We start from the raw sequence: 57,671 nt of genomic DNA on the forward strand, positions 1-57,671 counted from the left end.
GCCTCCGCCCTGATAGAATTAAGTGGATATGTAGACCAGCCAGAATCAGGGAACTACTTACAGGTAGCAGAGAAGCAGATCCGGACACTATCATCCCCTGATTATTTTGCCGGGGCCGGTACCAACGGTAACTTCCTCCTGAAACATTCTGTCGGTTCATTGCCGCATAATTCGGAAGTGGATGTCCCGCTTTCTTATGCCGATTATTATTATGTAGAGGCTTTATTGCGTATGAAAAACCGGTTACAATCTAAATTGTAATATATGAATATGAAAGAATGGATGGGACAGGTTCTGACGCAAAAAGAACGGCTTGCTATCCCTATTATGACCCATCCCGGGATTGAACTGATTGGGAAATCAGTCCGTGAAGCCGTTATTGATGGAAAAGTACATTTTGAAGCCATACAGGCATTAAATGAAAAATATCCATCTGCAGCATGTACGGTTATTATGGACCTGACTGTGGAAGCCGAAGCTTTCGGTGCGGAAATTATTTTCCCGGAAGATGAGATACCGACTGTTTCCGGGAGATTGCTGGACGGACTGGATCCTGTCAAGAAAATGAATATTCCGGGGATGGATCGCGGAAGGTTGCCGCAATATTTGTTGGCCAACAGGCTTGCAGCAGAGAGTATTTCGGATAAACCGGTATTCGGAGGATGTATAGGTCCGTTCTCATTGGCCGGAAGATTATATGATATGTCTGAAATGATGATGGCCTGTTATTGCGAACCGGAAACTGCAAAAGCGCTTCTTTCAAAATGTTCCTCATTCCTGACAGATTATTGTCTGGAAATAAAGAAACAGGGAGTGAACGGGGTCATCATTGCAGAACCTGCCGCAGGTCTGCTTTCGGTAGAAGGATGTGACGAGTTTTCATCGCAATACATCATACCCATAATTAAAGCGGTTCAGGATGACAGTTTTATCGTTGTATTGCATAATTGCGGAAATACGGGGCATTGTACTTCAGCTATGCTCAATACCGGGGCTAATGCCTATCATTTCGGAAATATGATCGATATGTGTGATGTTTTAAGAGAATGTCCTTCTGATGTATTGGTTATGGGGAATATAGACCCTGTAGGAGTATTCCGTAGTGCAACTTCCGGACAGGTAGAACAGTCTGTTAAGGAGTTATTGGATGCAACTTCCTCCTACGCAAATTTTATATTATCTTCCGGTTGCGATATCCCGCCACATACTCCCCTTTCCAATATAGCGGCTTTTTATAAGGCTTTGGAGGAATACAATATCCGGGGTTGAAATCATGGAATATCCCTTCATCGTTACTCAAAATTGTTCATGTAGTGATCTGGAAATAAATATGGATGACCTGTATCTTTTATTAGGGTACGGGAATAATCAACCGGATGGATTGATACTGGATATGATCAGACAGGTCTTATCCGAATTGTCAACCTTCTGTAAACCGATGTTTGGCTATTGTATCTTTAGCAGTTCCGGGAAGGAAAAAGACCATATCCGCATCGGAAATGCAAAACTCCGGACAGGACGTATTGTTACATCTTCATTACGGGAATCTGAAAAAATTGCTGTATTTACCGCAACAATAGGCAAGGGATTTGATCAGTGGAATAAGTTGATGAAAGAAAAAAAGGATATGATGAACCTTTATCTGGCTGATTGCCTTGGTTCTGTACTTGTCGAAGCATGTGTATCAAAGATGATGCTTCAATTAGAGGCGGATATGATGAGGTATGATATGAAGATCAGCAATAATTATAGTCCCGGGTACTGCAACTGGCCGCTCACGGATCAAAAAGAACTGTTTTCACTGGTCCCTGAAAAGTTTTGTGGTATCACCCTTACTGACTCATGCCTAATGCAACCCATAAAATCCGTGAGCGGGATTGTGGGAATTGGCAGTCAGATGGTAAAACGTCCTTATGGTTGTGCTATCTGTGATATGACGGAATGTATCAGGAAAAAATATTCATAGTTTCTATCCGGGATAACTACACTGAATGAGCGTACAATTTGAGATGTGGCTTATTCAATCTGTTGGATGGTAAATTTGCTATTCCCGGGTCATTGCATATTTTACAAAAAACATGTAGGTTTGCATTTGTTTGTTGACCATAAAAAATAAAAAAGTGAGTAAGGTATTGATTATCGGAGCTGGCGGTGTAGGTACCGTTGTAGCTCATAAAGTAGCTTCTGTTCCTGAAGTTTTCAGCGAAATAATGCTGGCCAGCCGTACCAAATCGAAGTGTGATGCTATTGCTGCTGCTATTGGCGGCAACCGCATTAAAACAGCACAGGTAGATGCTGATCATGTGCCGGAATTGGTGGCGCTTATCCGAAGTTTTCAGCCGGACCTGGTGATTAATGTGGCTTTACCATATCAGGACCTGACCATTATGGATGCTTGTCTTGAAACTGGGGTCAGCTATTTGGATACAGCCAACTACGAGCCTAAAGAGGAAGCCAAATTTGAATATAAATGGCAATGGGCTTATCAGGACCGGTTTAAAAATGCGGGCTTAACGGCTATCCTGGGCTGTGGTTTTGACCCCGGAGTAACCAGCATATTCACTGCTTATGCTGCCAAACATTATTTCGATGAAATACAATATCTGGACATTGTCGATTGCAATGCCGGTGATCATGGCCATCCGTTTGCCACTAATTTTAATCCCGAGATCAATATCCGGGAAGTGACCCAAAAAGGAAAATACTGGGAAAACGGAAAGTGGGTATATACCGAACCTCATGAGATCCACCAGCCTTTGAACTATCCTGACATAGGACCCAAAGAATCTTACCTGATCTATCATGAAGAACTCGAATCTTTGGTGAAAAACTATCCGACTCTGAAACGTGCCCGTTTTTGGATGACCTTTGGACAGGAATACCTGACACATCTAAGGGTAATACAAAATATCGGAATGGCGGGCATTGAGCCGGTGAACTATCAGGGAATGGAAATCGTTCCAATACAATTCCTTAAAGCAGTGCTGCCCAATCCAGGTGATCTGGGAGAAAACTATACCGGATGGACCTCTATTGGCTGCCGTATCCGGGGAATAAAAGACGGGAAAGAACGTACCTACTATATATACAATAATTGCAGTCACGAAGCGGCATACAAAGAAACAGGAACACAGGCCGTCAGCTATACTACTGGCGTTCCGGCCATGATCGGTGCGATGATGTACCTGAAGGGCCTCTGGAAAAAACCGGGTGTGCAGAATGTAGAAGAGTTTGATCCGGATCCGTTCATGGAGCAACTAAATCTGCATGGCCTGCCCTGGCACGAGTTGCACGATGTTGACCTGGAGTTGCCTAAGTAATTATGAGTACGCCCCGCTATAGGCTGGTATATAATTTATTACGAAAACAGATACTCGATGAGGTGTTTGCTGAAGGTGATTTGTTGCCTTCGGAGAATGAATTATGTGCACAGCATGGAGTAACCAGACCGACTATCCGGCATGCACTGGATGCATTGGTCAATGACGGATTGATCATCAAGCACAAAGGGAAGGGGAGCATTGTCCGCCGCCGGCCTAATGCAGTGGGAATATTATCTATTTCGGGGATCACTACCGCATTGGGTAAACATAATGTACAGACAAAGATCATTGGTAAGCCACACGTTGCCCCATGGCCCGTACGGTTTCCCTATGAATTGAATGAAACCGAGCTGAAAGCAGGATGTATCTGTATGGAACGTGTACGACGTGTCAATGAGAAAGATATATTCTATGAGCAGACCTATCTTCCTGCAGCATATTTTCCACGGTTTTCATTACGAAACATGCATAACCGCTCATTATTCGATATATTGCGGAAGGGATATGATGTCGAGATAAAAGGAGGGGAACAATTGATCCGTTCCATCCCTGCAGATGATCGGCTAAGTACATATTTCAACATTCAACAGGGACATCCGGTATTGTATCTGGAACGTAAGTTTGTGATCAATATTCCCGATGTACATATCTATTCTTTGCTGTATTGTAATACAGAAGAGTTTGCTCTTTACGGGACTTTCTAAATATCTTGTTAAAAAATAACCGGAATATTTTGTATTCAGGAAAATTAGTAATTACTTTGCATTTAAAAGTACTTTTATATGAGTTCAAATATCGAAGACCTTAAGCACATCCGGAACATGATGGAACGGTCATCCAAGTTTCTGTCATTAAGTGGAATATCCGGCATATCGGCAGGTGTTATCGCCCTGATCGGGGCTGCAGTAGCTTATTTTGTCCTGTTTCGTCAGGGAGCAGTAAAATATGACGAGCATATGCGGGCATTGGGTAGCGGATCGACTGTTGGTATCAGGATGCAGATGGCATTACTGGCCATGATCGTCCTTTTTTGTGCGGTTTGTACCGCCTGGTATTTTTCGTCCAGAAAAGCCAGGAAAGCCGGGTTTAAACTTTGGACATCCACTGCGAAAAGGACTTTGTACCACTTCCTTATTCCATTGTTTACCGGTGGTATTTTTTGTATCGCACTTGCAGTGAACAATAATATTCATCTGATAGCTTCGGCAACACTGGTGTTTTACGGATTGGCCCTGATCAATTCCGGAAAATTCACAGTAGCGGAAGTCCATTACTTAGGCATCTGTGAAATTATACTGGGTCTTTTGGCCGGTTTTTTCCTGAATTACGGATTGATCTTCTGGGTGGTTGGTTTCGGGGTGATGCATATTGTATACGGGCTTCGAATGTATTATAAATATGACCGGAAATGAAAAATATTATTTCCGGTTTAAATAAGCTGTTTGACAGCCGGATCAAGTTGGGGATCATGGCTGCCTTATCCGTGAACGATGGAGTTGATTTCAACACACTGAAAGAAATACTTGAGATCACGGATGGAAACCTGGCCAGTCATCTAAAGGCGCTGGAAAAGCATGGATTGATTTCCGTGCAGAAACAGTTTGTCGGGCGAAAGCCCAACACCACTTATTCTATCACAGCTTTAGGTAAGGCTACGTTTCAGGAGCACCTGAACGCATTGGAAAAATTAATTCGTCCATTATAATTATATTTTTTTATCTAAAGACTTTGAATTTCAAAGTTCTTTTAAATTTATAAATAATAGTATCATGAAAAACAATCAGTCAATCTGGACAAAGATGGCCAACAGCGCCACAGTTAAAGCAATCATCATCGGGGTCTTGATCCTCCTGATGTTCATCCCGATCAATATGATCAGAAGTTTAATCTACGAACGGGAACATTCGAGTAAATCGGTAGGCCATGAAATCAGTTCAAAGTGGGGTAACCAGCAGACATTGACCGGGCCGGTGATCGTTGTTCCGTTCAAGTACAACAGGATGGACAATCATGTATTGAAGGAAGTAAATGACCTGGCTTATTTCCTGCCTGAAGACCTGGATATTGAGACAAGGCTGGATCCTGAGATACTTTACCGGAGTATTTATAAGATGGTGGTATATCAGTCGGATATAAAAGTCAACGGGAGTTTCACACAACCGGATTTTAATGATCTGGGGATCACACCCACTTCCATTGACTGGGAAAATGCTTTCATCAGTATTGGTATTTCCGATATGCGGGGCATCCGCAGCAGCATTATTTTTGATTGGAACGGGACCGGCAGGGAAGTAAACCCCGGAAGCAGTAATCATCTGATTAAATCAGGCGTGAATGTGAAGATTCCGCTTTCTTCGTCAGCACCTAAGGATACTAAATATACATTCAAGTTTGATATTGTCCTTAATGGTAGCCAGGGTATATTTTTCACGCCGGTAGGAAAAACAACCCACCTGTCAATGACATCGAAGTGGAACTCTCCCAAATTTGACGGGGCGTTCATCCCTGAAAAACGGACTATCGCTCCCCAGGGATTCACCGCTGAATGGAATGTATACAACTATAACCGTAATTTTCCACAGATGTGGGCAGGTAATGAGTATGACCTGGACGCCTCTGAATTTGGCGCGTATCTGCTTATTCCGGTAGATCATTACCAGAAATCGGAACGCTCTGTGAAATATGCCATCATGTTTATCGCGCTGACCTTCCTGGTGTTTTTTCTTGTCGAACTGATCAGCCGTAAACGGATTCATCCGTTACAGTACCTGCTGGTAAGCATTGGATTGATCTTATTCTATAGTTTGCTACTGGCACTTTCAGAGCACATGAACTTTAATCTGGCCTATCTTCTGTCGGCTTTATCCATCATTCTTCTGATTACCGGTTACTCATGGTCTATTTTCAGGACGAAGAAACAAACTGCATTGATGGGTATCTTCCTTACAGCTTTGTATATATTCCTATACACTATATTACAACTGGAAGATCTGGCATTGCTGATCGGCAGTGTGGGATTATTTATCGCCCTGGCAGTGGTAATGTATATCTCGCGTAAGATAGACTGGTACCGGAATCAATCGGAAGATGAACCCATATCCTGATCATTCATGATGATAAACAGGATATTGATATTTACCGGGTTGGTGATTTTATCGATGGGTATAGCAATGCTGGTCCACTCTTCTTCTCTTCAGATCTATACTGATAAAGATGAGTTTCGCAAAAATGCATATGATCCGGACCGGACCAAAAGCTTTCATAAAATTAGAAAGGAATACCTTACCCCGAAAATTGAACTGGAGGATTATGGGATCACTTTCGTCGTGACAGGTGCATTCATTTTAATGATCTCTTTTATAGGTATTCATCGGTTAAGGACACCAAATAAGAAATGGTGGATCAAAGTCCTGGGTATTTTGGCCGCATTACTCACCAGTTTTGGATATGCCAGGTATATAATACTTGAAGCGTATAGGGGTGCTTATCCACTCTGGGGTGACAGCATTGCTATTCCCCTTGCGCTTACTCCGGTCATACTAATCATATTATCCGGCTGGGTGGCATTAAATCTAATCGGGATTCGGGGAGATTTTAAAACGAATGTTCTTATTTTTCCTTTTAGATTTAACCATTTGAATTATTGGTATGTGATCATCTTGTTATTGACCATTATGATGACCCTGTCAGTGATTTTTTACGGGGACTTTTGGCAAGTATTCCCCGGATTTCTATGGATCTATTTTTATACCAGTATTTTGCTCGGGAGAAGGCAGGCTAAAATGGAAAAAATAAAGATGATCGTTCCAAGTGTGTGAGATAATATTTATGATGCAAAAGAGACCGCTTTTTATAAAAAAACGGTCTCTTTTTCTATCGGTCCGTGTTGAGGTTGAATAGAAATCATTATTTTTATCCGCACATAAATCTGTCTGATCATCCATGAACGGTAAACCCATCTTCATCCTGTCCGTTATAGCCATTTTCCTTTTTTCATGCCAATGGGATTCAACGGTTGATGCTTTGTTACAGAAGGCAGATGATTCTATGGATAATGATCCATCTGTGGCCAACAGGATCCTTCAGGAAATAGAATATCCACAAAAACTGAATAAAAAACAACTGGCCGATTATCATTTTTTGAATGCCAGATATCTGTCTAATATATACGGAGACCTTGCCCGGGCCGACTCATTGAATGATATGGCATTGAATGAATATCTTTTAGCCGGAGATACGGCATTAATTATCAGATCATTGAATCTTGGGGGTGGAATATTGCTGGACAGAGGTAAACCCAAAGAAGCCATTTCTTATTTTGAGAAGGCTATATTGTATATAAAAGAAGACCAGCTTTCAGCATTGAGTTTTTTTTATGTTCGGCTCGGACAGAGTTACCTGCAGATGAAAGAGTATGAACAGTCAATAGAAGCATACCGGAGATCATCAGCCATTAATGCAGATACAGACACTGCGAGGATTTTGAATAATTGGTTGAGCCTGGCATTGGTATGTCGCTCGGCTGGTATGTATGAAACGGCTATAAGTTATTATGATAGTGTGTTGTACATGGCTCCTCAACACTCCGGATTTCAATGGATGGTATCTGGTGTTCATTACCGGAAGAGCCGGACTTATTCGGAAATGAAGGATTACCGCCAGGCACTGCAACAGGCAGAGCTTAGCCTGAAATATAAATACAGGCGCAATGAGGTTCCCTTATATAACCTGGCTAAAGCCCGTATCTATATGAGACTGGGCGAAGGAGATTCAGCGCAGTATTACCTGAGAATTGCCGCACAGAATACGGATGAGTATGTGTCGAACCTGGCCTATCAATCCCAGCTCGAATACGAAAAAGAGAACCATCATTTTGAAAAAGCGTACCAGACCTGGTTAAAACAAGATGAATCATTATCCGGGATCATAAGTAACATAAACTATGAAATGGCCAAACAGCAATTCAAAGAAGAAAAATTAAAGAATGAAAATAACCTGTTGAAACTGGCCAAACGGGAGCGTGAAATATATCTGTTATTGTTGGGAATAGCCCTGTTGGTGAGCTTTTTACTGTTCTATATTTTTTACGCACGGAATAAGAGAAAAAGATTGCTGGAAAGTCACCTGCAACAGGAACAATTATTGGAAAGCCGGGCTGCACTGGCGGAAAATGAAAACCTGTTGTTGCGTAAAGAAAACGAATTGAGTTCATTACGTGCGAAGGCCAGTGGATTAAGGGAATCCCTTTTCAGGAAAATGAGTATTTCTCAGAAAATACCCTCATTGGACGAATCGAATGAAAAGGAAGAAAATGAAAGCCACCGGAAAATCAATTTATCCGATTATGACTGGGTAGAGTTGATACATACGGTCAATCAGGTATATGGCGGTTTCGTAGACCGGCTAAAGGCGGCCTATCCGCAATTGACTGAAGCCGATGTCGCTTTTTGTTGCCTGGTAAAGATCAGGGTGAATATGGCCGATCTTTCTGATATATACTGTGTCAGCAAGGCCGGTATTACCAAAAAGAAGACCCGGATGAAACAGTTAAGATTCGGGATCGCAGACGAGAAAACTACATTGGATGATTTCTTATATCAATTTCAATAACTTGTCCGTCGTTACTATTTTCTTTAAACAGATAAATATTTAATTTTCAGATATTTAACCTAAAGAAGATGTCCGTGAGAAAAATTGTATTCTTTTTTGTCGACGTTTATTTTTGTGTTTTTAATCACTTAAAAATGAATGCCATGAAAAAAGTGTTGATCGGGTTGATTTCTTTGGTTTGCTGTGTGGGGTATGCGCAGGATTTAAAGAAGAGTAAAAAAGTTGCCGATAAGGTAAAAGTAGGAAAACAAGAGGTAGTGGTCGGCAACAGAACTTTGTTGAAAGATACGGTAACGCTTCCATTAAGTTTTTTTACGGAAGAATTGAAAATGATCAAACTGGAAAATAAGGATGAAGCATTGGCTTCTACCGGTTCTGTCATTATCGGCGAACAACATATTCTGGTGAAAGGATCAGGAGATAATCCGTATAAGTTGTTTACCAAAGACGGTAAATATATTACCAATATCGGTGCACGTGGAAGAGGAGCTGGTGAGTATGGTAATGTGTACGATGAGTTCCTGGATGAAAAACATAACCGGATCTACATCCTTCCATGGAGTACTAATAGTATTCTGGTATATGACCTGAAGGGCAAGGTACTGGATCCTGTCCGGCTGCCCATGAACGTACCGAAAGGAAAGATCTTTGTTGATCCGTCGGGGACTACTGTTTCCGTACTGGCTGTTCCCTTTACAGGTAGCCCTTATATTGTATGGACGCAAAAAATATCAGGAGAACTGGTCAGCGGGATCGCACCCGGACATCTTGCCATTAACCCCCGTGATGCTTCCGGATCTTTTACCGGTTTTAACAATGAAGCAGCATCAAGTAAAAATACATCTAATATAGACATATTCCTTTCTACTTTCGGAGCACGTCTGGATACTTTGTATCACTATGACATAAAGGGCAATAAATTAATTCCGAAGTTTGCCATGAAATACGGAAGTAGTAAAGTTCCTATCTTTTGGTATGCTGAATGGCCCCATCATTATGTGGGCAATTTGGCAGAACCAAAACAAATCAGCGAGTCGATGACCACTACCACGAAAAATGTTTTTTTCATCATTGAAAAATCAAGTTTGAAAGGCTCTTTTTTCAAACTATACAATGATTTTCTCGGGGATATGGAGATCGGATGGCCCAGTTTTGCTTTTTCCAACGGTTATTATATAAAGAACTATGATCCGGGGGATTTAATAGAAGACCTGGAAAAACTATTATCATCCAATAAAAAAATGTCATCCGATATGCGTAAAAAACTGACTGATCTTAAGAATTCAGTCAAAGAAACAGACAATAACTATATTTTTTACGCAAAACTGAAGTAGCAGGAATCTTTAAGAGCATTTCAGAATACTACATGCTGAGATGCTCTTTATCAAAATAACTTCAGGAATACTTTAAGCCCGTTATAGCTGTTTAACTTTATATATTATAATTTATGGTAAAGATAATCTTTTTAGGAATATTCATTTGCACATATCTGATTGCTGATGCAAAAGAAGATGGGACCATATCTGAAAAAGTGGTGAATGGCTCCAAAGTAATGGTTTGTTCCATGGATAAGGTAAAGAAAAACGAAATCACCATCCCACTTAGCCAGCTTGTGGAGGATTGTTCTTTGATCCATTTGGAAAATCTGGAAAATGCGTTTTTTAAACCCTGGTTTACTACTGTCACGGATAAATATATCGGGGTCAGGCAACAAGGTGGTAATCCATACAAATTATTTTCCCGTTCCGGAAATTTTTTATGTGATATCGGTAGTATCGGACATGGACCAGGAGAATTTACCATATCCTTGTATGATGATCTTATTGATGAAAAAAACGAATTGATCTACCTTGCTCCTATGACTGGAGATAAGATACTGGTATTTAGCACTTCCGGAAAATTCATAAAAAATATAATTGCTCCCATTCGCTTGAAAAAACCTAAATTATATTTATCTGATGGTATCTTAACCGTGATACATATGGCTTTTAGGGGAGACGAAGCCATTGTTTTTCAGTTCGACTCAAATGGAGATGTGATCAAAAAGTTATCGCCACCTGCACATCTGTTGGTGAATGATTATAACGGGGAAATATTCAATACCCGGAATACCAGGGAATTTGAATTTCTTCATACAAGTAGTGATACATTGTATCATTATGATATAAAAAGGAACCGGATATTACCCGTTTTTACCATACAATCAAACGCTTCCGAAAAACCATTCAGACAATATATGGAACTGAATAATCAATACATCTCCAATGTTTTTGGAAAAGGTCTGATTTATAACGACAAAACGAACAGGACTTCTTCATACATCAAAATTGTAAATGACTATTATGGAAATTTATCCACGCCTGGTTCTGTTGTAAATTTCAGGAATGGGTGGTATGTATATAACCTGCAGCCGGAACAATTAATGGAAAATATCGAAAAACGTCTTGTCGAAAGTAGTTGTACGGGAAAAGACAAACAAAAACTTGAAAAATTACTTTCTTCATTAGAAGAAGGGGCGAATAATGTTTTGTTTTTAGGAAAATTAAAGTAGAACCTGAAATTGTGGAAAATTGCTTTAAAAACATCTTTGCCTAAAAATTTTAGGCAAAGATGTTTTTAAATGTCTGATTATTTTTCGTTGTGTCGGTAACTTTAATACCATCCCCCAATCAATACACTACTGCTTTTCTGGTTTTATGATCCTTTGAAGCCACCAGATAAACCCCGGTGCTAAGGCTAAGTACCGCCGTTTCATTTTCTTTCATGTCCAATACCTTTACCAGCAGTCCGGTGACCGTGTATACGAATAATTTAACGGACATCTCGGGTTGTATGTATAATTTGCCGTACTTTGACCATATCGCGATATCATCTGGTAGATCTGTAATGTCTATTTCTCCGGTCACTGTATTACCGTCCGCCGGAGTATCAGACTCATAGGCGCCGATATCAATAATCCCCCCTATGATCCGTGCTTTACTGGCCTGCTTTTTCTCCTCCTCATTCATGAAGAGGCTTATTGCATCAAGGTATTTTTGATTATTCCCCACATTAATCAATGGGCTTCCTTCTTTCAATTGAAAATTTCCGGTTGGGAAATCCTGAAACAATGGATCTTTATACTTGTTCAGATTTCCGATGCCCGGGCCATATTCTTCCGTTCCGGCCGATTTTTGGTTGTCTGTTGCATCATCTTCGGAATCAATATCGATCCGGTTTTTGTCGCTTGCAAGATAAAAACGTGTGATGTTTTTCATGTCCACGTTTTCTTTGGTGAGCGATCCGCCATTTACAGGTGCATTATTTTCCGTAGTATAGGAAAGCGATTGGGTAACCCCATTTGCACCTCCCTTTATACGGGTTTCAACTGTGATTAATCCGCCGTTTTCCGCTTCATAATATAACTCATTTCCCGATGTCCGTTTTGTCAACGATATTTGATGTGCTGTGAATTTCATGGTCCCATCGGAAACAAACCCGATGGAGCGCATCCAATCCTGTTGTGTCTGCTGACTCTGAATGGATACCCTGGAAGGCCGGTCAAATGTAATATTTGAACTGGCACCGCCTTTCATCAGGAGTACAGGATATTTTGTGACTATTCCCGGAATGGTGGAATCGAATTTATAACCACTCAGTGACAGCGAGCTGCCCGGCATTGCGGATAAATTGCCGTTGACTTCAAGCAGGCACTGGGAAGTGCCACGTACGTCGATATCGACTGATGAGTTCACTCCTATAATGACATCCCCTTCTACAGACAATATCTTATCGGCAACACCCTTTTGTGCATCTTCATAAATGAGAATGCTTATGGAGGAATTGCTGTTCTCAATGACCTTTTTGGGCTTTGCGCCCGATAAATATTCGCGCACTCCTTTATACCTGATTGCCGCTTTTGATTCAATCACAAAGTCAAAAGGGTGATCAGCATTGATGGCTCCGCCTCCGCCTGTAAAGCGGTCTTTCGCTGTTTCCTGCCCGGCATAATCGATCATTACTTCCGTTTGTCTCGGAAATGTTTCTACGATAAGTGACGGTTCGGAACCGGTCAATTTTAAAACGGCTTCCATGGTTCCGTCGGAATCATAGTCTTTCGTGATATTTACCACGTCGCGGAAACGGATTTGATTTGCCTTTACTGCTTCTCCCATAAAAGTTCCACCTTCTTCCGCAAATGAAATCCGTATTTCGGAGTTATCCAACAATATGCTTCCGGCTGCGTTCTCAGCCAGCTTAGGCCCTTTATAATGAACATTCCGGTAGATCAGATCAACTTTTTCGGGGGCACTGATATAGATATTCCCAGCTCCGTTCCGGCCGTTTATTGTCATACTGCGAACGGTTAAGGATCGGATTGTGCCGTTACTTTCCAGGCGGATGACTTTGGCAGGGTCTGATCTTTTCACCATCAACTCAGTCAGGGTATAGCCGTTACCATCGATCACCAGGTCGGGTTTGGCCCGTCTCGGCTGGATCACCAGATCGGACCGGTATACGGTAATGTCATTAGCAAAAATAATAGCGTCGATACTTCCATCGGCCAACGCCTCCCTGAGTTCGGAATCGTTATGTACGCGTGCACTTGTGACCGGCAGAACGGAATTGTCTTTTTTTGACTTTTCGGCGCCCATCGTGCTCATGTCGATCCATTCCATACCATATCGATTCGTTACTTCCCGGGATAACTGGAAATTCCTGTTTGCTACACCCGGAAATCCGGGATCATGGGTCAGGTAATGATTATTGCTGATATTCCCGTACCGGGGATCAACAGATACCTCCGCGGGCAATTGCAATTCTTCCAGACTACTGTTCCTGTCCTGAAAGATTTTGTTTATATTGACAATCAAATTATTGTATATCTGATCCATCGGTTGCTGCAGGTCTTCTTTTTCGTTGGCCATGTACTCATAGTAAGCATATAATTCCGGATATTTCTCCTGCCACAACGTAGTCCGGTATAAGCCTGAGGTATATAATGCCGAGATGGAAGACTCGCTGTTCTCTGTCAGCAGGTCCATAGGCGTTCTTCCTTTATATGTATTAAAGAATTCCGGATAATAAGGCAGTACTACATCACAATCTACAAAAACATTGTTGATGCAGGTCCATGGTGTAACGATAGATATCAGTCCTGCCGTAGGATAGTTATAAACTACATTGTAGGAAAAATCCCGGAAAGGAGCAGTGTTATCGTATCCTATTACAGAGCGTAACGCATGCCCGAACTTACGGCCATAGCGGTTATCCATGTTGGTCACATCATGGAAGAAATTATACCGTACTTTCACCCCGTCATTTGTAGCCAGGTAGTTCAGATACAAGGTACCGGTATCTTCCCCCATATCACAGGGAGAATCACAGAATTCATTGTTGATGATCTCAGTGTCGATGATGTTTCCGGTAATGGCCTGACCGAGACAATAAAGGAAAGTATTATTCTTCACGAGAATACCTGCGCCATGTAAGTTCAGGCCCGATCTGTAAGTAGAACCAATGAGGCCGGAATATTTGATGATGTTGTTTTCAAAAATCATATTTCCTCTTTCACGGTTTCCTGCATTACCGGACGCTATTCTACAAGCATGGTGACCTGTATTCAGAAAATAACAACCGGTCACTTTGTGGTTATATCCGTTATCTGAAGCCGGGATCACGCGAAGGTATTCGCTGAATTTATTTTCCTTCTGGGCTTCTATAAAATTGCGGGTAGTCAGTGCATTATCCCCGAGCCGGACTCCCCAGATACCGAAATTTTTCAGATTACAGTTTTCAACGGTACAATTCCTTCCTCCGCGGATATAAAAAACAGAACCTTTCGTCAGTTCAAATGTCAATCCCGAAAAAGTAATATTGGAAGCTCCCTTTACATCGATCATGAAGTTTTTATCCAGTGCGGCTATCTTTACTTCAGTATCATTCAAATCCTTAACAGGATACAGGTATAATACTCCTGTATTCTTGTCGATATAATATTCCCCCGGCTGATCCAGTTCTTCAAAAACATTTTCGAACGCTACCCTTGCATCGTCAAAAAGGCCATAGGTAGGCATGGACTGCAATTCTACGGTCATTTGCTGGGTATTGATTTCTTTTACGAGGTTCCGTTCATTTTCATAATGATAGCCGAGCATTCCGAAAACGATAATGTCTTCATAGCTTTTCCAGCTTTTCATGCGTGGTTCATCTATGCGGAATACCGGACTCTTGCCATCCCATGTTTCGCCGGGGGCACCTCTTCCTCCGTATATTTCAGATATGGAGAGATATGTGTTGTATGGGTTTTCGGGAAATATCCCTGCTGTTTTATTAGGATAACGGGCCAGGTAAAGGGCTTCATCATCCATGAAAACCTGCATCCTCCTGACATAATTATTATTGTCATAGAATTCTTCGGTAACATGTTCTTTCAGGTTATCTTTTTTCCAGAAATCCTTGCTATAGTCCAGATCATTGAGACTGAATCCGTTTTTGTATAAGTTATAACAGACTACCTTATTTCTGGCTTCAGGTGTTAACCGTTCACGCATTGTTGCATCTTTCACCTTTTCGAACTTACTGCCCTGGATATGGTATCCTCCGGTAAAAACAGGCGTTTCTCCGGGGTATGCTTTATAGATGACAGGCGAAGCGTCTGTTCCGGAGTCTTCATTAGTCAGGTAAGTTGTTTCTGTAATAGGATAGGTCCCTCCCCTGAAATAAACAATAATTCCACCGGCCGGTAATCCGGTAGCTTTTATCTTTCGGATATTGTTTCTTGCCCCGGCAATTGTTGCAAGAGGTGAATCTTCAGAACCTGTATTGCCATCATTCCCATCAGGTGCTACGTAAATAATTCTGCCAACGTTCTCCTCCGGTTCTTTATCATCCGGAACGACAGCTTCAGTATCCTTTGTCTCATTTTGTATCAGGCTGTATGAACAATGTGTATGACTGAATGCATCGTTATGGAGGTCATTTTCATTACCCCAGATAACCGAATTTGAAATTTCAGGATTGGATACGACATTGAAAATTCCACCACCCGAATTTTGACTTACTGTTATATTGACTATTACAGGAAATGAATAATAATGGTATATCCCGCCGCCCTGATCGGCAGAGTTGTGGTTTACCGTAACATTGGTCAACACGGGGAATGAATGGAAACTGTATATCCCTCCACCATAAACCGCTGAATTATTTTTTACAATTATATTATTCAGCCTGGGAGAAGAACGCATGATATATATCCCACCTCCCGCATCCTGCCTGTATTCCTTTCCATCTATAAAAACGGATTCCTTCCCGTTTGCATTTCCTCCTGTAATGGTAAGGCCATCAAGAAGCGCTTCACATCCATTTGAGAATATCAATACATGATAACTGGAGCTATTGTCCGTATTTCCGTTCAGAATAGTCAGGTTTTTCTTATGATCCCTTCCTTCCGGATTGATTTCGTATCCTGCAAATCCACCATAGATCCGTATATTTTTCGAAATGATAAATGTGTTATTCCGGTTTCCGGGAGTCCCGTTTGTATTGTTTGCCTGAATTACGGGAGTATATGTTCCTGAGGTTATCCAAATCTGATCACCGTCCGTGGATCCATTGATCATGGCCTGCAAATCGCCCGATGCGTTTGTCCATGAACTCCCATTTCCTGTAGCTCCGGCTTTTACATAACGAACTGTTGATGATACTGTGGTAATATTGATGAAGGACAAAAAAAATACTAAAGCATAAAATGGCAATAGCTTCATATTATTTGTTCGGTTTAAACGGTAGATTTTAATTTTTAGATGGCAAAGTTAGTTGCTGCTAACTTATCTTGGAAATAATAACTCAAAAAATGAAAATATATTATCTTGAAACATATTTATAGTAGTTAGAAATCTCATTACAAAACTTTCATAAAAGAAAATTCATACTTTTCGATAAAATGTATGAATTTTCTTGAAGTTTAGATCCTTGATACTGTTAAAAACAATGTAATGATTTTAACTGGTAAATACTTTTATTTTTACTTCAATGTTATTTCTTGTCGCATTAGAATATGGACATACCTGATGTGCTTCTGCTGCCAGTTCTTCTGCTTCTTTTTGGTCCATGCCGGGAATGTTGACATCCATCTCCACTGCGAGCATAAATCCTCCGCCTTCTTTTTTACCGATGCTCACTTTTGCAGTTATTGATGACTCTATTCGCTTTCTTTTCAATAGGGCAACATGGTTTAAGGCGCTTCCAAAACATGCAGAATAACCTGCTGCAAATAATTGTTCCGGATTGGTATATTTACCATCGGGACCTCCCATTTCTTTGGGTGGTTTCACTTCAAAATCCAATAATCCGTCCGATGATTTTACGTGACCATTTCTTCCGCCCACCGAAGTAGCTACTGCTGTATATAATGCTTCCATGCTTTGATAAATTAGTGATTTATGTGATTAGTCATCACAAATATACGAAAATAGTTTATAAAACTACTTTCTACCGGCTGAATAATTTTTGTTACGTTCCTGTTCAGGAATGTAATTGCCAAGACAGAATCGTCTTATACTTTAATTTTCCTGGCAATTTTTCCAACAGTAAGTCCTTGTATTACGATGGAAAAAACTACCACGAAATAAGTCGCGGCAATGATGATTTGTTTATAGGGAGAATCGGAGAGGGACAGAGCAAGTGCAATCGGAACGCCTCCTCTCAGACCTCCCCATACAAGAATAATAATGGCCCCATGAGAGAATTTTTCTTTTAGAGGTAATGTTACTGCAGGAATTTTAATAGATATGTAACGGGCAAATAAAGTAGTTACGATACAGATTATGCCAATCAGCCAGTAATTTTGCAGATTAGGAATAAGCAATAGCTCAAATCCGATGAGCAGAAACAATACGGCATTCATGATATCTTCGAGTAATTCCCAGAAAATAGCTACCTGGCTTTCCCCCGGAACCCTCCGTCTTTTGGAATTTCCCATCAGTAGTCCTGCGGCTACCATCGTTAATGGGCCTGAAATGCCCATGAAATGTGCAATCATAGTTCCCCCCATCACCACTGAAAGGGTGATCAATACTGATACTTTATAATCTTCATTTGCGCCAATCTCTGCTTTAGCTCCGATATATCCGAGCAATAGCCCTACTAAAAGTCCCCCGATCGCCTCTTTCACCAGTAACCATGAAATATTAATAAAAGATAGGTCTACAGATTGTCCGTCTGCGGCCTTAAGTAATACAGCCACCACCACTACGGCTATACCATCATTGAAGAGGGCTTCACCTGAGATTTTCATCTCAAGGGATTTTGGGACATTGGAATTTTTCAGGATACTGAGTACGGCAATAGGGTCAGTCGGAGAGATCAATGCACCAAATATTAAACAATAAACCAAAGGGATTTCCAGATGTAAATGTACCATTGGAAATATGAAGTTCAGCAAATAATACAGGACAAAACCGATCACAAAAGTAGATATGATCACACTTAGGGTGGAAAAAATAATTACCGGTAATTTTTGTTCTTTCAGGTCACTCATTGCAATAGGAATAGCCCCTGCAAAAAGAAGAAAATTCAACATGCCTCCCATCAGCAGATCAGGAAAATCCATATTATTAAGAATATGTGAAAATTCCTGTAAAGGTGCAGAAGGGAATATTTTTCCTACCAAGACAAGTACCAATGAGACAATGAATGCGATAAGCATAATCCCTATCGTAGACGGAAGTTTTAAATACCGGATGTTGAGATATGAGAAAACCGTAGCCAATACGATCAATATTGAAAGTGAGTAATATAGTTCCATCTGTTTTGGATAAGGTTAAATATATTTCTGGTTTGATGACAAAAATATATTTTAAAATAGATAGAATCAAATAAAAAATATGAAATCGGCTACTTAATTTTGACCGGATATTGATGTTTTAAAAGTTGTATTATCGACTGTTGCTGTACCATCAGTAGTATTTAAATATCAATATTTTGAAAATAAATGGATATAATGTGGAATTTTTCAGCTACATTTGCCCTAATTAAAACAGGACGCTAACGTATGCTGACATGACAATAACTTAATTCAGGGCATTACGTAGTTTAATTTTTGTTTATAAAAATTGTGACTTTTTAGAAACTAATAAAAAAGAGTATGGATTGGATTGTGAAAACAATGCAAAATTCGCCAGAGTTAGCTATATTTCTGACATTGGCCTTAGGTTTTGCAATTGGAAAGGTGAAAATCAAAAGTTTCAGTCTTGGATCGGTAACCGGAGTGTTATTAATGGGAGTGGTGGTAGGACAATTGGATATTACTATTTCTCCTACAGTGAAATCCGCTTTTTTCCTCATTTTTCTTTTTGCTGTCGGTTACAGTGTCGGACCGCAATTTGTACGAAGTCTGAGGAAAGATGGAATACCGCAGATTCTTTTTGCATGTATCGTTTGTGTAATGTGTCTGGTGGTTCCATGGGTATGTGCGTTGATTGCCGGATTTGATATCGGAAATACGGTCGGATTATTATCTGGGGCCAATACTATTTCTGCAGTGATTGGTGTCGCTACGGATACCATTAATCAACTCTCGATCGATGCGGCGGAGAAACAAAGAATGATCAACGAGATACCTGTGGCTTATGCGGTTACTTATATATTTGGGACTGCAGGAACAGCGTGGTTTCTTTCTTCGATAGGACCTAAAATTCTGGGTGGAGATATTATTAAGGAAACGCGTGAATATGAACAAACGCTGGGAGGAGCCATTCAGGATGATGATCCCTCCTTAGAAGACGCCTATGATGGTACAACTTTCCGTGTGATTAAGGCTTCCAGCAACTTTTTCGATACAAGCAAAACAGTGGATGAGGTGGAAAAAATGCTGGTAAAAGAAGGCTGGCCTGTATATATTGAACGTATGCGGAATGGGAAAGGAGAAATCATTCAGGAACCACAGATCGATCAAAAAATAGAGAAGAATGACTTATTGGTACTTAACGGACCGATCGATTCACTGATCGCCGATGAAAATTCCATTGGTATAGAAGTGGCCGATCCTGAATTACTGGGTTTCCGGGTAGAAGCGATCAAGGTGATTGTAACGAATAAGGCAGCCGTGGGTATGACCCTGGCCAAAATGAAAACATGTAAAGATCGTCATGGTGTTGTTTTGCGTAGGATACACCGTGGAAACGCTGAAGTGCCTTTATTAAAGAATGTCAAGCTGGAACGGGGTGATGTTGTCGAAATTGAAGGACGCAAAACAGACGTGGATCGCTTTGCCAAATTTTTGGGACTTGCAGAAAGACCTACCAATGTAACTGATTTATTATATGTTGCTTTAGGGATTTTTATCGGAGGAATATTAGGTACATTAGCCATACGTGTTGGAAACGTTCCTTTGAGTTTAAGTGCCAGTGGGGGAGTGTTGATCTTGGGAATTGTCTTTGGCTGGTACCATTCCCGCCGTCCTAATATTGGCGCTGTTCCCCAACCTGCTGTTTGGCTCATGAATAATTTAGGATTGAATACATTTATAGCTGTAGTTGGCATCACTGCCGGTCCGAACTTTATCGCAGGACTTCAGGCACATGGTATCAGCCTGTTTATAGCCGGTATTTTTGTCAGTATTATTCCAATGTTGGTTGGTTTATTGATGGGTAAATATATTTTTAAATTTCCCAAAGCGATTACTTTGGGTGCCTGCGCCGGTTCACGTACAACCACTGCAGCATTGGGCGCGATTCAGGATACTATAAAAAGTAAAGTCCCCGCACTTTCTTATACCACCACTTATGCAATAGGAAATACATTATTGATAATTTGGGGAGTCGTTATTGTGCTTCTGATGAGTTAAAAAGAATCATACAAAAAAATTATAATCGAATTATGGATACTAATGTTTTAGAAAAATTAAAAACTTCACGTAAGCGTGAACAACAATTGGAACAACTTAGTCCTTTTGAACTGAAAGATAGCCTGATTAAACTGGCTTCGGAAGAAAATGAAAGATCCACCCGTACCATGTTAAATGCGGGGCGAGGAAATCCGAACTTTATAGCTACTTTACCCCGTGAAGCTTTTTTCACTTTAGGCCAGTTCGGTTTGGCGGAATGTCGCCGTAGTATGGATCAACCGGTTGGCTTGGCAGGTATACCGCAAAAGAAAGGTATCGGCAAGCGTTTTGAAGCTTTCCTTAAAGAGAAAAGCCAGCTTCCCGGAATCGATTTGCTGAAGTACATATATGAATATGGACTTAAAACGCACAGATTCGATCCGGATGATTGGGGACTGGAGTTAGCTGAAGGCATTATTGGAGATCAATACCCCAGTCCTGTACGGATGCTTAAGAACTGTGAAGTCATTGTACATGATTATCTGATTCAGGAAATGTGTCAGAATAAACCGAGCCGTGCCGGAAAATATGACCTTTTTGCTACCGAGGGAGGAACAGCTGCTATGTGTTATATTTTTGATTCACTGGTAGAAAACGGGTTACTGAAAAAAGGTGATAAAATTGCATTGGGTGTTCCTACATTTACACCTTATCTCGAAATACCCGAATTAGACAAATACCAGTTTAAAATCGTATATGTACATGGTTCGGCCAAAGACAGCCAGGGCAATTCGAATTTCCAGTATCCCGATGAAGAGTTGGATAAATTAGGGGATAAATCTGTCAGGGCATTTTTTATCATTAATCCGAGTAATCCGACATCAGTGGAAATCTGTGAAAAATGCCGGAAATACCTTGTGAAAGTCGTCAAAAACCTCAATCCTAACCTAATGATCCTCACTGATGACGTTTACGGTACTTTCGTTGACGGGTTTGTTTCATTAATGCGTGATCTTCCTCAGAATACCCTTTGTGTTTATTCGTTTTCGAAATATTTCGGAGCGACAGGATGGCGTATAGGTGTCATCGCTTTGCATGAAGATAATATATATGATGATATGCTTACTGCCATTCCACAGAAAGAAAAGGATCGGCTGGCAAGGTTGTATGAAAGCCTGACCATTTACCCTGAGAAATTAAAGTTTATCGATCGGCTGGTCGCTGATAGCAGACAGGTAGCATTGAACCATACTGCGGGATTGTCTTTGCCGCAACAGATCCAGATGATGCTTTTTGCCGCTTTTGCTTTAATGGATAAGGATAACAAATATAAAAAAGCTTGTAGCAATCTTCTTCAGAAACGATATAATCTTTTCTGGGAAGGGATGAATATTCCGGTCATTCCTGATCCGGACCGTGCTGCTTATTATTGTGAAGTAGACATTGAGGAGTGGGGAATGAAAAATTATGGTAAAGAATTCATGTCTTTCATGAAAAAGAACTTTGAACCGGTAGATATTGTATTCCGGTTAGCTGAAAAATGCCGCGTAGTACTATTGAATGGTGGAGGCTTTGCCGGACCGGAATGGTCGGTTCGTGTATCATTGGCCAACCTTGATGATAATGCTTATGCAACAATAGGTAAAGCATTATCGGAAACCATGCAGGAATATGTGGATGCCTGGAAAAAAAGTTAAATCACACATATAACCAGATAGCAATGAAACACGAAGTTGATCTTCGTGTTTCATTATTTTTAAGTAATATAAAACAATTAAAGTCATATTTTCTGAACGTAATTCATTTGATCAATGTGACTTAAGGAAATAATAAATAGCACAGAGTGCTTAATACATAAACAATTACAGATGAAGAAGCTATATATTATTGGTATTTGCTTTTTGCTGTTGGGGTCAAAATTATCCGCTCAACACAGAGAGAGTCAGAATATTTTTGATAAACTATTGTGGGATGATAAAATGCTGAATGTGATGGTAGACACCCGTGTCGATTTTCAAACGGAATTCCGGAGTTCTGATCTGCAGAGCGCTTCTTTTCGTGCGCAAACCATTAAGTTGTGGCTGGTAGGTGAAATAATTCCCGGGATACGTTACCGTTTCCGTTATCGTTTAAACAAGCCTCAAACACCGTTGATCCGTGATAATTACGGGAGCAATGTTGATCATGCCTGGATTGCTTTCGATGCAGGTAAAAACTTTACTTTCACAGTCGGACGGCAGTCAGTGCAACTTGGGACTTATGAATACGATTACAATGGTGCCGATATCTATCAATCCACTATGGTGAACGGGGATTTTGATTTATACAAAACAGGGATCAATGTAGCTTACCGTTTTGCCGGACAGGTAATGAATTTTCAGGTAGTGAATTCCGATGCTCCTCAATTTGCCAGTGAAGAATATAAAAACAAAGCTATTGCTATGAACTTGCTATGGCAGGGGAGCCTATTCAATAATGTATTGAACACCCGTTGGGGGTATGGTGCTTTTCAACATACGAAATCTAAATTTTATAACTGGTTCACTGCAGGTACACAAATACATGTAGGCGATTTTACTACTGAGCTGGATTATTTTTATGGAGCACGTAACATGGATTATTCATCCGTTGTAAGTGTTGATTCATTGGGAAACAGGTATGTCCAGGATCAATCGGTTTCTGTGAATATTAAGTATAATTTCGGAAAATGGAGGCCTTTTGTAAAAGGAATCTGGAGTCTTCGCCATGATAAGGATTATGATCGTGATGCATATCAAATGTCAGGTATACAGGGTGTTATAGAATATTATCCTTTTGAAAACCCGTTAATTAAAAATCTCCGGTTTCATCTGGCATATGCCTATGGAAATACCGGATTCAAAGGTGAATTTGGTAGCTTAACTGACCAGCACACACATACTTTATTGATAGGTATGAGATGGCTGTTTAAGGTGAAATAGTTGATTGTCAGAATATATGAGTTTAATGGTCAAGATTTATAAAAAATTGTTTTTCAAATTTTGATGTATCCAATAGAAATAAATGTGAAGATAAAACTTCAATGACTATTTAATAAAATATGACAAGAATTTTCCATGTTATTATAATGAAGATTGTATCATGGAAATAGGATTTTTGTCAAATCTTTCATAGGAATTGGATTGTAAAAGTATCTGGATCTGTTATCTTTGCTGCTTAAAACAGCGGGAATGGATAAAGTGCTTTCAAGGGATAAAATATTGATCAGGACATCGTGGATCAGTACGATTGGTAATGCTATATTATCAGTGGCCAAAATTATTATCGGACTATTTGCGGGAAGTTTAGCTGTCCTGGGAGATGGTATTGATTCTGCGACAGACGTCATTATTTCAATCGTGATGATTTTTACGGCCAATATTATGAATAGGCCGCCTACAAGAAAATACGTGTACGGTTTTGAAAAAGCCGAGAGCATTGCTACCAAAATATTGTCATTGATCATTTTTTATGCCGGTGTACAAATGCTCGTTTCATCTGTTAAGAGTATGTTTTCCGTTGAAAGTAAAGAACTTCCTGCTGCCATTGCTATTTATGTGACCATATTTTCTATTATTGGAAAATTGGCGCTGGCACTTTATCAGCAAAGGCAAGGGAAAAAAATTAATAGTTCTTTATTGACTGCTAATGCCGTTAATATGCGCAATGATGTCATCATTTCGATAGGTGTTTTAGTGGGACTGATATTCACTTTTATTCTTAAACTTCCGGTTCTTGATTCTATAACCGGATTAATCATCAGTATTTTTATAATAAAATCATCTATTAGTATATTCATGGATTCAAATGTTGAATTGATGGATGGTGTGAAGGATGAAACAATATACAATAAAATATTTGAAGCTGTAGATAAAGTCCCGGGAGCCAGTAATCCTCATCGTGTAAGATCCAGGCAGATGGGAAATATGTATGTGATAGATCTTGATATAGAGGCAGATGGAGATATTACCCTCAGGGAATCACATGATATTGCGAATGCTGTGGAAAAAAGTATCAGGCAGTCTGTTGAAAATGTGTATGACATTGTGGTACATGTGGAACCGATAGAAAAGGATCACCCTAAAGAACAGTTCGGAATTAACCGGGAAATGATGTAGTGTATTGATTGTCAATTGTATAAAATATTGTTTTGTAGATTTACTACTCCATCATAAAAGTTTCATAAGTTGCTTATAAATGTGTCAGGGTAATTCCGGCATAATGTCCGGTTCCTCATACAAATATATTTCTGTGTGGGTTTCTTTTGTTTCTTGATTATAAACAATTCTTTTTGTCGGGAAATCCAAGGAGTTATACTCATATTGATATTCAATAACACTACTTGTTTCATTCTCGGTCTTAATCAATCGTCCCGGATTATTGAACGCGAAAAATCTATTTATGTATGTAAACCACCATCTTGGTTTACTTTCCAGGAGTGGATTTATTTTCAGATCATAATCTTCATATGCTTCAATGGAAATAACAGTCATATCATCGGGGTTATATTCCGTTTTTCGTGATAGATTACCATTGTTATCATATTCAAACTTAATTGTAGAAGTACTTTCTATCAGTAATAATTTACCTTCATTGTCAAGAGTTAGCGTTTCAGATCCATAGTTAATGGTATTTCCATTTCTTTTTGTGATTTTCGTTGAAAATGAACTTATATCTTCAATCATTTCTCCCGAATCATTATATATTAATGATCTCGAGAATGGGGTGCCATTTAATTTGAACTCCCATCCATACTCTATAATGAGATCAAAGTTATATGAATAATAATAGAAGAATAGGTCTGTTTCATAACTCGCTAAAAGTGGTGGTTGGATGTTGAATGATTGTTCGACAGGTGTAGCCGGATTATATGATTTATTTCCCGGCTGAAAGGCTGTAATAGTGATACTTCCCGGTAGATGCATATTGATTATGTTTCCTGATATTGAAGCAATAGAAGGATCGCTGCTTTCAAAGAGTACGGATAATCCGGAAGAAGACCAGGCCTGTAATTTAAAAGAATTCTCTACTAATTTTTTATTGGAAATGGGACCAAAAGTAATTACCTGATCTGTTCTGCTTGTATCGTCCCTGTCTTTATCTTTGCATGAAAAGAAAACAATGCAAAAGAAAAGAAACATATTTATATACTTCATCGCAATTTTTTTTTAGAATTACGCATTCTTTAGTAGAAAAGTTTCAAAATAATATAATTAAAATCTTGTGTATATAAGAGATAACATTCACTTGAAACAAATAAAGCTAAACAAAAACTTTAGAACATTTGTTTAGGGAAAGATGTATCACAAACCTTTACTCCACCTCCCGGTTGATACTGGGCTTCTCTTTCAAGCAAATTGTCTGATAATAATTCCTGTGTTTAATTCACTAAATATGAGTGAAGTGATAACAACGGCAAAGTTAATATTTTTATAGATATATGACAAATAATAGCCCATTATTTTGCTCAGGAACAACAATCAGATCAGGTATTTTCGTCTAGGCTTTCATTGTTTTTTCTCATCATGGCGGCTGTGATAAAAATATGTGATGCATAAAAAGTAGGCATCATCAAAAAATAGAGTGTATCATTTCTCACAAATTCGTGTAATGCAATGAGTGTATCAGAAAAGACAAGGCTGAGTATTCCTATGAAAAAAAGCCATCTGGATGTAGGGGATAAGGACAATTCCAGCGAAGCAGCTAAGGTACAGCAGGATATTATTAAATAAAGTAATACGGATATCAGTAATAAATCATCGGAGATGGCCGGCTTTAATTTCAGCATGAAGAAAATACCGTAACCGACCAATGATAAAGCAAGCAAGAGAATATTGACCCTGCCATTCCTGATGCAAAAAGATAAATATCCAATATGTGCTAAAAAGTAAAGTCCGATCCCATAAATAAACCGATCCGGGAAATTCGCCCTATGTCCTAACATCCAGTCTCCGGCAATGGAAATCAGAAAAGAAAGGGCAATTAACCATGCAGAGGTTTTTACTTCTTCTTCCGGAAATACCAATACGATGATGATACAAGAAAGAGATAATATCAAATGAAAGGCATATCCAAACCCGAGTACAGCGAGACATGCCGCTGTTATAGGGATGAGAAGTAACAGAAAAAGATAGTTTTTCATGGTTATTCGTATTTGTTATCTATAAGAAAGAGCAAGTTAATATTTTTTTTTAAGCAGACAATTTTAAAAGGCACCTGGTTGTGTTTCTTCCTAAGAAAACAATTTGTAAAGGCCGATATTAATTAAAACCTGATTTTAACGAAAAAAGCTGAAATGTACATTCCCATAATTCCGGTGATCGATTAAGTTAGGATGAGATGAAAAATCCGTACGTCTGGAATGTTCGAGAATCAATATTCCTTCTGGGTTTAGTATATTTTTATTTAATATCAAATCCGGTATTTCAATGATCTTTTCCATGTCATAAGGGGGGTCGGCAAATATGATATCATATTGCTCCTTGCATATATTCAAAAAATGAAACACATCATCCCGTACCACCCGTATTTGTTGCAATCCTATTTTTTTTATAACACTACGGATAAATGAAACATGCTGTGGGTCTATTTCTATTGAATGGATATTTCTTGCATCACGCGATGCAAATTCATAACTAATACTTCCAGTGCCGGCAAATAGATCCAACACATCTAAATTCTCAAAATCATACCTGTTGGAAAGAATATTGAACAAACCTTCCTTTGCAAAATCGGTAGTTGGCCGAAGCGTTAACCTGTTATCCGAAGGTATTTGCTTCCCCCGGTATTGACCACCTATGATGCGCACCCGTATAAGTTAAACAGGTTTATAAATCTTTTTCTCATCGATTCTATAAGATAATGGCTGTAAGTTATTGTACTAAAAGGCTCACATTCATTTATCCGTAATACATACTTCCGGATCATTTCAACATAAAGCGGGCTCTCTTTCAATTCTCCGGCATAGGAAACACTAGTCGAAGATAGCGACATCTTATGAAGACTCAATACTCCTGCGAGAAAATAAATGGAATCTGCAGGAGTATTGACTTCAAATGTGTTGTATAGTAACAGTTGTTTGTTTTTTATAAGAAGAATATCCATATAACCACCATAAAAATGTAAGGTAATTGGTGAAGCTGGTTGTGGATGGAGCATCATCCATTCAATAAAAGGTGAAGCATGATGGAACCATTTAAGCTTTGGATGGTATTCTTCCAGTAATATTTTTATTTCAAGCGGAACAGAAAAGACATTATATAATTGTGCCCCGGATACAAAGTTATGCATTACCTGTTCATTCTTCTTTACTCCATGGTTGAAGGATAAGTATTCTTCAGCATCCGATGAATCGAAAAAACGCTCTGGAACTAAAGTAGAACGCGATGATACTTCAAGACACCAACAACTTTTATATGACGCTTGTAATAATTCATCTGTTTCAAAAATTTTTTTGCAAGAATCAATAAGGGTATTTAATCCTGCAAACTGATAATGCCGCAATACAATGTATTTGCTGATTACCGTGTTAAATATGCAAAATGATAACCCCTTCTCTGCAATTTGGATGGATAAATGATAACTCTCTGATTGGGAAATATCAAAAATTTCATCAATCAGGTCTATATCTGCTTTTATCTCCGAATTATTCCCAGTTTCCGGCATTATTGGTGGTTTCTTCCAAAGAACCGACTTTTAAACCTGCATATTTAACTGTCTTCTCTCTTTCCTTATTGAAGTTAACCGTTAGTTGAGGATCCATGCCATGCAGCAATACATCATTGGAAACTTTAGCCTCAAATACGTTTACTTTCACCTTTCCGGCAATCAATGTTATAGTATCCATTTCAAATTCAACGCCGTCTGTATATGGTACGTAACGGATCGAATCAACAGGATACCCTTTTTTAAATAATGAATCCAAAACACTAACAAGGATGGTATCCCGAACAAGACCTACAGAAACAGCCGCAGAATCATCTTCGTCACCGATTTGTTTTACCACTTTAAATTTTCCTGTTTTCAGAAAATTAATCAATGAATCAAATTCGGAAGTATACACTTTATTTTCCGATCTATATGCTACCTGAGCTGTACGGATATCTTTCAAACGCTCGATGGTAGCGGCATAACGTTGGTTCTTTTCAGCATTGAACCGGAGCGGTTCCTGTATGCTTTCATAAACGAAATACCCCACTACAATTATTGCAATGGCTAGGATTACTTGAATAACTGTTTTCATTATTATTAATTTTTCTTTAATGTTTTTGGTTTGTTCGCTTTTATTGGCAAAAATATGAAAAAAAGTTAAAAAGAAATGATATCTTAGTAATTTATTATTTTTTATGCTGAAAAATCATCTTAAAGATATTTTTTTCCATCACCTGAATTTTGAACCTACTGAAGGACAGAGAAATGTGATTGATGTTTTATCTGAGATGATGGTAACGCCGGATAATCAACGGATTTCGCTCATTAAGGGGTATGCAGGAACCGGTAAAACTTCTGTGGTTTCAGCATTTGTCAAAACGTTGAATGATTTTAAAATACGATCCGTATTGATGGCTCCTACAGGTAGGGCTGCTAAAGTGTTAAGTGCATATTCAGAAAAAGAAGCTTTTACCATTCATAAAAAAATATACCGTCAAAAAAAATCAACAGATATATTCAGTTCTTTTCACCTTGATTACAACCCGGATCATCATACATTTTTTATTGTTGACGAAGCTTCCATGATTTCAAGGTATAGTACTGACCAAAATCTGTTTGGAAGTGGAAATCTTCTGGACGATCTGATACGGTTTGTATACAACGATCATCACTGCCAGCTGGTTTTAATCGGGGATACGGCTCAATTGCCTCCTGTAGGCCAGGAGGAAAGTCCGGCTTTGGATAAACATCTTCTGGAATCTTATGGTTTGAAAGTTTCCGAATGTTTGCTGACCGAAGTGGTGCGGCAATCACGGGAATCCGGAATCCTATGTAATGCGACTATTGTACGTCAGATGATTTCCGGAAAACAGTCCGCTTTTCCGGTATTCCGGATGAATTTTCCCGATGTTCAACGTATTTCCGGAGAGGATTTAATCGAAACCATATCCGATGCTTATGAAAAGTATGGAATTGAAGAGACTGCCATTATTTGCCGGTCGAACAAACAAGCCAACCGGTATAATCAGGGAATACGCAATCGTGTTTTATACCGGGAAGAAGAGCTCACTCCCGGCGATCTGCTGATGGTGGTACGGAACAACTATTTTTGGATACAGGATTCGGAAGATATCAGTTTTATTGCCAATGGCGACATTGTTAAGGTAGTTCGCATCATCAGGTATTTTGAACGATATGATTTCCGGTTTGCTGAAGTAGAACTGTCATTGCCCGATTACAATGACCGGGAATTTACAGCCATGATTATGCTGGACGTCTTATCTAGCGAAGTTGCATCCATTACTGCCGAACAAACACAAAAATTGTTTTACTCGGTAGCGGAAGACTATTCCCACATCCCGACAAAGAAGAAACGTTATGAAAAAATACGGGAAGATGCTTTCTTCAATGCTTTGCAGGTTAAGTATGCTTATGCAGTTACCTGTCACAAAGCACAGGGAGGACAATGGCAATATACCTTTCTTGACCAGGGCTGGGTCAAAAACGAATCTCCGGATATCGAATACTTAAGATGGCTATATACAGCTATCACGCGAGCCTCCGGAAAATTGTACCTGGTCAATTTTCCGGATAAGTTTTTTAACGGGCTCTAAGTGATTATTTGTTTTTTATTTCATCCGCTGTCTTATTAGCAGCGTCAAGAATATTCTGTATCTGTTTCTCCGTTTCCTGTTCTATTTTTTTTGCATTGGATTCACCCTCTTTGCGAAGCTTGTCGGCAGCTACTTTTACTAAACGTTTTTCGACTGTTGATTTTGATTCAGCCTCTTTCTCCAGTTTATCTGCGGCAGCATTGGCCTCAGAACGTGTTTTATCAGCCAGCTGTTTGGCTGCGCTACGCAGTTTTTCTGCCTGGTTTTGTGCATCAGCCAATAACTTGTCTACCTGCGCATTCACTTCAGCTTTTGCCTGTTCCTTTGCTTCTTCTACTTTTTGTGTAACGGTTTCCGTTACAGCCTTGGTAATATCTCCTACCATATCGGCCATGCTCAGTTTTATTTCCGGTTTGGTAACAGTACCGCGGATACTTCCTGTAAGAGACAATTCTTTAATATTAGACCCTCCGGGGATAGATTTCAGGATGTCAGTAGCACCAACAGCTGCGACCGGAACTGAAGCCTTCAGATTGTAATTTAAAGTCATATCAAGTCCTTGATCTCCGGATAAATTGAGATTTACCTGATCGATCTTAAATTGCATTGGCTCGATCATGATCCTTCCATCCTTGACTTCAAATTTAATATTCAGATCTCCAGGTGATAATGTCCGTAGTTTCTCGTTTTTCAACACGTCCGCCAGGGTTCCCATCAGCTTTGAGTTCCGGATTTCAATATTATGAGTATTCAACTGTCCTTTCGACTGTACAGTATTCAATACCGGACTCATATGTTCATCAAGGATCGTATGGAGATTCAATAATGCAGATACTTTTCCGACATAATCCTGAGGGTCGGGAAAGATTTTCTGAAGCATTGAAAACGAAGACAGAGTTGAAGTAATATCCAACCGTGAAATATCCAGATGAAAATCTATAAAAGGTTTTTTTATCTCCTGGGTGTTGTATTCTCCATTCAACACAACACTTCCTTCCAGAAGGTTCATCCCTAATTTTTCCATCCTGACTTTTCCATCTTTCACGAATAAGTTACCTACAGTACTACTGATGTCCAATTTATCAAAATAGATATGATTAATTTTTGCATTAATCGTAAAGTCGATATTTTTAGGAACTTCAATGATAGATAACGGAACAGTATCCGTCTCGGTGGTTGTCTCTGTTTCTTCCCCTGACATGAACTCATTCAGGTCGATAACATTCGAAGAAAGGGATAAGTTCCCCCGGATTGTTGAACCTTTGAAAACATATGGGATAAAATTTTCAAGCGAGCCTTTCAATGAAACATCAGTCCGTCCGACAACAGCATCAAGATTGACCAGGTGAACGACTTTAGGTGTAAAATCAAGATGGGTGCTCGAGATTTTGACTCCTTGAGGGAAATCCGGACTGGTAAAACTGAATCCGGTTAATTTCAACATTCCTTTGGCATCAAAATCTTCATATTGTTGTTTCTCAAGTGTAGACATACGTCCTGCCAGGATTAGATCACATTCCAATATGCCATTTAATTTCATGTCATCAAGCGGGATAATGCTTGAAATGGAATTGAAATCAATTATTCCCTTGAACTCTCCGGCTACCTGCAAATCACTTTCAGGTGTTTTTACATGCAATTCCAAATCGAAAGGATTTTTTGCCATTTCAAAATGAAATTTGTTAACATCCAATGTGGTATTGTCAAATTTTACACCATCATAAAATAATTTCAAAGCAATATTGATTTTTTCAACGGATTGAGGGAGATCCGGATATTTGAACATGGCATCGTCCACATTCAGGGTCAGCCCTACATTCGGCATTTGCTTATCATTATAGGTTCCTTTTGCATAACCTTCAAGTGTGAGGTTTCCTTTGGTTTGTATCGATTCGAAATCCTTCATGTATACAGCCGGAATCAACGATAATAAGCTTTTGAAATCGGTACGTTCAGTGGCGAATGTAATATCAGTAATAATATCATCACCTGGCATTTTTACCGTACCATCAAATTTCAGGATAATATCGTTGAGTTTAAATTGATTATGGTTGAAGGTAAAAGCCATGTTTTTTAAATCGGCAGCAATGTCGGAAACGAAATTGATACGGGCATCCCTTACCATCCGTATATTATTCATCCAGAAATCAAGCGTTTTGATATCCAGCTGCATGGATAGTGTGGTGTTTTCCATTGACATATCCCCTTTCAAAAGGAAATCAAGATTTTTAACAGCAGCCGCCATTTTACTGGAATCATCACGATAAACGATCTGGGCATTCCGTATTTCAAATTTCTTGAGTGATATCTGAATATCTGTATCCGAGCTTTCATCTTCTGTTTTTTCTTCAGGCTCGTCACTGGGCTTCATCACATCCCAGTTAACCTTTCCGTTTTCCAGAACATGTGCATATACTTTTGCCTGGTCCAGCAACACCGCTTTTATTTCGATATTGTCCATTTTAATTACACTCATAATGTCTACCGTGACACTAAATCTTTTTAATGAAGCCAGTGTATCGGCTTCAAATTCTCCGGTTCCTACCACCTGCAGGTCTGATAAAGCGACATAGGCATTAGGGAAATTACGGATAAAAGATAATTTAAGATCCGAAAAATCAACTTTAACTGTAAGCATATTGTTCAGCTCTTTTTTAGCAATCTCAATGAGTTTACCTTTGAACAGAAAAGGAGTGATCAATAATACCAGAAAAAGAACAGCGATAACGATAAAAAAGATTTTAAGAAATTTTTTCATGATAAAGGACTTTAATATTCAACAAACGGCGTTTCTGTATTTTTTTAAAGAACGGAAAATGAATCGTTTTATTTTTGAAAAGAGATGATAAACTTTCAATATTCATAATAAATAAAACAAATTTACTCAAATACTGTTCATAGAAGCAAAAGTAATTATATTATTACTTTCTGCAAATAAATATCAAAACAATCAATCCCTGTTTTTATTGTAAGGATATTCGTCTTTATTATTTTACAAATATTTTAGGGACAAATCCCGGAAGATGTTTTGTATAACCATAAAACTTTTGAAACTGCTGAAATATTATATACTTTTGAACCATATTTGGTCGATCAGTCATGTAAATTAAGGTATGAAAAAATTTTTACTCCTGTTGCTCCCGTTATGGGGAATCACACACCTATGGGCACAGGATTCGGAGAAAGAAAAAGACACAGAAATCTCATATATTCCGGAAATATATGGTGCGGTGAAGGCGAAATTTGAAACCAGTACCTATAATGGGTATCACCGCTTCAATGTGAGAAATTCCAGGATAGGTGTTCGCGGATTGGTAAGTCCATATATGCAATATAGAATACAGATCGACTTCAATAATGAAGGCAAGATATCCATATTGGATTCATATGCTTCTTTCCTTTTTGGGAATTTTGATCTGTCGATCGGTCAACAGCAATATAAATTTAGTACGGACCTGGACCGTGGCCCTTCTTCAAACATGTTTGCTAACCGTTCTTTCCTTTCCAAATATCTTACCAGTTACTTCGGACAAGACCTGGCAGATGGTGTTCCGGTTGATTATGTCGGATCGATAGGGTCAAGGGATATTGGTGTTTTGTCCCGATACCGCTTTAGTGGTTTTCCGGTACTGCTCGTACTTGGAGTATTCAACGGATCAGGCAGCAACAATCCGGAATGGTCTGATCATATCAGTATGGTCTATCGTGTTGAAATAGGCCATAGTAAGGGACTGAAAGGTGCTGTCAGTCATTATAACGGTGCGACACCTGTTTCAAACCATGTTGTTGAAACAGGAGGAACCTATGCTGTTGAAGAATTCAAACAGAACCTCTGGATGTGGGGAGGCGAACTTCATTATGTAGGTGACGATTTCAGGATTGAAGCAGAATATGCCCAACGCAGGCTTAAAGATGAGGAACTTCATATTCTGACAGCTGCTCATGTACATGGTTATTATCAGTTTCATATACAGAATTCTGCAATAGATTATATTGCCCCTATTGCCCGCTGGGATATAGGTGACGGTATTGAATTTATCAATCAGAACAGCAATGCCATTGAGAGAGTATCGACACAGAGAGCAACCATAGGGGTTAATCTGGGGTTCATACAAAGATTGGTCGGATCGGAGTTACGGTTCAATTATGAAAAATATTTTTTCAGGCATACTCCATCTGATCATGGTAAGAATTTGCTTTTTCAGGACAAATTCACCGTTGAGATTGTCGCTACTTTTTGATCCGGTCTTATTAACAATTTTCAAACGATCGATCTTTCCATCTGATGTTCTGGTTCAGATGGAAAATATCAGTTTTCAATCAATAGATCAGCCGTGAGACGATATCTATCCTTTAGTCCCAACGTCCTTTTCCCCCGGAAACACTGTATTGGCCCGAGCCCAAAAAGCAAATTGCAGCAGAAGCTAACAGGAATAATAAGTTTAATTCACCTTTAAGGCCGCCGGTGATCCCAAATGAAAATGCAGAAAGACCTAGTGCCAAAAAGAATGTCATTAACATGGTGAAAATGACGATTACTCCTGCAATTCTGGACCAGAGGCCAAGTACCAACAAAAGTGGAGCAATCACCTCTCCCACAGGAACACCATAAGCAATAAATTCAGGTAAGCCGCTTGATGACAGCAGTAATTTAATCGGATCAAGACCGTGGATCAGTTTATGCAAGCCATGTGGTAACAGAAGCATACCGACAGATATACGAAGTAATAACTTTCCTGTATCTTCATTTCTAATAAAAGTATCAAATTTAGTAGGCATAATTTATTCAATTTTGTTAGATACTGTCAATAAACTCATTAATATATTAATAGTGGCAAAGGTAAAAAAATCATGGAATACCCATCATATTTTGATCATTTTTTTAGAATTTACCTGTAAAATGCCATTTTTTAAAGATCATCTTACCATTTGTAGACTTTGTTGTTCTCATTCACTGAGAAATTTCAGTGATATTATATCCGGTTATTCTTTTTCTATGCTTTTATCCCAATAATAAAGAGGTTTATAAAGGTTTTGAGATATAGAGGCATGAATAAAAATGAGATGAATTTTTCCGATTTTAATATTTTTTTAGAAAGCTTTAACAATTGTTAAGAAATCACACTTTAATTTTGCAGTTGTATTGAAAACCATTTAAAATTTAGGAGGAATTTTTTATGTCGATGCAAACAAAACTATTACTATTAATCTCCCTCGCAGGAGTAATGCTTGTCGGTTCATTTGCTGCAGAACCATCGAAAGGAGTGACAATCTATACGCCTTACACAAAGATTTCCGTGCCGCCTGGAGAGTCACTCGATTATACCGTAGATCTGATTAACAATACAGATGTGGTTCAGAATCTGGATATCTCTATTTCCGGGATACCCAGAGGATGGGATTTTGATCTGAAATCCGGAGGTTGGAAAATCAGTCGCATATCCGTACTTCCCGGAGAGAAAAAAAGTTTAAACCTTAAGGTAGAAGTTCCTTTAAAAATCAATAAAGGCACCTATGGTTTTACTGTGAATGCAGGGCAGTATACCCTTCCTTTATCTGTTATAGTGTCTGAACAAGGGACCTATAAAACCGAATTCACCACTACACAGGCCAATATGGAAGGACAGTCCAATGCTACTTTTACCTATAATGCTAAATTAAGGAACCGCACGGCCGAGAAACAGTTATACGGGCTGACGACTAACGCACCACGCGGTTGGAACGTATCTTTCAGAGCTGGTGGAAAACAAGTAACATCAGTAGAAGTAGAACCAAACAATATCATTGATATTACCATTGAAGTAAAACCGCCTGCAAAAATTGAAGCAGGAACCTATAAGTTTCCTATAAGAACAGCCACCAGTAATACATCGGCTGAGCTGGAATTAGAAGCTGTAATCACAGGTTCTTATGAGATGGAGTTAACAACGCCCCAAGGCCTGTTAAGCACGTCAATTACTGCCGGTGATGAAAAAAAAGTGGAGCTGGTCATACATAATCCCGGATCATCAGAATTAAGGGATATCGAATTTAGCGCCAACAAACCAGTAGACTGGAGCATTACTTTTGAGCCTTCCAAAGTGGATGTTCTGAGAACAGGTGGTTCAACGCAAGTAACGGCAATCATTAAAGCACCCCAAAAAGTCATTCCCGGCGATTATGCAACAAAAATAACGGCCAGGACACCTGAAGCTTCTTCTGGTATTGATTTCAGAATTACCGTTAAGACTTCCATGCTTTCAGGTTGGTTGGGAATCCTGATTATTTTGATTGTAATAGGTGGGATATATTATTTGTTTAGAAAATACGGAAGGAGGTAGCCGTGGAACCCAATGTTATAGAACTTACGAACCTAACGAAAAAATACGGATCGTATACCGCTGTTGATTCGCTTAATCTAACCATTCGTAAGGGTGAGATATTTGGCTTATTAGGGCCAAACGGGGCAGGAAAATCAACGACAATTTTGATGATGTTAGGACTGACTGATCCGACATCCGGAACGGTAAGTGTTTGTGGAATCAATTCCACCTCTCATCCCATGGAAGTAAAACGGAAAGTGGGGTATCTTCCGGAAGATGTCGGTTTTTATGATGACCGTACCGGATTTGAAAACCTGATATATACCGCCCGCTTAAACCGGATTTCCCTGGAAGATGCAAGAGCCAGGGCCCAGAAATTACTTGTTCGGGTGGGACTTGGTCATGAGACCAGCAAAAAAACAGGGAAGTATTCCCGTGGTATGCGTCAACGGCTGGGACTTGCCGATGTATTGATCAAAGATCCTGAGATCATCATTCTGGATGAACCGACTTCAGGAATTGATCCCAATGGGGTACGTGAATTTATGGACCTGATTGTTCAATTGAGTAAAGAAGAGGGAATCACTGTTCTTTTTTCGTCACATCATTTGCATCAGGTACAACAGGTTTGTGACAGGGTTGGCCTGTTCGTCGGTGGAAAACTGTTGGCAGAAGGAGATATTTTCACTTTATCTGAACAGGTATTTGCTGGAGAACCCTTATTGGTAGAAGTTGGTTATGTTCCGGAATCAAAGGATGTAAGCAAGGTACAGGATGCGCTCCGGATAATTGATGGAGTGATAGAGGTATGGCAGGAGAATGATCTTTTTCGCATCTGTTGTTCTAAAGATATTACTCCGGTTATCGCAAAAACAGTTATTGATGCAGGTATTCCTTTGGTTTCTTTGAATAAAAAAGAATACGGCCTTGATGATATTTATAACCGCTATTTTGAAGGAGGTAACAATGAATGATCTAAAACAATCCATATCTATTGACCAACATTCATGGGTGTCGAATTTGTTTCGGGGAAAAAATTCCGTTCACGGACACTCTGTAATGCATCCCTTTCGCGTCATCGTTGCAAAAGAAATTTCAGACCATATCAGGAGCTGGCGTTTTATTATACTGGCAGCTATTATTATTCTGACATGTATGGGTTCGTTGTATACTGCTTTAACAAATATTGGAAATGCGATCAAAGATGATCCTGAAGGATCTTTCTTCTTTCTTAAACTGTTTACGGCTTCCGACGGAACATTGCCTTCTTTTTTCATTTTTATCAGCTTTCTTGGACCTTTATTAGGGATTAGTTTGGGCTTTGATGCCATCAATACCGAGCAGAACAAAGGGACACTCAGCAGGATATTGGCTCAGCCAATTCATCGTGACTATCTCATCAATGCCAAGTTTGTGGCTGCATTATTGGTAATCAGTGTCATGTTTTTTGCACTTGGTTTCCTGGTGATGGGGTTTGGATTAATTGCAACAGGTATTTTACCTACGGCTGAAGAGTTCATACGTATTGTCTTTTTTCTTTTACTGAGTATCTGCTATGTAGCTTTTTGGTTGAATTTATCCATATTTTTTTCTGTGCGTTTCAGGCAAGCCGCCACGGCAGCTTTGGCTAGCCTTGCGATATGGTTATTTTTCACTATATTCTATGAAATGATTGTTAGTCTGATCGCAAAATCGATTGCACCATCTGAAATGGCTCCCGTACAATACCTGGTCAATTATCAGAATTTTATTCTGAATCTTTTACGTGTGGCTCCCGGACAACTCTTTAATGATGCTTCCATTACTTTACTCATGCCTTCAGTACGAAGTCTTGGTCCGTTAACTATGGAGCAAACCTATGCTTCCATACCCAATCCCCTGCCTGTCGGACAAAGTTTGTTGATTGTTTGGCCGCAGCTGACGGGATTAATCGCAGCTACCATATTATGCTTCGGCTTATCTTATGCCTCATTCATGAGAAGGGAAATCCGCTCGAGGTAGGTTTAAAGGGCTAATATTGGCAGTGTTTATCTTAGAATAATGTCAGTAACCAGCTTTTTACCGAGCTTTTCATTCAATAACCTGATGATTTCCGAACGTCTCATGAGAAGTTCATTTCGGATAACGGATGAGGTAAGATGGACAAATAATACCTGATTCCTGTAATAAATATTTTCTGTTGATTTTGCCAAAGGACCCAATATCTCAGACCAGGCGGAAATGATCCTTGTTTCATTTATCTTTCCATCCAGTTGATATTCTTCGATGATTTCATCCAGAAGATCCTTTAGCAATATGGTATTTGTACGTTTCACGATATGATCATTCAATATGTTGTAAATATACAAAATATTGGTTTGCGTGTTGACCATTGTAATAATTAAAAGCAGAATGACCTCAAAAAGAGGTCATTCTGCTTTTAATTATTGTGATTCCTAATTTTCAAAAATCAGATCACCTTTTTCCACATCTACAATGATGGGTTTGTCAACCATTACACTGCCGGAAAGGATGCGTTTGGACAATTCATTCAGGATATTCTTCTGAATTACCCGTTTTACAGGACGTGCACCGAATTGCGGGTCATATCCGGCCGCAGATAGCCATTCAATAGCGCTTTCGGTTACCTTTAATTCAATTCCCTGTAGTTTGACCATCTTTTTGAGATTTTCCACCTGCAACATCACTACCTGCTTGATCTCATCCTGATGAAGCGGTTTGAAAACAACGATCTCGTCTACCCGGTTGATGAATTCAGGGCGGATCGTTTGTTTCAATAAATCCATTACCTCAATCCGTGTTTGTTCCAGTACTTTTTCCCGGTTTTTATCATTCAATCCGTCCATTTTTTCCATGATCAGATGCGACCCGATATTGGAAGTCATAATGATGATGGTATTTTTAAAATTGACCGTGCGCCCTTTGTTATCTGTCAGACGGCCATCGTCCAATACCTGAAGCAGGATATTGAATACATCCGGGTGTGCTTTTTCAATTTCATCCAGCAATACCACCGAATACGGTTTGTGACGCACGGCTTCGGTTAACTGTCCTCCCTCATCATAACCTACATAGCCGGGAGGGGCACCTACCAAACGCGATACCGAATGACGCTCCTGATATTCAGACATATCGATACGCGTCATCATATTTTCGTCATTAAAAAGAAATTCGGCCAATGCCCTTGCTAATTCTGTTTTTCCGACACCGGTAGTACCTAGGAAAATAAATGATCCGATCGGACGTTTAGGATCCGACAGTCCGGCCCTGTTTCGTCGAACAGCATCCGAAATTACCGCAATAGCCTCATCCTGTCCAACAACCCGGTGATGTAACTCATCTTCAAGAGTCAATAATTTTTCTCTTTCACTTTGCAACATGCGGGAAACAGGTATACCTGTCCATCGGGCAACCACTTCTGCGATATCATCCGAAGTCACTTCTTCCTTAATTAATGCGGAGTCAGCCTGTTGATCCTGAAGTTCCTGGTTCATTTTCTCCATTTCCGCTTCGGCGTCCTTTATTTTTCCATAACGGATCTCCGCCACTTTTCCGTAATCGCCACTTCTTTCAGCCTGCTGTGCCTCGACCTTATAATTTTCTATTTCATTTTTAAGGGTCTGTATCTTTTCTATGATTTTACGCTCACTTTGCCATTTGGCACGTAACTCATTACGTTCTTCCGAGAGGTTGGCAATTTCCTCGGATAATTGTTTTATTTTAGGTTCATTTCCTTCCCGTTTGATGGCTTCCCGTTCGATTTCCAGTTGTTGGATCCGGCGGTCGAGCAGATCAATTTCTTCAGGTACGGAATTCATTTCAAGGCGTAACTTGGAAGCTGCTTCATCCATCAGGTCAATGGCTTTATCCGGCAGGAAGCGGTCTGATATATAACGCTGTGATAATTCAACTGAAGAGATAATGGCTTCATCACGGATACGTACTTGGTGATGTGTCTCATACCGGTCTTTAATACCGCGTAATATGGAAATCGCACTTAAAGTATCCGGTTCGTCAATCATAACGATTTGGAAGCGCCTTTCCAATGCTTTATCCTTTTCAAAATATTTCTGGTATTCGTCCAAAGTAGTTGCCCCGACCGCACGAAGTTCACCACGTGCCAGTGCCGGTTTCAAAATGTTGGCGGCATCCATAGCCCCGTCTCCACGACCTGCACCTACTAAGGTATGTATCTCATCAATAAAAAGGACCACGTCTCCTTCGGAAGCAATCACTTCCTTGACCACTGCTTTGAGTCGTTCTTCAAATTCACCTTTGTATTTTGCGCCGGCAACTAAAGCACCCATATCCAAGGAATACACCTGTTTGCTTTTCAGGTTTTCAGGAACATCCCCGTTCACGATACGATGTGCCAGTCCTTCTGCAATAGCTGTCTTTCCTACACCAGGCTCACCCACAAGTATGGGATTATTTTTGGTCCGGCGCGACAGTATCTGCAATACCCGTCGTATTTCTTCATCCCGGCCGATCACCGGATCCAGTTTCCCGTTTCTTGCACGGTCATTTAAGTTGATGGCATACCGGTTCAGGGAATCAAAGGTCTGTTCGGCAGTCTGGCTGGTTACTTTTTCACCTTTACGCAATTCCTCAATGGCTTTTTTCAACTCCTTTTGTGAGACCCCGTTATCTTTTAGAACCTGTGTAACCTGGTCCCCAACATCCAATAAGCCGGCAAGAATATATTCTATGGAGACGAACTGATCTCCGGCATCCTTGGATAGTGAAATCGCTTTTTGTAATGCCTTGGCGGCATCCTTTGATAAATATGGTTCTCCTCCGGATACCTTCGGATAGGATGTCACAATACTGTTGATCACATCCTGGACCCGACTGACATTCACATTGATTTTTTTCAGTAGGAATCCTATAACATCTTCACTTTCGTCAAACAAAGATTTTATCAGGTGCCCTGTTTCTACCGCCTGATTGCCATTTTGTTGCGCTATCTGAAACGCATTTTGGACAGATTCCTGCGCCTTTATGGTAAATTGATTCAGATTCATTATATTTTAGTTTACTGGGTTATTTCATTAACAAAATAATGCTTCGCAAATAATTCGCCAAAATACATAATTCTGCCAAAAAGTCCTATTTTATGTTTTTGTTTCACCCATTTTAATAGAAATTTTGAAAATGACGGTTTTATTAGATCATACCATCGCTTTCTCTAATTATATGCCTTAGTTGGATATCCTCAATCCGAACTTAAGACAGGTTATTTTCTTTTAACATTCCCAATCCGGATCTGTAATGATGATTGGGAAGAGAATTTGTTGGAAGACAGGGTATAATTTTCATACCGGAAAAACTATTTGTGAAATTAAAAATAAGCCTTTAAGAAATAGCATTTGAAATATTCTCTTTATTTTGGCAGAATGTTTATTAGAAGAAAAGTAGAATGAATCATATTTCATTAAAATACTGGGGAGTTTCATTACTTGGTTTATCATCTCTGGTTCAGGCTGCCGAACGCCCCAACATCATTATTATCCTGGCCGATGATATGGGATATTCCGATTTAGGATGTTATGGAGGAGAAGTAGAGACGCCTAACCTCGACCGTTTGGCAGAAAATGGATTGCGTTATCGTCAATTTTACAATGCAGCAAGAAGTTGTCCGACACGGGCATCTTTATTGACAGGACTTTATCCGCATCAGGCAGGTATGGGCTGGATGGCTGCGGCAGATCTTCAAAGGCCCGCTTATCAGGGATACCTCAATGACAAATGTGTTACCATAGCTGAAGTCTTGAGTGGATCGGGGTATCGGACTTATATGAGCGGGAAGTGGCATGTGAGCAGTGACAGGAAGAACAATGGCGGGATAAAGGATATTTGGCCTAATCAACGTGGCTTCGACAGGTTTTACGGGATTGTCGGCGGAGCAGCTAATTATTTTAAAATGATTTATAACAACGACAATGAAAGATACCCTTCACCTGATGACGGAAGTTTTTATTTTACCCATGCAATAAGCGACAGTGCAGTAGCATTCATCGACCATCATAATTATCAGGATCCGCTTTTCCTATATCTGGCATATACTTCTCCGCATTGGCCATTACATGCCTTACAGGAAGATATTGACAAATATGTTGATCGTTATAAAAAAGGTTGGGACAGACTTCGGGAGGAACGCTTTCAAAGGCAGAAAGCAATGGGATTATTCGGCAGCGGAGTGGTGATGTCTCCCCGCGATGAAGCCGTTCCTGCATGGGATGAGTTATCAGAAACCCAACAACATGAATTCGTAATGCGGATGGCTATTTATGCCGCACAGGTCGATGCAATGGACCAGGGTATCGGAAAGGTGGTGCAGCAACTGGAAAGTGAAGGTCAGTTGGATAATACTATCATCATGTTCCTTAGTGATAATGGCGCCTGTGCTGAGTTCATCAGCAGTGGAAAGAGGAAAGATGTGGATGGGAAAGAAGATACCTATGAAAGCTACCGGATCAATTGGGCCAATTTAAGCAGTACGCCTTACAAGGAATATAAGCATCACACCAATGAAGGCGGGATTGCTACTCCGTTGGTCGTTCATTATCCCAAAGGGATTAAAAAGAAATTAAACAACGGATTTGTTGATGAGTACGGTCATCTTATCGATATTATGGCTACTTGCGTTGATTTGGGAAAAGCCAGGTATCCTCAGAAATATGATGGTAAAGATATTACTCCGATGCAGGGGGTCAGTCTTGTCCCTAATTTCTCAGGTAAAAGAACCAACAGGAAACTTACTTTTTGGGAGCATGAGGCCAATATTGCCGTAAGGGACGGGAAATGGAAACTAGTGACGAAAACCTTGGAGGGCGATCCTTTTGATGAATCTGGTATTCATTTATATGACATGAGTGTAGACCCGACTGAAATGAATGATCTTGCAGGGCAGTATCCGGGGAAGAAAGAAGAGTTATATGGAAAATGGAAAAACTGGGCTGAAGAAATTGGCGTGTTTCCCCTGGATACACGTACATATGGTGAACGTCAACGCGCCTACAAGCGTGATTGTATAAATGGAGAATTTGATGATCATTTCGGAGATTGGGAGATCACAAATCGTCCCGATGCCAAAGCGGATTTTACTATTGATACCATCCATACGATTTCAGGAACTAAAACGGCCAGGATCGATATAAGAGAACAGGGAGAAAGACCTGCTTCCGCGTCGCTGAAATGGGTGTTCAATGCGGGAAATAAACTTAAGGCCTCTGTTAGTTTTAAAGCTATGGCAAAAAATGAAACAGATGTGTATTTCCGGTTGGAAAAAGTCCAGGATGTTACGGTAAAACCTATCGATCAAAAAGTAACCATTGGAACAGGTATTTCCGATTATGAATTTAATCATGTTTTCCTGCCGGGGAACGGGAATTATCAGTTGGTATTTTATGTGGGTAACTCAGATGGAACCATCTGGATCGATGATGTAAAACTTTTGGTGGAAAATTAAAGTCGATCATACTGTCCGAAAAGAATATTTTTGTCCTCTATCGTTACAAAATAAAATGATAAAGAGGGTGTATCACAATGTGATTTCACCCTCTCTTTATTCGGATACCTATCCGAGAACAAATCCAAATATTCAATTCTCAGAGACTTAATTTCTATTGTGAGACAGCCTCTTTATTCACTGAATATGTTCAGGTTTTTATGAATTATTTTTGTCCCGGAAGAGGGATCACGTTGTATTTAGACATGTCCACATTTTCCAATGCCAGTTTTTCAGGCATCAGGTTCATGGTGGAAGCATTGATCTGGTCCCAGGTGATTGTTTTTCCGGTGTAAGCCGATTCCCGGGCCATAATGGCAGCAATGGAAGAGATCGCTGTCGTTTCAGCATTGTTCATCAACTTTCCTTTGCGGATATTGCTGATAAAATCAACATGTTCGAGGGTATACATGTCATGGGTCTTGTATTTCTCTTTTGCGGCTGCGGCATCATACTTCCATATCTCGTTGCCATTCAGGTCACGGATGGTGAAATCTTTACTGTCCCATGATCCTTTTGTCCCCTGGATAACAGCTCCCCGGTAATTGTCACAATTATACATTTGCCGGCAGATACCACTGACTGTAACACCACCTTCGAACTCAAAATTAATTCCAAAATTATCATAAATATCACCTGCCGTACGGAAAATCCTTGATCCGGTAGCAATTACTTTCGATGGTTTCAGATGGGAGAACCAAACGAAAACGTCGATCCAATGGATCAGCTGGTCAAGGATCATATCACCACAAAGCCAGTTCCAACTGAAGAAATCCCGGATCATATATTCCATGTCCGTCCAGCCCGGTTGACGCGTAACAGGAGTCAGCGGTGTCGTGTTGTAAAAAACACTTCCGGAAACAATCTGTCCTATATATCCTTCCTGGATCTTCTGGTATGATTCTACAAACGGACGGTCGTGATGATATTGGGTTCCTGTGAGGACGCTTTGTCCTTTTGATTGAGCCTGTTTGACTGCTACCAGAAATGTTTTGTATCCTGCGGTATCAACACAAGCCGGTTTTTCGACGAAAACGTGTTTCCCCTGATCCACTGCATATTTAAGGTGATACGGGTGGAATAAATTCGGTGTAGCGATCAGAATAACATCTACCGGTAATTCGCAGGCTTTTTTATATGCCTCAAAACCGGTAAAGCACATGTCATCGGCTACTTCATTATTGTTCTTTTCTTTCAATATTTTGCGGCAACTATCTACTTTATCTTTGAATAAGTCGGCACATGCCACAATGGAAACGTCATTTCCGGCATTTAAAAAATTGACAGCTGCTCCTGTTCCCCTTGAACCGCAGCCAATTAAAGCCGCTTTTATTGGTTTGCCATCAATGGCCTTATCGGGTAGATCAGGAATGTATATTTCACTCAACGGACGAAGGGGAGTAATTTTATTATTATCAGTTCCTGAACAGGAATGTAATAAAGAACCTGTCCCCAATACCCCACCGGCACCAAGCAGAGTGGCATTCGATAGAAAGGAACGACGGCTCAATCCTTTCTCATTTGGTTTTTTGTTATTTTTCATTTTGACATTTATTTAAACACCTAACTCAATTACACACTCAGAAAAATATATCAATCAGTGACTTAATGCCTGTTCAATATCTGCGATGATATCATCGGCATTTTCTATGCCGACTGAAAATCGGATCAGATCCGGTTGCACTCCGGCTGCTATCAGCTGTTCATCGGACAATTGCCTGTGGGTATGGCTGGCCGGATGCAGTACACAGGTACGGGCATCTGCCACGTGCGTTACAATAGCAGCCAGTTTAAGATGGTCCATAAAACGAATGGAAACATCCCGGCCACCTTTCAGCCCAAAAGTAACTACCCCGCATGATTGTCCGTTACGGAATTGTTTTTGAGCCAACTCATGATATTTGTTGGATGGTAACCCGCTATAATTCACCCAGGCCACCTGATCGTTCTTTTCCAGGAATTCAGCCACTTTTTGTGCGTTTTCACAGTGCCGTGGAACCCGTAAATGCAATGTTTCCAATCCCAGGTTCAATAAGAAAGCATTTTGTGGAGACTGGATAGATCCAAGGTCACGCATTAACTGGCTGGTTGCTTTTGTGATATAGGCTCCTTTTCCGAAAGCTTTACTATAAGCCAGTCCGTGATAAGACGGATCCGGCTCGGTTAAACCGGGATATTTATCTTTATGTGCTTCCCAGTCGAAGTTACCGCTGTCAATAATACATCCTCCCACACTGGTAGCGTGGCCATCCATATATTTTGTGGTAGAATGGATCACGATATCGGCGCCAAACTCGAAAGGGCGGCAATTGATGGGGGTAGCGAATGTATTGTCGATGATCAGGGGAACCTGATGGGAATGCGCTATGCGTGCGAATTTTTCAATATCCAGTACTTTCAGTACGGGATTAGCGATGGTTTCGGCGAATACCAGTTTGGTGTTGGGCCGGAAAGCTTTGGCTATTTCCGCTTCATCGGCATCCTGGTTGATAAAAGTAACTTCAATGCCCAGTTTCTGCATGGTTACGGAAAATAAATTGAAAGTTCCCCCGTAAATGGCCGATGCACTGATGAAATGATCGCCCGCTTCACAGATATTAAATACGGAATAAAAAGATGCAGCCTGTCCCGATGAAGTCAACATGCCGGCAACACCACCTTCCAACTCGGTGATCTTTGCAGCGACGAAATCATTGGTGGGATTTTGCAGCCGCGTATAAAAATATCCGCTTTCCTCCAGATCGAAAAGCCGGGCCATTTGTTCGCTGTTGTCATACTTGAAAGTAGTACTCTGATAAATAGGCAGGACTCTTGGTTCACCTTTCTTTGGTTTCCACCCTGCCTGCACACAGAGTGTTTCCGGACTAAATTTTTTGTTCATTTGCTACTTAATACTAAAATTGATTCTTGATTTTTTCCATCTAATATCGGGTTTCACAACTGTCCAATAGATCATAAAAACATACGAAATTTGCAAGCAACAAAAATAAGAAAAAACAGGTAGAATTTTATGATAAAGCAACATTTTAAGTTTTATTCACATAAGAATAAAAAATCCTGTACATTTGCATCCATAACATGATAAATTATAGACAGAAATGTATCGACTGGTATTACTTATCGTATCTGCTTTTATCTGTTTTTCCTGCAATGGGGCGGATAAAAAAGAGATAAAGGCTTCTGAAATATTAAAACTTATAAAGAAAGATAAACCTGTTCATGTGGTGAACAAGATCATTGTAAATGATTTGGATTTTACGGTGAACAGTACTCCCTTCATTGTGAATGCCAATTCACTTCAAAACGAGATATCTTCCAATATCTTTTTCAGTAACTGTATTTTTATGGGTAAAGTTACGGCGAATGGAAAACAGGGAACTTTACCTGTCAGCACATGTTTTAGAAATAACCTGGTATTTACGGATTGTGATTTCAGGGGAGAAGTCGATTTTGAAAAAACTATTGTCTTCGGCATGGTTAATTTCAGCAAGTCTGTTTTCGGGGAGAATGCGAATTTTAACAGCATGTCTGTTTGGTCCAAGGATAGCTATTTCTCGGAAGTAAAAGCAGAAAAGTCATTCTCTATGATCTATGCCTCTTTTTATGGGAATGTTTATTTTCTGGATGCCCGGTTTGAGGATAAAGCATCATTCCAGGAATCGTCCTTTAAAGGGAAACTGAATTTTAACAACAGTATTTTTCTTCAGGGAGTCGGCTTTGACCTGATGGAAGTGTGCGGGGCTGCTTTTTTCAATTATGCGGTTTTTGAAAATAATGTTGATTTTTCCTTTTCCAGATTTTTATATACCACAGAATTTATTAACCCTACACTTAAAGGAAAAGCTAATTTTGAAAAAACATTTTTTTTGAATACTGTCCGTTTCGAAGGGATCGATACGGATCGCCTGATTTTAACAGAAACATTTTACGGAAATAAAACCCATTAAACATGATGCACACAAGAATAAGGAGAGGAATCGTTATATTCCTGCTGGCTATTTTGCCGGTTACACTGACTTTCCATGGTTGTGGAAAGAGCGTTGAAGATATCATCGATGATATCCTGAAAATTCTGACCCAGACCGGATGGCTGGCTGAAGATGAGAATATGGATAATATCCCTGAAGATATTACTCCTTTTGATGATGGAGGTACTCTTGCCGCCAGAGTATCGTTAGAGGACAAGTTTCCTCCAATCGGTAATCAGGGAAATTATGGTACTTGTGTGGCCTGGTCTGTAGGATATAACCTGAAAACAGCATTGAATGCCATTGAAAAAGGATGGAGCAGCTCGGAACTGGGCAATGCTAGTAATCAGACCAGCCCTAAAGATCTTTGGTTGACTATTCCTTCAGGACAGAAAGGTTCGAATTGCGAAGGTACGAATTTCGAACCGGCTCTGGACGCATTAATTACGGATGGAGCAGCTTCCTTGAGTGCTGTTCCTTATTCATCGATGGGAAATTGTACCGGGAGCAAAACGGGGAACAGTGGTAATAAACTAGCCAATTACCGGAAGATAGCTTCTGAGACAGAAGGCCTTACGGTCGGAAATTTTAAAGGATACCTGAATGCAGGTCGTCCGATAGCTTTTGGAGCCAGACTGGGAGACCGTTTCATGACTTGGAACAGTTCGGCGGTGATCAGTTCGGATACTTATAATAACCCGGGGATGCAGCATGCTTACCATGCCATGGTACTGGTCGGCTATGATGATTCGAAGAATGCTTTCCGGGTAAGGAATTCATGGGGAACTTCCTGGGGTGATAATGGAAGTATCTGGATAGATTACGATTTCTTCTGTAAAAGTTTTTGTTTTGCGGCTTTTGTGGCGCAGAATGTAAATAGTGTATCCGTGGGTAGCGGCGGGATCAGCTCCGGCAACTTAAGTAACGGATACGACCTGTTGGCTTATCATGCCGAAGACGAAGCAGATAACTCAGATCCAAACTATGACCGTGCTTTTTCCTATAAAGTATATAACTCAGGAAATAAAACGATTTTACCCACATCTAACTGGACGGTGGTATATATGCTTTATGATGCCATGAATGCCAACAACTATCAGGTGATATTCGATGATTATTATTCTGCTAGTGCTTGTCCGGACTGTGATGAAGATGGCTATAACAATGATTCTAAATCATTGGTAGGAGGGTATTGGAATAATGCCAAAGTGGAGCCCGGAAAAATGGCCGGAGAAGAAGAATATGGTACGGAGGGATTTGTGATCAGCTACAAAATGCCGAACCTCACCGGAAAGTACTATCTGGTGGTGATGGCCGATGCTTATGATGTGATCAAAGAAGTAAATGAAGACAATAATTTTTATTTTATTACTGCTGAAAACGGAAAACCATTAGAATTCCAGAATGGTAAAATATCGAATATGTCACCGAAGTCAGCGATGAACAGATCAACGGTGAAACGGCCGGCTCCTTTCAGCAATACGGAAAACCAGACATTGGTCAAACCGGGAAACCTGAATACTTATACGCCGGATGAATTGAAAACCATGTTGATCCATGATAAAAATACCGGAAAGTTAGATGCTAAAATAAAGGCATTCCGAACAGTCGAAGAGCACAACTTTGTCAAACGATCAAAGAAACAATAAAAAATGTGGCCGTCTGTTTTAGACGGCCACATTTTTTATGACCCGATAATGTCCGTTTAAATATTTAACTATGTTTTAATGGACAAATATACTGTCAGACTCCTGTCTATTTCAGAAGTAATGACCTTTTCAGTTCTTTTCGCGGAACAGATGTTTCATAATAACCACAGGCATATGCTCCCAGGACATAATGCTCATACGTGAAACAGACATCATTCCGGTTGAAATTGACCACGGAAGCCAGCTCGAGCGTCGGCACCGTAGATAAACAATTACTCGGGTTGTTGAATTTTGTTTTTAACTGTGTATTCACTTCCGCTGCTTCTGCTTTATTGAAAATATCATCATTGGTTAGCAATTTCTGATTTTTAACATCATAATTAAAGGTATAAAAACGCGTCATTCCGTGAGCGCCTCCTGTGAAGGAATAGGCCAATAAACGGACACTGATATATTTTCCGGCAGCCATAAAAACACTGTCTTTTACATATAACTCATATTTCCAATTCGGAGGATCCATGCCCTCTTTGTCTATAGATTCAAAAAGTTTATCTGCTTCCGTTTTTGTATTATGATGCAGGTCGGCAATAAATTGCTGGATCTTTTGGTTCAAGAGGGCACAACTACTATTTACCGCTTCGTCTGAAGAGGAAAAAACAGGATAGCGGATGTCTATGGTCCATTTGTCATCTTTTTCCGATAGGGTCACGCTTTCCACATTCAGCGCTTTATCCTGACAGCCGGCGAACGCGAGTAACAAAAAACTCATCCCAATAATATACTTTTTCATGACTGATATAATTTATGTAAAATAACAAAGATATGATCATTTGTCGTGATTATCTATAATGAAACAAATGAGAAAGGGGATTGTTTTAAAAAGATCATGGAAATTGATATGTTTTTTGGTCCTGACGGAAAATATGGATGATTCGACATGAAGGCAAAACAATTTTCAAAAATGACGGGAAATTCAACAGAATAATATAACTTCGTACATTAAATTATCAATGACACATAAACAATTTTACCATGAATAATTTTTCATTTCAGAATCCCACCCGGCTCGTTTTTGGAAAAGGCCAGATAGCACAGTTGTCCGCATTAATTCCTGCTGATAAGCATGTAATGGTCACCTATGGGGGTGGCAGCGTAAAGAAAAACGGCATTTACGATCAGGTTGTTGCTGCTCTTGGAAAACATCGATATATTGAATTTTGGGGAATCGAGCCCAATCCGACTGTAGAAACATTGCGGAAAGCCATTGCATTAGGGAAAGAAAAAAATATTGATTTTGTACTGGCTGTCGGAGGCGGATCGGTACTTGACGGGACAAAGCTGATTGCCGCAGGAATTCTTTATGATGGTGATGCCTGGGATATTGTATTGAAGGGCAAGGCGACGACTTCCGTTCCATTTGCATCTATAATGACATTGCCTGCTACAGGGTCGGAAATGAATGATGGAGCTGTGATCTCCCGTACGGAGACCCAGGAAAAATATTCTTTCATCAACCAATACCCTGAATTTTCCATACTGGATCCGGAAGCTACCTATTCCCTTCCTCCCTATCAGATCGCTAATGGGTTGTCTGATATCTATGTACATGTAATGGAACAATATATGACCACTACCGGACAATCTCGGGTAATGGACCGTTGGGCGGAAGGGCTTCTGTTGACCGTTTTGGAAATTGCCCCGCTGATCAAAAAGGATCAGCATGATTATGATACCATGGCGGACTTTATGCTTGCGGCAACGCTGGCTTTGAATGATTTTATCCGGATGGGGGTAACACAGGACTGGGCTACTCACATGATCGGACATGAACTGACGGCATTGCACGGCATTACACACGGTGCATCATTGGCAATTGTTTTACCGGGTACCCTGCGGGTGCTTAAGGAACAAAAACGGGGAAAATTATTACAATATGCCGAAAGGATATTCCATATCAACGAAGGGACCGAAGATGAACGTATTGATAAGGCCATCGCTCAAACAGAAGCATTTTTCCGTTCGCTGGGGCTGGCTACGCGCCTTTCCGAAGTAGGTATCGGCGACGACACGATAGAGATTATCAGGACCCGTTTCAATAAAGCCGGAGTCACATACGGAGAAAAAAGGAATGTTACCGGTGACGTAGCCAGACAGATATTGTTGAGCAGTAAATAAAACTGAAGTATTTAATCCTGAGAATGACATATTTATTGTAGGGAGAGAATAAAATATCCATGGATGGATAAAGTGTCCGATTTCTGTAAAATAGTAAAGACAGGACGATTATGTTCCATTTTATATTTATTTTTGCAGCCAAATAATCTTAATGACCCATGAAATCAAAATTTTTTCTCATCTTATTGTTGTGCCCGTTTTTATTGTTCAATTGTTCTTCAGCGGGCAGTAGTAGTAACCAGGATAAACCGGTAAAAGTTGCGATCACCACCAGCCTTGGTGATATAGAAGTCGAATTGTATGACCAGACACCCCAGCACCGGGATAATTTTGTCAAATTAGTGAAAGAGGGGTATTACAACGGAATTTTGTTTCACCGTGTCATTAAAAATTTCATGATACAGGCTGGCGATCCCAATTCGAAAAATGCAAAGAAAGAGACGCATCTGGGTTCGGGAGGACCAGGTTATACTATACCCGCAGAATTTGTTCCCGGATTGATCCATAAAAGAGGGGTATTGTCTGCTGCTCGATTGCCTGATGGCGTTAACCCGGGAAAAGAATCGTCCGGTTCACAATTTTATATCGTACAGGGAGAAAAATTCACGGACGAAGGTCTGGATGATTTCGAGGCTCAGACAATCGGGGTAAAAACCCAGCAGATATTTGTGAAATACCTTAAAGAGGAAGAAGAAGCTGCGAAAAAAGCCGGACAAAAAATCGATGTCGAAAAAATACACGAAAAAGCCAGGGAAAGAGCCAATGCTTACATGGAGGAACATCCCTACAAGATGAAGGAAGAAGATCGTCAAACCTATAAAACCATTGGGGGAACCCCTCATCTGGACGGGGCATATACCATATTCGGGGAAGTGACCAAAGGTATGGATGTGGTAGATAAAATTGCTGCTGTGCAGACTACTGGAGCCGACCGGCCGGTGACGGATGTGAAAATCATAAAGATGAAGATCATTAAATAAAGGGCTTTAGCTGTATTCTTCAGAAAAACTACTACATCCATTCTATCTTTTCCCAGCCTTCTGCTTTGGTTATTTTCAGGTCGGGAAATCGTTGTTGGTATTCCTGTGTAAAATCTTTCATGTAGTATCTATTTTCGAATAGGTTTCTTTGCTGGTAAAGATCAGATGTGCCCTGATTATATTCGATATGGATAAAAGTATCATCATGATCCCTTGTGGTTAAAAAACCAGCCCTGACAGGTTCATCCTGGTTGCCTCCCGGGAAAATAATCAGATCACCTTTGTCGGTGTCATTATAGTAAAATCGATAGACGGTTTTTACTTGATTCATTTTTGATCTTATTTCCGCCTTTACCTGATCGATGGATTCTTTGTTTTCACTTGTCGGCTCCTCGACTTCGACAACTACTCCCACATGAACGACCGAATAGGCTTCTGTCCTTTGAGTGACAGAAACAGAAACAGATGAAGAGGTGTTCGTATCGGATACGATAAGATGGGCATTTCCTACTTTATGTGCTCTGATTATAACAACATTTTCTACATTGATCTCAGCAGATACGATTTCTTCGTTATCCGACATGATATGATATATTCCGTCCCCGCCGGAAATTATTAAACCACCCACAGTGGATGAACCCATGTCAAGGTGGGTGATTTTTTCAGAGGGAGATGTCCCGGCCCAAAAATTATACAATCCAACACTGTTGTCTTTCTCTTTATCTTTAGTGCATGAAAAAGCACCTGAGAACAATAATGCAAACAATAACACTTTTCCGAAGGATTTATACTTTTCCATGCTTTTTTTAACAAAGGGACGTTTTTCCATCAGTAAAACAAGCCGGGATTCAACGACAGATTAAAATAGGGAGTTGGTTTTTTGATGGTTTGTCCGGGCAGGTATAAAAACATATTGCCTTCAGTGTCCAGCATAGGAACATGGTAGCTGGGATTTTTCACCCAATTTTCCGGAAGAAAACACATATCATGCATGAACCGGTTCTGAAAAGCATGCCGGACCTGTTCCGCGTCGATTCCCGCTTCGGCACGTACATGTTGACCATATCCGGTATAATGTTGTACCTGCAATGATAATATTCCGTGTGAATAATTTCCATAGCGGGAGACTTCGCGGTAACCTCTTCTGGCCGGGTAACCGGTTCCTGTGAATCGTTTCCCCTTTTCACCGGTCCATAAGAGCAGATTGAGCCCCAGGATGGTATGTTTGTCCTTATATTGGATCACTGTGGCTCCTGTACGAAACCGGTCCTTGGTATCTCCCAAAAGATCATTTTCCATGATCACGCTTATCTTGTTTATCTGAACGGCAATAGTCCCGGTTTTCTGGTTCATGTCCATTCCGTCATAATAGAGGTTGTATGAATAAGCAAAACTGTACCGCCTTCCTGTCTGGTTGGATACGCCGGTGATGAAATGGTTTCTGATGTCATCCTTTTTCCCCCAGCTTCCCAATAACCCGCCATAAGCGTTTAATTCCCAGTATTTCCCGGGAGGGCCCAGGCCTTTAAAATTGTAGTAGCCCCTTATTCCCGGATTGAATTGTATGAAATCATAGCTGACCCATCCCCCCATAAAAATCCCGACCCGGGTAATTTTATTGCCCAGGTAAACAATCATTCCTGCCGTAAATCCTCCATCCCATTCTTTGCCGGAGATAGAAAGAAAAACAGATAACTGCAAAAATAATATCAGGAACTTTTGACAGGCAGGGCGGATATGGAATTTTCTGCTCATGCTACAAATGTAGCAACAAAGTTATTTGATTGATCATTAAATTCTTTTTCAAGGACATTGTAAGTTGTCAGTCATTGATGCTTTTGCGATATCCTTTTCTGCATCTGTCATATGAAAATTTTATATAGAGGCATTAAAGAATGATCATGAAAGGTGATAATTCATACTCATTCGTTACGCCATTTGTCGGGGGCTTTCCGCCATTGACGTAATGTCTCGAGCTGATCCGCTTTTATGTATCCTGAATCGAGGGCCAGGTCCAGCAGTTCATCATAATTGGTCAGCGTATGTAATTCACATCCTGATTTTTTAAAGTTCTCTTCGGCCAATGGAAATCCGTAGGTGAAAATTGCAACCATGCCCAAAACCGGGTTCCCGGCGTTCCGTATCGCTTCAACAGCGGCAAGGCTGCTACCTCCGGTTGATATCAGATCTTCAACGATCACGGTTTTTTTTCCTGGTTCAAGATATCCTTCAATCTGGTTTCCCAAACCATGGCCTTTGGCTGACGAACGGACATAAACAAAAGGGAGGTCCATAGCATCGGCTACCAATGCGCCTTGTGCGATGGCGCCTGTAGCAACTCCGGCAATTACCTCAACCTGCGGATAATATTCACGGATCTTTTTCACCAGTGCATGCTTGATCACCGTGCGTATTTCCGGAAAGCTAAGCGTACGCCTATTGTCACAATATATGGGTGATTTCCATCCGGAAGCCCAGGTAAAAGGCCTTGCAGGTTCTAACTTTATTGCCTTACTTTGCAGTAGATAATACGAAATAGATTGATGAATGTCTGACATGGATAATGAAATTAAGATATATTTTGATCACCGTACAGTGATTTTGACGGACAAAAATATAAAAAACACTGCAACCCACAATGCTGAGGTGTATACATTCGAAAATAAGGCTGCTTTGACTGAAAAACTGGAAGAATTTGATCATTCTGAAACAAATTGCCTGTATATTGTATATCCTGATATACAGAAATTGTTTCGTGAAGTGAAGGCTTGTTTCAAATACATTGAAGCAGCGGGAGGGCTGGTGATCAATGAAAACGGAGATATCTTATTTATCCGGCGGTTAGGAAAATGGGATCTGCCCAAGGGGAAAGCCGAGAAAAAAGAAACATTAGAAAAAACAGCAGTCAGGGAAGTTGTTGAAGAATGCGGATTAATTCAGGAACCGGTTATTATAGGGAAATTATCAGATACCTACCATACTTATCACCAAAACGGAAAGCATATTCTCAAACATACCGCATGGTATATCATGCGGTACAATGGCCATCATACATTGATTCCCCAACTTTCGGAAAATATCACCGAAGCTGTTTGGCTTTCTGAAAAACAACTGGAAATTCCCCTGAACGACACCTATTATTCAATAAAACAGGTGTTGGACAAGTGGATGGACCATAAATGCCAATCCCGCGATTGATTTTAACATTCCGGCCTGTCTAAAACCGTATCATCATTTAAGACAGGTTGTTTTTCAACTTTCAGTATAAATCCCGACGCTCTCAATGCAATGGTTCCCCCATCTGTTTTTATTGTATAGTCCCACAAAGCATTTTGCCGGTTGGAGGATAGAATAGAATTCGAACGGCTGATCTGCTGTATATTAAATCCTACTATTTCTTCAAATTTTCCCTTAACGTTCAAATCCTGTACATTAAAAAAACTCAGGGAACAGGGAGATACCCAAAATCTGTCCTTGCTTGTTTTTTCTCCGATTCCCGGGTCAAAAATATAATCGATATCCAGCTTCAGTTCTGACTTTTCATCAGGGAATGAGATAGCGTGTATATGACAATCTGTCCATTTCATTTTGACAAAATCCTCGTCTGTCCAATTTTCTTTTACGATCATGATAATTACATTTATTTAAAGTATTGTTTCTGGTTGTTAAACTTTTTATTATTTAAAATGAATTAATTCTAGTGATCATAGAATCAATAGAATGATATAAAGGTAAATAAAAAATAATTAAAAATCCAAAGTTGAATAAGAAAATCCATTTAACAGCTGTTTACGACATTATATATGATCGAATATTTTGATAAAAATTAAACAAAACTTTCTGCAGGCGAAATATATAATTAGTTCATTTTTAATTGTAACAATTTTAAAATCAAATGTTATATTGTTTTGTGGTTAATCATTTATTATGCGATTCACTAAATGGCGGATTTGCTTTGTTTATGTGATGTTAATCATTACGGCATGAATTTTGATTTATCGTCCATAAAATACACAATCGTTGTGTATTTTAATTGGGTTAAAATAGAATATGTAATAAAGAATAGGATGCCGACTGATAATTATTATTTTTGTTTATTAAAATAACAGAAAAATACTATAATCATCAAAAACAAAAAACAATGGCAGACATAGCAAAAAACTTGACGGAATTAATCGGACGGACTCCTTTAATGGAATTAGGAAACTATGGAAAGAAGCATCAGTTAAAGGCTCGTTTATTGGCAAAACTGGAGTATTTTAATCCTGGTGGAAGCGTGAAAGATCGTATTGCGCTGGCCATGATCGAAGATGCCGAAAAAACCGGGAAAATTAAACCCGGGGCAGTAATTATCGAACCAACCAGTGGAAATACAGGGATCGGATTGGCGTGGATAGCTTCAGTAAAAGGATATCAGCTCATTCTCACCATGCCTGAAACTATGAGCAAGGAGCGTCAAATGTTGCTCAAAGCTTTAGGTGCAAAGCTCATTTTAACACCGGGAGCTGAAGGTATGAAAGGAGCTATTGCGAAAGCTAACGAATTAAATAACGAAATGCCGGGGTC

General features: G+C 39.9%; 46 protein-coding genes and 1 pseudogene (1 of these 47 running past the window's edge). 28 read left to right on the forward strand and 19 right to left on the reverse strand.

Annotated features, from left to right (window positions below; all coding sequences use genetic code 11):
• The 12 genes from LBQ60_03485 to LBQ60_03540 form a co-directional block, all read left to right on the forward strand.
• Window positions 1-261 (forward strand): glucuronyl hydrolase (locus LBQ60_03485; GenBank protein ID MDR2036965.1); only part of this gene is annotated, 261 nt, incomplete at its 5' end.
• Window positions 262-264: 3 nt separating this feature from the next.
• The gene (locus LBQ60_03490; GenBank protein ID MDR2036966.1) at window positions 265-1,269 is read left to right on the forward strand and encodes a uroporphyrinogen decarboxylase family protein; all 1,005 of its coding nucleotides are present in this window, start codon (window positions 265-267) and stop codon (window positions 1,267-1,269) included.
• A gap of 4 nt (window positions 1,270-1,273) precedes the next feature.
• Window positions 1,274-1,966, forward strand: a complete 693-nt coding sequence (locus tag LBQ60_03495) for a 5-methyltetrahydrofolate--homocysteine methyltransferase (protein MDR2036967.1) — start codon at window positions 1,274-1,276, stop codon at window positions 1,964-1,966.
• A gap of 154 nt (window positions 1,967-2,120) precedes the next feature.
• A complete protein-coding gene (locus LBQ60_03500) occupies window positions 2,121-3,320 on the forward strand; it encodes a saccharopine dehydrogenase family protein (GenBank protein ID MDR2036968.1) in 1,200 nt (399 codons plus the stop codon).
• Window positions 3,321-3,322: 2 nt separating this feature from the next.
• On the forward strand, window positions 3,323-4,027 hold the full coding sequence (locus LBQ60_03505) for a GntR family transcriptional regulator (GenBank protein ID MDR2036969.1): 705 nt from the start codon (window positions 3,323-3,325) through the stop codon (window positions 4,025-4,027).
• Between the two features lie 78 nt (window positions 4,028-4,105).
• Window positions 4,106-4,735 carry a hypothetical protein gene (locus tag LBQ60_03510; protein MDR2036970.1) on the forward strand — a complete coding sequence of 210 codons (630 nt, stop codon included), beginning with the start codon at window positions 4,106-4,108 and terminating at the stop codon, window positions 4,733-4,735.
• Window positions 4,732-5,028 (forward strand): transcriptional regulator, encoded by a 297-nt coding sequence (locus LBQ60_03515; protein MDR2036971.1) that lies wholly within the window; start codon window positions 4,732-4,734, stop codon window positions 5,026-5,028. The genes LBQ60_03510 and LBQ60_03515 overlap by 4 nt, the downstream gene beginning before the upstream one ends.
• Before the next feature lie 64 nt (window positions 5,029-5,092).
• On the forward strand, window positions 5,093-6,427 hold the full coding sequence (gene creD / locus LBQ60_03520) for a cell envelope integrity protein CreD (GenBank protein ID MDR2036972.1): 1,335 nt from the start codon (window positions 5,093-5,095) through the stop codon (window positions 6,425-6,427).
• A 6-nt stretch (window positions 6,428-6,433) separates the two neighbouring features.
• Complete coding sequence (locus tag LBQ60_03525; GenBank protein ID MDR2036973.1) at window positions 6,434-7,141, forward strand: hypothetical protein; 708 nt, start codon at window positions 6,434-6,436, stop codon at window positions 7,139-7,141.
• A gap of 124 nt (window positions 7,142-7,265) precedes the next feature.
• Complete coding sequence (locus LBQ60_03530; protein MDR2036974.1) at window positions 7,266-8,933, forward strand: tetratricopeptide repeat protein; 1,668 nt, start codon at window positions 7,266-7,268, stop codon at window positions 8,931-8,933.
• Window positions 8,934-9,076: 143 nt separating this feature from the next.
• Window positions 9,077-10,267, forward strand: a complete 1,191-nt coding sequence (locus LBQ60_03535) for a 6-bladed beta-propeller (GenBank protein ID MDR2036975.1) — start codon at window positions 9,077-9,079, stop codon at window positions 10,265-10,267.
• A gap of 113 nt (window positions 10,268-10,380) precedes the next feature.
• Window positions 10,381-11,484, forward strand: coding sequence for a 6-bladed beta-propeller (locus tag LBQ60_03540; protein ID MDR2036976.1), 1,104 nt, complete (start codon window positions 10,381-10,383; stop codon window positions 11,482-11,484).
• Between the two features lie 118 nt (window positions 11,485-11,602).
• Here LBQ60_03540 and LBQ60_03545 read toward each other — a convergent pair whose 3' ends face one another.
• The 3 genes from LBQ60_03545 to LBQ60_03555 form a co-directional block, all read right to left on the reverse strand.
• Window positions 11,603-16,678 (reverse strand): right-handed parallel beta-helix repeat-containing protein, encoded by a 5,076-nt coding sequence (locus LBQ60_03545; GenBank protein MDR2036977.1) that lies wholly within the window; start codon window positions 16,676-16,678, stop codon window positions 11,603-11,605.
• A gap of 237 nt (window positions 16,679-16,915) precedes the next feature.
• Window positions 16,916-17,335 (reverse strand): organic hydroperoxide resistance protein, encoded by a 420-nt coding sequence (locus tag LBQ60_03550; protein MDR2036978.1) that lies wholly within the window; start codon window positions 17,333-17,335, stop codon window positions 16,916-16,918.
• Between the two features lie 134 nt (window positions 17,336-17,469).
• A complete protein-coding gene (locus tag LBQ60_03555; GenBank protein ID MDR2036979.1) occupies window positions 17,470-18,720 on the reverse strand; it encodes a sodium:proton antiporter in 1,251 nt (416 codons plus the stop codon).
• Window positions 18,721-19,059: 339 nt separating this feature from the next.
• On the opposite strand from LBQ60_03555, the gene aspT reads away from it, so the two are divergent.
• The 4 genes from aspT (at window position 19,060) to LBQ60_03575 (ending at window position 24,875) form a co-directional block, all read left to right on the forward strand.
• Window positions 19,060-20,760, forward strand: a complete 1,701-nt coding sequence (aspT, locus tag LBQ60_03560) for an aspartate-alanine antiporter (protein ID MDR2036980.1) — start codon at window positions 19,060-19,062, stop codon at window positions 20,758-20,760.
• A 32-nt stretch (window positions 20,761-20,792) separates the two neighbouring features.
• Window positions 20,793-22,436, forward strand: a complete 1,644-nt coding sequence (locus LBQ60_03565; GenBank protein MDR2036981.1) for a bifunctional aspartate transaminase/aspartate 4-decarboxylase — start codon at window positions 20,793-20,795, stop codon at window positions 22,434-22,436.
• A gap of 171 nt (window positions 22,437-22,607) precedes the next feature.
• Complete coding sequence (locus LBQ60_03570; GenBank protein MDR2036982.1) at window positions 22,608-23,699, forward strand: OprO/OprP family phosphate-selective porin; 1,092 nt, start codon at window positions 22,608-22,610, stop codon at window positions 23,697-23,699.
• A gap of 249 nt (window positions 23,700-23,948) precedes the next feature.
• Complete coding sequence (locus LBQ60_03575; protein MDR2036983.1) at window positions 23,949-24,875, forward strand: cation diffusion facilitator family transporter; 927 nt, start codon at window positions 23,949-23,951, stop codon at window positions 24,873-24,875.
• An 84-nt stretch (window positions 24,876-24,959) separates the two neighbouring features.
• On the opposite strand, the gene LBQ60_03580 is transcribed toward LBQ60_03575, so the two are convergent.
• The 5 genes from LBQ60_03580 to LBQ60_03600 all read right to left on the reverse strand — a co-directional run bounded on the left by LBQ60_03580 (window position 24,960) and on the right by LBQ60_03600 (window position 28,999).
• A complete protein-coding gene (locus LBQ60_03580) occupies window positions 24,960-25,913 on the reverse strand; it encodes a hypothetical protein (GenBank protein MDR2036984.1) in 954 nt (317 codons plus the stop codon).
• A 329-nt stretch (window positions 25,914-26,242) separates the two neighbouring features.
• Window positions 26,243-26,899: a lysoplasmalogenase gene (locus LBQ60_03585; protein ID MDR2036985.1), complete on the reverse strand. Its 657-nt coding sequence runs from the start codon at window positions 26,897-26,899 to the stop codon at window positions 26,243-26,245.
• Between the two features lie 135 nt (window positions 26,900-27,034).
• Entirely contained in the window at window positions 27,035-27,565 is a 531-nt protein-coding gene (gene rsmD / locus LBQ60_03590; GenBank protein ID MDR2036986.1) for a 16S rRNA (guanine(966)-N(2))-methyltransferase RsmD, read from the reverse strand.
• Window positions 27,553-28,422, reverse strand: a complete 870-nt coding sequence (locus tag LBQ60_03595) for a DUF3822 family protein (protein MDR2036987.1) — start codon at window positions 28,420-28,422, stop codon at window positions 27,553-27,555. Before LBQ60_03595 ends, rsmD begins: the two co-directional genes overlap by 13 nt.
• Window positions 28,403-28,999, reverse strand: coding sequence for a hypothetical protein (locus LBQ60_03600; GenBank protein ID MDR2036988.1), 597 nt, complete (start codon window positions 28,997-28,999; stop codon window positions 28,403-28,405). The genes LBQ60_03595 and LBQ60_03600 overlap by 20 nt, the downstream gene beginning before the upstream one ends.
• A gap of 103 nt (window positions 29,000-29,102) precedes the next feature.
• Between LBQ60_03600 and LBQ60_03605 the strand changes: the two genes are divergently transcribed.
• Window positions 29,103-30,521: an AAA family ATPase gene (locus LBQ60_03605; GenBank protein MDR2036989.1), complete on the forward strand. Its 1,419-nt coding sequence runs from the start codon at window positions 29,103-29,105 to the stop codon at window positions 30,519-30,521.
• Between the two features lie 4 nt (window positions 30,522-30,525).
• Here the strand turns inward: LBQ60_03605 and LBQ60_03610 are convergent, their stop codons facing one another.
• Window positions 30,526-33,279 (reverse strand): AsmA family protein, encoded by a 2,754-nt coding sequence (locus LBQ60_03610; GenBank protein MDR2036990.1) that lies wholly within the window; start codon window positions 33,277-33,279, stop codon window positions 30,526-30,528.
• A gap of 355 nt (window positions 33,280-33,634) precedes the next feature.
• Here LBQ60_03610 and LBQ60_03615 point away from each other — a divergent pair, with 355 nt between their 5' ends.
• A complete protein-coding gene (locus tag LBQ60_03615) occupies window positions 33,635-34,762 on the forward strand; it encodes a hypothetical protein (protein MDR2036991.1) in 1,128 nt (375 codons plus the stop codon).
• A gap of 112 nt (window positions 34,763-34,874) precedes the next feature.
• Here LBQ60_03615 and LBQ60_03620 read toward each other — a convergent pair whose 3' ends face one another.
• Window positions 34,875-35,300: a DoxX family protein gene (locus LBQ60_03620; protein MDR2036992.1), complete on the reverse strand. Its 426-nt coding sequence runs from the start codon at window positions 35,298-35,300 to the stop codon at window positions 34,875-34,877.
• Window positions 35,301-35,698: 398 nt separating this feature from the next.
• Here LBQ60_03620 and LBQ60_03625 point away from each other — a divergent pair, with 398 nt between their 5' ends.
• From LBQ60_03625 to LBQ60_03635, 3 genes and pseudogenes are all read left to right on the forward strand, one after another.
• Complete coding sequence (locus LBQ60_03625; protein MDR2036993.1) at window positions 35,699-36,841, forward strand: hypothetical protein; 1,143 nt, start codon at window positions 35,699-35,701, stop codon at window positions 36,839-36,841.
• Window positions 36,842-36,843: 2 nt separating this feature from the next.
• Window positions 36,844-37,524 (forward strand): annotated as a pseudogene (locus LBQ60_03630) (ABC transporter ATP-binding protein).
• 358 nt (window positions 37,525-37,882) lie between these two features.
• Window positions 37,883-38,824: an ABC transporter permease gene (locus LBQ60_03635; GenBank protein ID MDR2036994.1), complete on the forward strand. Its 942-nt coding sequence runs from the start codon at window positions 37,883-37,885 to the stop codon at window positions 38,822-38,824.
• Between the two features lie 26 nt (window positions 38,825-38,850).
• Here LBQ60_03635 and LBQ60_03640 read toward each other — a convergent pair whose 3' ends face one another.
• Window positions 38,851-39,138 (reverse strand): DUF721 domain-containing protein, encoded by a 288-nt coding sequence (locus tag LBQ60_03640; protein ID MDR2036995.1) that lies wholly within the window; start codon window positions 39,136-39,138, stop codon window positions 38,851-38,853.
• Window positions 39,139-39,258: 120 nt separating this feature from the next.
• Complete coding sequence (clpB, locus tag LBQ60_03645; GenBank protein ID MDR2036996.1) at window positions 39,259-41,847, reverse strand: ATP-dependent chaperone ClpB; 2,589 nt, start codon at window positions 41,845-41,847, stop codon at window positions 39,259-39,261.
• A 395-nt stretch (window positions 41,848-42,242) separates the two neighbouring features.
• Here clpB and LBQ60_03650 point away from each other — a divergent pair, with 395 nt between their 5' ends.
• On the forward strand, window positions 42,243-44,294 hold the full coding sequence (locus LBQ60_03650; protein MDR2036997.1) for an arylsulfatase: 2,052 nt from the start codon (window positions 42,243-42,245) through the stop codon (window positions 44,292-44,294).
• Window positions 44,295-44,499: 205 nt separating this feature from the next.
• Here LBQ60_03650 and LBQ60_03655 read toward each other — a convergent pair whose 3' ends face one another.
• Window positions 44,500-45,876 (reverse strand): Gfo/Idh/MocA family oxidoreductase, encoded by a 1,377-nt coding sequence (locus LBQ60_03655; GenBank protein ID MDR2036998.1) that lies wholly within the window; start codon window positions 45,874-45,876, stop codon window positions 44,500-44,502.
• Between the two features lie 54 nt (window positions 45,877-45,930).
• A complete protein-coding gene (locus tag LBQ60_03660) occupies window positions 45,931-47,214 on the reverse strand; it encodes an O-acetylhomoserine aminocarboxypropyltransferase/cysteine synthase (protein ID MDR2036999.1) in 1,284 nt (427 codons plus the stop codon).
• A gap of 217 nt (window positions 47,215-47,431) precedes the next feature.
• Here LBQ60_03660 and LBQ60_03665 point away from each other — a divergent pair, with 217 nt between their 5' ends.
• Together LBQ60_03665 and LBQ60_03670 are read left to right on the forward strand one after the other, a co-directional pair.
• Window positions 47,432-48,280 carry a pentapeptide repeat-containing protein gene (locus LBQ60_03665; protein MDR2037000.1) on the forward strand — a complete coding sequence of 283 codons (849 nt, stop codon included), beginning with the start codon at window positions 47,432-47,434 and terminating at the stop codon, window positions 48,278-48,280.
• Between the two features lie 2 nt (window positions 48,281-48,282).
• Complete coding sequence (locus LBQ60_03670; GenBank protein ID MDR2037001.1) at window positions 48,283-49,950, forward strand: C1 family peptidase; 1,668 nt, start codon at window positions 48,283-48,285, stop codon at window positions 49,948-49,950.
• Window positions 49,951-50,056: 106 nt separating this feature from the next.
• Here the strand turns inward: LBQ60_03670 and LBQ60_03675 are convergent, their stop codons facing one another.
• Window positions 50,057-50,740: a DUF4163 domain-containing protein gene (locus LBQ60_03675; protein ID MDR2037002.1), complete on the reverse strand. Its 684-nt coding sequence runs from the start codon at window positions 50,738-50,740 to the stop codon at window positions 50,057-50,059.
• Between the two features lie 242 nt (window positions 50,741-50,982).
• On the opposite strand from LBQ60_03675, the gene LBQ60_03680 reads away from it, so the two are divergent.
• On the forward strand, window positions 50,983-52,125 hold the full coding sequence (locus LBQ60_03680) for an iron-containing alcohol dehydrogenase (GenBank protein MDR2037003.1): 1,143 nt from the start codon (window positions 50,983-50,985) through the stop codon (window positions 52,123-52,125).
• Between the two features lie 158 nt (window positions 52,126-52,283).
• The gene (locus LBQ60_03685) at window positions 52,284-53,105 is read left to right on the forward strand and encodes a peptidylprolyl isomerase (protein MDR2037004.1); all 822 of its coding nucleotides are present in this window, start codon (window positions 52,284-52,286) and stop codon (window positions 53,103-53,105) included.
• Between the two features lie 31 nt (window positions 53,106-53,136).
• Here the strand turns inward: LBQ60_03685 and LBQ60_03690 are convergent, their stop codons facing one another.
• From LBQ60_03690 to pyrE, 3 genes are all read right to left on the reverse strand, one after another.
• The gene (locus tag LBQ60_03690; GenBank protein ID MDR2037005.1) at window positions 53,137-53,904 is read right to left on the reverse strand and encodes a hypothetical protein; all 768 of its coding nucleotides are present in this window, start codon (window positions 53,902-53,904) and stop codon (window positions 53,137-53,139) included.
• A 29-nt stretch (window positions 53,905-53,933) separates the two neighbouring features.
• The gene (locus LBQ60_03695) at window positions 53,934-54,860 is read right to left on the reverse strand and encodes a hypothetical protein (GenBank protein ID MDR2037006.1); all 927 of its coding nucleotides are present in this window, start codon (window positions 54,858-54,860) and stop codon (window positions 53,934-53,936) included.
• A gap of 167 nt (window positions 54,861-55,027) precedes the next feature.
• The gene (gene pyrE, locus LBQ60_03700; GenBank protein ID MDR2037007.1) at window positions 55,028-55,663 is read right to left on the reverse strand and encodes an orotate phosphoribosyltransferase; all 636 of its coding nucleotides are present in this window, start codon (window positions 55,661-55,663) and stop codon (window positions 55,028-55,030) included.
• Here pyrE and LBQ60_03705 point away from each other — a divergent pair.
• On the forward strand, window positions 55,662-56,303 hold the full coding sequence (locus tag LBQ60_03705) for an NUDIX domain-containing protein (protein ID MDR2037008.1): 642 nt from the start codon (window positions 55,662-55,664) through the stop codon (window positions 56,301-56,303). The two genes, pyrE and LBQ60_03705, sit on opposite strands and share 2 nt — an antisense overlap.
• A 2-nt stretch (window positions 56,304-56,305) precedes the next feature.
• Here LBQ60_03705 and LBQ60_03710 read toward each other — a convergent pair whose 3' ends face one another.
• Window positions 56,306-56,734 (reverse strand): hypothetical protein, encoded by a 429-nt coding sequence (locus LBQ60_03710; GenBank protein ID MDR2037009.1) that lies wholly within the window; start codon window positions 56,732-56,734, stop codon window positions 56,306-56,308.
• A 512-nt stretch (window positions 56,735-57,246) separates the two neighbouring features.
• On the opposite strand from LBQ60_03710, the gene cysK reads away from it, so the two are divergent.
• On the forward strand, window positions 57,247-57,671 hold the 5' portion of the coding sequence (cysK, locus tag LBQ60_03715; GenBank protein MDR2037010.1) for a cysteine synthase A. The gene runs 526 nt beyond the window's last position; only the first 425 of its 951 coding nucleotides appear in the window; it begins with the start codon at window positions 57,247-57,249; its stop codon lies beyond the right edge, outside the window.

It is taken from the genome of Bacteroidales bacterium (assembly GCA_031275285.1).
Lineage (GTDB): Bacteria > Bacteroidota > Bacteroidia > Bacteroidales > UBA4181 > JAIRLS01.

Coding starts and splice junctions, on each gene's coding strand:
- LBQ60_03490 (MDR2036966.1), top strand. CDS start 265: ATGAATATGAAAGAATGGATGGGACAGGTTCTGACGCAAAAAGAACGG.
- LBQ60_03495 (MDR2036967.1), top strand. CDS start 1,274: ATGGAATATCCCTTCATCGTTACTCAAAATTGTTCATGTAGTGATCTG.
- LBQ60_03505 (MDR2036969.1), top strand. CDS start 3,323: ATGAGTACGCCCCGCTATAGGCTGGTATATAATTTATTACGAAAACAG.
- LBQ60_03510 (MDR2036970.1), top strand. CDS start 4,106: ATGAGTTCAAATATCGAAGACCTTAAGCACATCCGGAACATGATGGAA.
- LBQ60_03515 (MDR2036971.1), top strand. CDS start 4,732: ATGAAAAATATTATTTCCGGTTTAAATAAGCTGTTTGACAGCCGGATC.
- creD (MDR2036972.1), top strand. CDS start 5,093: ATGAAAAACAATCAGTCAATCTGGACAAAGATGGCCAACAGCGCCACA.
- LBQ60_03525 (MDR2036973.1), top strand. CDS start 6,434: ATGATGATAAACAGGATATTGATATTTACCGGGTTGGTGATTTTATCG.
- LBQ60_03530 (MDR2036974.1), top strand. CDS start 7,266: ATGAACGGTAAACCCATCTTCATCCTGTCCGTTATAGCCATTTTCCTT.
- LBQ60_03535 (MDR2036975.1), top strand. CDS start 9,077: ATGAAAAAAGTGTTGATCGGGTTGATTTCTTTGGTTTGCTGTGTGGGG.
- LBQ60_03540 (MDR2036976.1), top strand. CDS start 10,381: ATGGTAAAGATAATCTTTTTAGGAATATTCATTTGCACATATCTGATT.
- LBQ60_03545 (MDR2036977.1), bottom strand. CDS start 16,678: ATGAAGCTATTGCCATTTTATGCTTTAGTATTTTTTTTGTCCTTCATC.
- LBQ60_03550 (MDR2036978.1), bottom strand. CDS start 17,335: ATGGAAGCATTATATACAGCAGTAGCTACTTCGGTGGGCGGAAGAAAT.
- LBQ60_03555 (MDR2036979.1), bottom strand. CDS start 18,720: ATGGAACTATATTACTCACTTTCAATATTGATCGTATTGGCTACGGTT.
- aspT (MDR2036980.1), top strand. CDS start 19,060: ATGGATTGGATTGTGAAAACAATGCAAAATTCGCCAGAGTTAGCTATA.
- LBQ60_03565 (MDR2036981.1), top strand. CDS start 20,793: ATGGATACTAATGTTTTAGAAAAATTAAAAACTTCACGTAAGCGTGAA.
- LBQ60_03570 (MDR2036982.1), top strand. CDS start 22,608: ATGAAGAAGCTATATATTATTGGTATTTGCTTTTTGCTGTTGGGGTCA.
- LBQ60_03575 (MDR2036983.1), top strand. CDS start 23,949: ATGGATAAAGTGCTTTCAAGGGATAAAATATTGATCAGGACATCGTGG.
- LBQ60_03580 (MDR2036984.1), bottom strand. CDS start 25,913: ATGAAGTATATAAATATGTTTCTTTTCTTTTGCATTGTTTTCTTTTCA.
- LBQ60_03585 (MDR2036985.1), bottom strand. CDS start 26,899: ATGAAAAACTATCTTTTTCTGTTACTTCTCATCCCTATAACAGCGGCA.
- LBQ60_03595 (MDR2036987.1), bottom strand. CDS start 28,422: ATGCCGGAAACTGGGAATAATTCGGAGATAAAAGCAGATATAGACCTG.
- LBQ60_03600 (MDR2036988.1), bottom strand. CDS start 28,999: ATGAAAACAGTTATTCAAGTAATCCTAGCCATTGCAATAATTGTAGTG.
- LBQ60_03605 (MDR2036989.1), top strand. CDS start 29,103: ATGCTGAAAAATCATCTTAAAGATATTTTTTTCCATCACCTGAATTTT.
- LBQ60_03610 (MDR2036990.1), bottom strand. CDS start 33,279: ATGAAAAAATTTCTTAAAATCTTTTTTATCGTTATCGCTGTTCTTTTT.
- LBQ60_03615 (MDR2036991.1), top strand. CDS start 33,635: ATGAAAAAATTTTTACTCCTGTTGCTCCCGTTATGGGGAATCACACAC.
- LBQ60_03620 (MDR2036992.1), bottom strand. CDS start 35,300: ATGCCTACTAAATTTGATACTTTTATTAGAAATGAAGATACAGGAAAG.
- LBQ60_03625 (MDR2036993.1), top strand. CDS start 35,699: ATGTCGATGCAAACAAAACTATTACTATTAATCTCCCTCGCAGGAGTA.
- LBQ60_03635 (MDR2036994.1), top strand. CDS start 37,883: ATGCATCCCTTTCGCGTCATCGTTGCAAAAGAAATTTCAGACCATATC.
- clpB (MDR2036996.1), bottom strand. CDS start 41,847: ATGAATCTGAATCAATTTACCATAAAGGCGCAGGAATCTGTCCAAAAT.
- LBQ60_03650 (MDR2036997.1), top strand. CDS start 42,243: ATGAATCATATTTCATTAAAATACTGGGGAGTTTCATTACTTGGTTTA.
- LBQ60_03655 (MDR2036998.1), bottom strand. CDS start 45,876: ATGAAAAATAACAAAAAACCAAATGAGAAAGGATTGAGCCGTCGTTCC.
- LBQ60_03660 (MDR2036999.1), bottom strand. CDS start 47,214: ATGAACAAAAAATTTAGTCCGGAAACACTCTGTGTGCAGGCAGGGTGG.
- LBQ60_03665 (MDR2037000.1), top strand. CDS start 47,432: ATGTATCGACTGGTATTACTTATCGTATCTGCTTTTATCTGTTTTTCC.
- LBQ60_03670 (MDR2037001.1), top strand. CDS start 48,283: ATGATGCACACAAGAATAAGGAGAGGAATCGTTATATTCCTGCTGGCT.
- LBQ60_03675 (MDR2037002.1), bottom strand. CDS start 50,740: ATGAAAAAGTATATTATTGGGATGAGTTTTTTGTTACTCGCGTTCGCC.
- LBQ60_03680 (MDR2037003.1), top strand. CDS start 50,983: ATGAATAATTTTTCATTTCAGAATCCCACCCGGCTCGTTTTTGGAAAA.
- LBQ60_03685 (MDR2037004.1), top strand. CDS start 52,284: ATGAAATCAAAATTTTTTCTCATCTTATTGTTGTGCCCGTTTTTATTG.
- LBQ60_03690 (MDR2037005.1), bottom strand. CDS start 53,904: ATGGAAAAGTATAAATCCTTCGGAAAAGTGTTATTGTTTGCATTATTG.
- LBQ60_03695 (MDR2037006.1), bottom strand. CDS start 54,860: ATGAGCAGAAAATTCCATATCCGCCCTGCCTGTCAAAAGTTCCTGATA.
- LBQ60_03705 (MDR2037008.1), top strand. CDS start 55,662: ATGGATAATGAAATTAAGATATATTTTGATCACCGTACAGTGATTTTG.
- pyrE (MDR2037007.1), bottom strand. CDS start 55,663: ATGTCAGACATTCATCAATCTATTTCGTATTATCTACTGCAAAGTAAG.
- LBQ60_03710 (MDR2037009.1), bottom strand. CDS start 56,734: ATGATCGTAAAAGAAAATTGGACAGACGAGGATTTTGTCAAAATGAAA.